Genomic DNA, 57,671 nt, shown 5'->3' with positions numbered 1-57,671 from the left:
AAGAAATATTAAAACTTTGCAGAGATAAAATTTATATCTACATAGATTTTAAGGAGGCCGATGCAGCCGTTACCCTTAACCTGCTCAAGCAATACCACATGGAAAAGCAGGTGCTGGTTTACATAAACAAAGCATCACAAGTTACAGATTGGCGCAAAACATACCCGACCATGCCGCTGATGCTGAGTACGCCCGATAGTGTAAAAAATGTTGAATCGATGAAGAAATTTATCGATACCTGGCATCCTGACATTTTGGACGGGGACTACAGTACGTACACAAAAGAGATGCTGGCATTTGCAGCAACGTTAAATATTCCTGTTTGGCCAGATGCGCAAAGCCCGCTGGAAGGGCCGCTGGTATGGGACAAGGCAATTGCCACAGGCTTAAAGGGACTGCAAACAGATAACCCACCAGCTTTGATAAAATATTTGGAAGGGAAGGGATTGAGATAGTAGTTACGGCCTTTGTAGGTGTTGTCACCATGGGTGTTTGAATAATTAAAAAAGCCGTGGCCCGTGCGATTCCCGCCCCAGGACGGGGAAGGGTGGGGTCTATCGAACTATTATACTCTTAATAATCATGCGCAAAAGCATGGCGCAGAAACCCTTCCCTCCACCCTCCCAGGGGAGGGAATCGCACTTTCCCGCCCTTTTTTGATCCTCCGAACACCAACAATGGGGAGATATCTTTGAGGCTGCAAATTTCCGACATTAAAAACGATAAAATGCTGACACTGTTTTGTCAGCATTTTATGCATTTTTTAACGTGGTAAATAAGTAAAAAAGTGCATTATTGTTGCAGAAACAAGCTTTTTAGTAACTTTTGGCGAGATGTTCCTGTTCCACCCTGTTCCTTATGTTTCAGTGTGAACAGGAACGTTTTCCGGCAAAAATATAGGCATGGAATGAGAATTGATTATTGTTTTATCAAAACAATCTGCTTATATTTATTAAAACAAACTAAAGGCTGTTTATCCCAAAAACTCCCTTTAGCACGCAGCCCAATTATAATCTTTAAAACCGGAGGTTATTATGAATCTTGTTCATCGGATTGAAAACTGGGGCGACACGCATCACCCCAAATTTATCGACGTTGTTCGTATCGCGCTTGGAGGCTTTTTGTTACTTAAAGGCATCGCCTTTATGAACAACACCGAATACCTTAAAGCGCTTATTGAAAACCAGAACACGGTCAACATTTCACCGGGCGTATTGATGGCGCTGGTGTATTATGTAACGTTTGCCCACATGGTGGGTGGCATTTTAATCGGGCTTGGTATTTTAACGAGATTTGGGTGTATTATACAAATACCCATAGTGCTCGGCGCGATATTTTTAAGCGGTATTTTCCAGGACGCCATCAATTACATGGTATGGCCGTCGGTTGCTGCGCTGGCGGCACTGGTCATGTTCCTGATATTGGGTTCGGGGCCATTGTCGCTTGATAGTTATTTTTTGCATAGCAGTGAGGAATGGTAAATAGTTTGCAGTTTGCGGTGTTTTTAACTGCCAACTGCAAACCGAAAACTGCCAACTCCTTCAATACTCCGCCATTTCTTCATCAACATAGCACCACAGCCAGCGTTCGCCGGGTTCGGCTGATATTACCACAGGGTGCCCTGCTTCAGCCGCATGTTTGCTGGCATGCTGGTTAGGCGAGCTGTCGCAGCAAAGCGTAACGCCGCAGGTTTGGCAGGTGCGCAGGTGCATCCAGGTGCTATGCGTTTTTATGCATTCTTCGCAAACATAATCCTTAGCATGCTTTAAGGTTTTAATAGCAGCTAAATGCTTGCAAACTTCGTCTTCCATGATGATGTCTATTTCAATTATGTATCAATAACATTCCAACTTTTTAACCTTACAACGTTCCAACACCCTAAACTTCCGCCAAATACTTATGCACAAAGCTTATCGCCATCGAGCCTTCGCCCACGGCTGATGCTACGCGGTTCATGGCTCCCGCTCGAACATCGCCGGCGGCAAATATGCCGTTGCAGCTGGTTTCCAACAAAAATGGGTCGCGGTTTTGCTTCCATATTTTGCCGAAATCCTCATAACGCCTTAACTCGCGACCGGTTTCAATAAAGCCTTTTTCGTCCTTCAAGATGTCAAGCTTCAGCCAGTCCGTATACGGTTTTGCGCCGATAAAAATATACAGCGCTGCCGCCTCTTTGGTAACGGTTTCCTTTGTTTTTACGTTAATGAGTGTCAGTTTCTCCAAACAGTTATGCCCGCACGCTTCAATAATTTCGGTATCGGCCAGTACATGTATATTGGGTAAATTCGCTATCTGCTGAATCAAATAGGCCGACATGGTGTAACTCAAGCTATCCCTGCGGATAATGATATAAACGTTATCGGCAAACTTGCTCAGGTAAACCGCCGCCTGTCCCGCCGAATTGCCGCCGCCTATTACATAAACTTCCTTGCCTTTGCAGGCCGAAGCTTCTGTTGTTGCAGCGCCGTAGTAAATACCTGCGCCGGTATAATTTTCAACGCCCTTAACATCAAGCTTGCGGTAATCAACCCCGGTTGTAATTACCACGGTGCGGCTCACTATTTCCGGGCCATCGTCAAGTATAATGGTTTTGTAACCGTCTTTTTGTTTGATGTCATTTACTGCCTGCGGCGATAAAAACTCAGCGCCCAAACGCATGGCCTGGGTTATGGCGCGACGGGTTAAGTCGGCCCCGCTTAGCCCTGCCGGGAAACCCAGGTAGTTTTCAATACGCGAGCTGGTGCCTGCCTGTCCGCCTGGGGCCTTACGTTCAATCAGCAAGGTTTTTAAACCTTCGGATGCGCCGTAAACTGCTGCAGCCAATCCTGCGGGGCCTGCGCCTATAATTACCACGTCATAAATATCATTGGTTATCTGCGGATTGGCCCCAATCTTTTCCGATATCGACCTGATGGTGGGCTTGCATGCGTAAGTGCCATCGTCAAACACTACCACCGGCAATTCTTCCAGTTTAATATTGTTAAGCGCCAGCACCTCTTTTGCGTCCGGGTTTTTCTCAATATCCAGCCATTTATAAGGGATGAGATTGCTGGCCAGATAGTCCTTAACTGTGTGCGATTGCGGTGAAAACTGGTAGCCGACAACTTTAATGCCTTTAAAATCGGGTATGTAATCGTTCTGCCAGTCATCGAGCAAATCATCAATTACCGGGTATAGTTTTTCTGATGGCGGGTCCCAGGGCTTCATTAAGTAATAATCAAGCTGCACATCGTTAATTGCTTTTATGGCAGCTTCGGTATCAGAGTAAGCCGTAAGCAAAACGCGCTTGGCTTTGGGGTATATTTTTATGGCTTTCTCTAAAAAAGCAACGCCTTCCATTTCGGGCATACGCTGGTCGCACACAAACATGGCCACCACGTCCGAACTGTTTTTGTGTTCAACAAGGGCCTCCAATGCTTCGTTGGCCGATGTGGTGTTTATAATGCGATAATCCTTGCCGTACATCGATTTTAAATCGCGGCTAATAGTGCGTAACACCTGCGGGTCGTCGTCTATCGAAAATATTATTGGCTTTTCCATGGGTGAAGGTGTGTAGCGTGAAATTATAAATTATTACAAATGTAAGGTAATAATAAAACGCCTCAACCCCGCCAGGCCTAAAAAATGCACTTTACTTTTTCACGCTGTCCCGTCTGGTGCCGTGGCCGTGCATGCCGGGGATGTTGCGACCGGTATCTTTATCAAACTTGCTCGAGTCGACGGTTGGCGGATAGGTGCTTTTTACGGTATCGCCCTTGCCGCTTCGGGCCATGTGGTCGCCGCCGCATGCCGATAGCAAGTAAATACTAAAGATAAACGCGGTTATAATGATGCTGTTTTTCATGCCGGTAAATATTGATGTGTTTATTTAACAGGCAGAAAGGGGGAAGGTTTTCGTAACTGGTATTTTTTAGAATTTAAGGATGCCTTTTCAACTGAACAAGTAACGTATAAGCCCAGCGTCTTCCGAACTTTTCTAACTTTTTAGACATTTTCAGGGCATCCCCTTAATCACGAAAATTATGGTTCAGAATCTTAATTTCCGAATTTACCATTTGTTAAGTGTCTCAGCATTTTAACCCCACAATTTTGCAGTGTTAAAAATAAAACAAATGGACAGTTCAGTAAAATTCAACCAATCATTAAAAAACAAACGGGTAATTATATTAGGCGGCAGTTCGGGCATTGGGCTGGCGACAGCTAAAGCTGCGGCGGCCGAGGGGGCAAATGTTGTGATCGTTTCAGCCAATCAAAACAAGATAGACAGCGCATTAAAAGAACTTCCAAAAGGCAGTACCGGCTTTGCTGTCAATTTAAGCAAGGAAGAACAAATCAAACAGTTTTTTGAAGCCGCCGGCAAATTCGACCACATGGTGTACACCGCCGGCGAAAACCTAACGCTGCACACTATTGGTGAAACTGATATTGATGAGGCCCGCTCGTTTTTTAACATACGTTATTGGGGAGCCTTTGCCGCAGTTAAATACGGCGCACCCAACATCAATGCAGGTGGAGCGATATCATTAATCAGTGGAACCGCCAGCTTACGGCCGGGCGCGGGGTGGTCGGTCGCTTCGAGCATTTGTGGCGCAATGGAGGGCTTCGTGAGGGCAATGGCAGTTGAGCTTGCCCCAATTCGAGTTAATTCAGTGGTTCCTGGTGTAATTAAAACAAACCTATGGGGCAGCATGTCCGAAGCAGACCGCGAAGGCCTTTTCAAATCTCAGGCGGAAGCGCTATTGCTAAAGCGTGTTGGCGAAGCTGAGGACGTAGCCCTTGCCTTTGTTTACCTGATGAAACAGCAATTTGCCACCGGGCAAAATATTGTTATTGATGGGGGAGCGGTGCTGGTTTAGAGTTTGCAGTAGAAATTAACTCATCCAGCAATGCTGTGAAACTCACACTGGCGCAGGCGATTAATTCATCGGCTGCGCCATAATAAATATACAGACTGTCGCCAAATAGGGCCGTGCCGGTGGGGAAACAAACATCGTCCACATCACCCTTTAACTCGTATGGTAGTTCGGGCTTAAACAGGGGATAGGGTAAACGGGCAATTTCGTGCTGCGGGTTATCCAAATCAAGCAATGCCACGCAGCACGAATACTCGTAGCCTTTAACCATGTCTTTAACGCCGTGGTATATCAGTAGCCAACCATGTTCGGTTTCTATTGGCGGACAGCCGGCACCTACGTAGCTTACCTCGTGCGGGTATTTCGGAGCTAATAAAATATGCTTATCAAAATGCCTGAAGTATTGCTCCCAAAATACGTTGTTCAACTCGGTTAAGCCAGTAACGGATGTTATTTGGATGTCGGGTTTTATGCGATGAAGAAAGGTTAGCTTTCCATTTATCCGCCGGGGGAAAAAGACAAAATCTTTATCAGCTAAAATATTTGCACCCCGGTTATAACGCAGGTATTTTTCGTTTAAAACCGGCTCGTGCCGGGTAAGCCGGTCGAAATCAGCGTAGCTTATTTGCGGTACAATAATGCCCTGTCGTGTAAAGGTTACTAAATCAGTTGAGGTAGCCAGCGCGCCGAGAGCGTTGGCACCATCAAAGGCCACGTAAGTTAAATAATATAAGCCGTCAATTTTAACAATACGCGGGTCCTCCATGCCGTGTTTTTCGTAGTCAAACTCCGGGGTTAAAAATGGCGTATTGTTTTTTTGTTCGATAGTTAGCGGGCCATCCAGCCGGCAATACCCAATGCAGCTTTGGTTGTTATCGTGCACAGCCCTGTAAAAAAGGTACACCTTATCACCGTCCTGCCAAACAGCAGGGTTAAGTACGCTTTCATTCTCAAAATCAAGATTGGATGTTTGTAATATGATGCCTTCTTTTTTTACCTCTACCATAAATGTTTGGAATGCTAAAATCCCTTTTTATATCGCCCATCGTCAAGGCAGCCTATAATACCTTCAATAATTTTTTTTGTTTCATCTGCATCCTTTGTGCACACTGAAAAGGCACCCGATTGCTTCGCCGGGTAATCGTTACCGCCAGGAAAAATAGCATCGCCGATAAAAATCATCTCACTTATTTTGATATCAAGCACCTGGTGCAGCTTATGCATGCCATATTTTTTGTCGATGCCTTTTTTTGTCACGTCGATAGACGTAGCGCCGCCCAGGTTGACCGCAAACTCAGGAATCAGCTTATCCAGGGATTGCTTTATCTTACCTCGTTTTTTAAAATCGGGGTCGTATTTTTTCTTTTCATCCAGCGGCGCCGCTTGCCCCAAAGCTGAGTAAGTTACCTGGCTGCCCCTATCCTCAATAGTTGCTCCCCAGGTCTTTGCAGCTTTGTAGCCTGATGTCTCTACCGCTTCTTTTAGCGATGCAGTAATTTTTTGTTTCTGCGCATCTGTAAAGTTTTCGGCATAAAGTAGTTTCCAACCGGTTTTATATTGATAAAACTTAGTACCACAAGTGGGCAGTATCGATAGATTTTTAAGTTTTGTTCCTTTTGGCAAGTGAGCAAGTACCTGTTTCTGAAACTGGGGCCAATCGCCGCCTGATATTACGGCCACTTTAGCAACTGTTAACAGCGCGGCAAGCCGCAGGGCCATATCCTGGTCAATAGCAGCCTTACTTTCTGCAAGGGTACCATCGAGGTCGAAAACGATTAGTTTCTTCATTTAAAGGCGTTCATTCGTTCACTGGTTCACTAGTTCATTGGGTGGATGGCGTGCCAAAAGTTTTCATTCTCTTGGTTCTTGATTCTTATTAAGATTCCATTTCCGGCGTATACTCACCCCTGCGCGCGGCATTGTCAAGACTGGCCCGGGTGTAAAGCAGTTTTTGCGCGGCCTTTATATTTTTATCCAGTCCTTTCCAGGTATCCATTGCCGGCTGCTGTATAGCGCGGGCGAACGAGAAGGTTAGCGGCCATGGCAGCTTACCTTTATATTTTACATGCATGGCATTTAGATGCGCAGTAGCCAGCTGAGGCGATTGCCCGCCCGATAAAAATGCAACCCCGGCAATGGTTGGCGGAACGTTTTTAAGCAGACATTCAACTGTTGCCTTCGCTGCTTTGTCAATACCCACCTGTTTTGGGCTTTTGATGCCGGGCAAAACCATATTAGGTTTTAGTATCACGCCGCGTAAATCAACCTTTTGTTTTGCAAGTTGCTTAAACAGTTCTTTTAAAACTTTGCCGGTTACCTTGGCACACTTTTTCAGGCTGTGGTCGCCATCCATCACCACCTCGGGCTCCACAATGGGTACAATAGCATTTTCCTGGCACAGGGCGGCGTATCGTGCAAGCAGATGCATGTTGGCTTCAATATTCCCTTTTGTTGGGGAGTCTTCGCCTATAATTATAACAGCACGCCATTTGGTAAAGCGGGCGCCAAGATCGTAGTATTTTTCAAGCCGTTGCCTAAGGCCATCAATCCCTTCGGTAATCTTTTCGCCTGGGAAATTGGCCATGTCGACAGTGCCCTCGTCAACTTTAATGCCTGGGATAATACCTGCTTTCTTCAACGTATCGATAAACAGCACTCCTTTTTTAGTTGATTGATAAATGGTTTCATCAAACAAAATAGCTCCGCTTATGCATTTGCCCAGGTTGGGTGTGGTTACAATCATTTCGCGGTACGCGCGGCGGTATTCAATGGTTGTTGGGATGCCGGCTTCTTCAAAGCGTTTGGAGCTTGTTGCAATGCTTTCGTCCATAGCCAGCAGGCCCTTGTCACCGGTCATCAGGGCAGTGGCGGTATTTATTAGTTCGTCTGTTTTCATTTTATTCGGCGTTAATAGTTTCGGCTGATATAAAACATCAACAGACACCCGCATTAATTGTTGGAGAGCTAAGCAGATTGTTACAATAAAATGGTTATTGAAGCAATATCATAGCTGATCCCGCACGGGCGGGATGGTTCATGGCCGAACAGTAAATTGGGGTTATTCACAATGAATACCGATTACTTCCCGCAGTTCCACTATGAACCATCAACTTCTTCTGTCCTCAATGGCCATTAATCAGCCCTGATGCTGCATCCTCATCAAGCATGACATGTCCCGATGAGAGTGTTTGGAATATTGACGCGGGCACCTCGTTGGTGACGTTGCCTTCTAACGCTGTTGCTATTATCCCTGCTTTTTTTATCCCCGATGCAAGCAGCATAGGTATCCCGGCTTCCTGCAAGTGTCTAAGACCAAGTGTTATGCCCTCGGTTAAGTGGGTTTCGTGCTTAAAGTATTTTTGTCCAACTTCAACGGTTATCGGCGCCAGTGGCGAGTGGTGTGCATACGAATTAAAATTAACACCCGGCTCGTTAAGGCCGATATGGCCGTTCATCCCTACGCCAACCAGCATAATCTCCAGCGGACCATGCGTTTTTATAAAACTATTCATTGCTTCGCATGACGCATCAAGGTCAGCGGCTTTGGCATCAAAAACCATCATTTGCGATGGGCTTATTTTTGCCGGGATAAAAAACGTTTCGTACAAAAAATTGGTACAGCTGCCCGCGTCATTTTTATCCATTCCAACCCATTCGTCAAGGCCCACAAACCAGCATTGGCTAAAATCAACCTTGCCCTCGTTAGCATATTGTACAAGTAGCTTGTATATCCCCGCCGGGGTGTCGCCCGAGGTAAGGCAGAACAACGAATCGGGCTTTTGTTGTACCTGTTTAACGATTATATCCGCAGCGGCGCGGCACATTTCGTTGTAATTTTTATGGGTGAGTATTTTCATAACGTGTGGGGCTTTCAGTTGTCCAGGTTGAAGTTATTCTGCAGCCTGATATCGTCGGATGCACTGCCAATCATCAGGTTAAATTCGCCGGGTTGGGTAATCCAATCAAGCTTGTCGTTATAAAACGCAAGCTTGTCTTTAGTTATGGTAAATGTTATCGTTTTTTTTTCGCCGGGCTGCAGCATCAGTTTTTTAAAATCCTTCAGTTCTTTAACGGGCCTTACGGGTTGCGACACCACATCGCGCAAGTAAAGCTGTGCTACCTCTTCGCCGGCATAATCGCCGATATTTTGCAGGTCGAATGATACCCTAATATTGCCATTTTTCAACATCGATTTTTTGCTGAGCTTAAGGTTGTCATACTTAAAAGTAGTATAGCTTAGGCCATGCCCAAAAGCAAATTTAGGGCTGTTTAACAAATCAATATAGGCCGATGTGTAGTTTACGTCATTATCAGCATGGGCAGGTCTTCCTGTATTATAGTGGTTGTAGTAAATGGGTATTTGTCCCTCTGTACGCGGGAAGGTGATGGGTAGTTTTGCGCCCGGATTGTAACTGCCAAACAACACATCGGCAATGGCATTGCCTGCCTGGTTGCCCAGCCACCAGGTATACAAAATAGCCGGGGCATGGTCTGCGGTCCAGTCGAAAACCATTGGGCGACCAGCGTAAAGCAATACCACCACCGGTTTGCCTGTGGCAACAATAGCTTTAATCAATTCTTCCTGCACACCCGGCAAATGGATATTCGAGCGGCTTTTGGCCTCACCTGTCATGTCAAAGCGTTCGCCCATGGCCATCACCACCACATCGGCCTGCATAGCAGTTTTATAGGCCTCGTTAAACCCTGTGCGAGTCGTATCGGTAACATCACAGCCTTGCGCATAAAGCAGTTTTGCATTGCCCGTATGTTGTTGCACACCTTCGTAAAGCGATACCACCTGGTTTTCGTCGCCTACATCCAAAGCCCAAAATCCTTTGTTTTCCTTTTTTAGTTTTACCATGGGGCCAATAAGCGCGATTGACTTATCGTTTTTTGATAATGGCAAAACCTTGTTATTATTTTTTAGCAATACGATACTCTTGCGTGCCGCATCACGGGCGGCTGCGATAGTTTCGGGCGTGTTCAGCACCCGTTTTTCGCGTTCGGCATCGCTAAAACGGTAAGGGTCGTCAAATAAGCCCAGCTCGTATTTTTTTGTGAGTATGCGCTTTACAGCTTCATCAATGGTAGCTATAGATACCTTTTTAGCTGCCACCAGCTTGGCCAGGTTGTTAATGTAGCTGCGGCTTTCCATATCCATATCGTTACCGGCATTTATGGCGGCTTCGGCGGCTTCGTAGTTGTTTTTTACATATCCATGGTTTATCATTTCGCCGATGGAACCCCAGTCGCTCACTACAAAACCTTTAAAACCCCATTTATTTTTTAGGATATCGCGTTGCAAATAATGGCTTGCCGAAGCGGGCGTGCCATTTAAGTCGTTAAAAGAGTTCATGAATGTGCCAACACCAGCGTCAAGCGCCGCTTTAAAGGGCGGAAGGTAAAATTCCCACAAGGTCCGCAGGCTCATATCAACACTATTATAATCGCGGCCGCCAATTGCTGCACCATAAGCGGTAAAATGTTTGGCGCAGGCCATAACTGCATCCAAATTACCAAGGCCATTCCCCTGGAAGCCCTTAACTCTTGCCGTTGCGATTAACGAACCCAGGTACGGGTCCTCGCCTGCCCCTTCCATTACCCGGCCCCAACGCGGATCGCGGGCGATATCAACCATGGGCGCAAATGTCCAGTGCACACCGCCTGCCGCAGCCTCGGTTGCCGCAATTCGTGCCGATTTTTTTATGGCATCCAAATCCCAGCTTGCGGCTTCCGCCAGTGGAATAGGGAAAGTTACACTGTACCCATGTATCACATCCTGCCCAAATAACAGTGGAATTTTTAACCGCGATTTCATCGCTGCTTCCTGGAACACCCGGGTGTGCTGTACACCTACGATGTTTAAGATTGAGCCAACTTCGCCCCGCTTAATTGCATCAAGCTTGTTGCCAACATCAGTAGTCACCGGGCCCGTAGCCGCCCAATCGCCGTTATATTGGTTTAGCTGGCCAATTTTTTCGGCCAGGGTCATCTTTTTTATTAACGCATCAACTTTTTGCGGGATGCTTTTTGGCTGTGCATAAGTTGCGCTAATAGCGATAAAGCAAACTAAACAGGCTGCTGTTATGGGATTGATACGGGTCATTTTTGGTAGAGGCTTATACCGGGTTTATTTTATTCAAGATTACTGAATAAAACTTTAAGGGAGAAATTAAACAAAAGATGGACAGATTTGATAACGTGTCCAGTTTTTTGATAAAGACTGGACACGTTCCTTTTTTTGTCCAGTTTTTTGATGTATTATTGCATCATGTTCAGGAAATGGCATAAAACTGGACATATTAACTGATGGCTTACGACAGAAATCAACCTTATAATGAAATTCCTTTGTTGCCGCCACCGGCTCAAATTGAAGATGATATCGACATACTTAAAAAACTGGTTTCGGCATCAAGGGCATTGGCAAGTGCCAATAAAACGGTATTGCGCCTGCCCAACCCAACTATGTTGTTTAACACCATTGCCTTACAGGAAGCGCAAACATCAACTGCCATTGAAAATATTTTTACAACAGAGGACGAGTTATACAAAGCCGTATCGGATACTGTCCAGGAAGATAATGCAAATGTCGCTACCAAAGAGGTTTTACGCTATCGCGAGGCATTGTGGGAAGGTTATCATCTTATAAATGAAAAAAAGGTAATTGATTTTGATAGCGTCATTAGTATTTTCAGGCAAGTAAAAAATACAGTAGCAGGAATCAGGCCTCCGCAATCGCAAACGACTATTAAAAGAGGGCAAAGCGAATTTAGGGCAGGTGAAATTATTTACACGCCACCACGGGGTGCTGGCTTGATTGAAAAATTACTGCACAACTTGCTCGGGTATTTAAATGACGATGAGAAGTACCCGGCCGACCCCTTACTTAAAATGTGTATAGCCCACTACCAGTTTGAAGCGATCCATCCTTTCCAGGACGGGAACGGCCGGACAGGCAGGATATTAAACCTGCTTTACCTCGTAAACAAAGGGTTGCTGTCTCAGCCAACTTTATACCTTTCTAAATACATCATTCTTAATAAAGATGATTACTACTATAATTTAGGCACTGTGACACAACGAGGCGCCTGGAAAGATTGGATATTGTATATGCTTGATGCTGTTGAAAATACAGCGCTACTGACCGAAAAACTTATAACGGAGATATTGACGCAAATGAATGCCACGCTTGAGTATGGCAAATCAAAGATGAAATGGTATAACAAAGAGATCAATGAAGCAATTTTTAGTCAACCATATTTAAAACCACGAATTATTGGGCAATTGATTGAGCGATCGTCGCGCACAACATTATCAAAATACATGACAGATCTGGTAAAGGCCAGAATTTTAACACCTCAAAAAGATGGTAAGGAAGTTTACTATTTAAATGATGATTTGATACGAATACTGAAAGGATAACTGCATCCCAATTGATGCGGTATACTCTACATACATACTATAGTATATAGCATTAAAAAGCCGCTCACCAAATTGGCAGCGGCTTGCTAAAACTTTTTAGTTTGCATGGCTTTTTATCTTGTCATGCTTAATTTCTTCTAAAAAACCATGCTCGTTAATAGCATAATTGGCTTCCGAAGTATCACTATGGTTTCTAGGAATTTTGATTGCCCTGGCCTGTTTTTTATACGGAAATATCACAGGCAAAATTAGCACTGCAAGTAAAGCGCTGATTTCAAGTAGTTCGATAAGCATATATTTTATACTAGTTAAATTAATAGCAAAAAGCACCTATAATTGGTTAGTGTACAGTATTTTATACTGCCCATAATTTTAGGCGGAAGTGCCGATTGCCTAAGCAAAGCTAAATCAATGCCAAATATTTTCATAGCGTTTTAACACTACTTGCAAATTATTAATAAAACCTCGTCAAGCTAAAATTATTTATTTATAAAACACCTTAAGCCTATCATATTGATAAGTTTTTAGCTGTTTAAACGCATTTTTAGTATTTTATATTTTGCTGTTTATAGCTATGGAACTAACGAAATGTCGTCTAATTCTGCGTAAAAAAGTACACATAATGGACTGTTAACCAGTTTACAATTACTTAACATTATGATAACATCTTAGATAATTGTAAACCGTCTCTTTGTAATCAATATTAAATTAACATTATGAAATTGAAAACCATGAAGATTAGTAAGCTTTCCATTTTAGGATTAGCGGTAGCTGCTTCGGCTTTGTTTAGCTGCGGTGGCAATAATACAAAAACAGGTGGCGACAGTACAGCCAAGCCGGCTACAGCATCAACAACCGATGCAAACACATTGCTTGGCGCGGGCAGTACCTTTGTTTACCCGCTTTTCTCAAAGCTATTTGCTGAGTACGATAAGGCAACAGGCGTAAAGGTAAACTACCAGTCGATTGGCTCTGGTGGCGGCATTTTACAGCTTACTAATAAAACTATCGATTTTGGCGACTCGGACGCACCATTAACCGACGATCAGGCTAAAAAAATAGGCGTTGATGTTTTGCATATCCCAATGTGTGCCGGCGCCGTAGTTATCAGCTATAACCTGCCCGACCTGAAAAGCACCTTGAAACTCGACCCGGAAGTGCTTGCCAACATATTTTTAGGCAAAATTACCAAGTGGGACGATGCTGCCATAGCAAAAATAAACCCCGGCGTTAAACTGCCGTCAACCGGTATTTTCATCGCTCACCGCAGCGACGGTAGCGGAACTACCAACATTTTCACTACCTATCTTTCAAAAGTTAGCGCCGACTGGAGCACTAAACCGGGCAAAGGCTCGGCTATAAACTGGCCCGTTGGTCTGGGCGGTAAAGGTAACGAGGGCGTTGCAGGTTTAATAAAACAAACCCCCGGTGCTATTGGCTATATCGAGCTATCATACGCTATCCAAAATAAAATGACCTTTGCCGATTTGAAAAACAAAAGCGGTAATTACATCACCCCGACCGTTGCTTCAACCAGTGCAGCCGGTAATATTACCATACCTGACGATGCAAAAGTTTCGTTAAGCAACACCGATGCAAAAGATGGTTACCCTATCAGCGGTTTAACCTGGGCGCTTATCTACAAAGAACAAAACTACGCTGGCCGCACAAAAGACCGCGCAGATAAAGTAGTAAAACTACTTTGGTGGAACATACACGAAGGCCAAAAATATTGCAACGACTTAAACTATGCACCGCTTTCGACTGCTGCCGTGGCAGTTGCCGAAAAGATTTTAAAGTCAGCAACGTACGACGGAAAAGCTATTCAACAGTAAAGATTAACACGATTTATAATACAGCCTTGCAGATGTTTATTTGCAGGGCCTTTTTATTTGGATAAAATCGGGTACAAATTGGATATATCCGATTAATTTTATCGCAATCATAAATCAATCCATGACCTTCGCCCAAAAAGTAATTCAATTCAATAACCAGCTTGACTTTACAGGCACTTTGCCGCCGGGCATCAACATCATGAACCCTTACAAAGAAAACGGGCAGGCCAGCCGGATTATGCAGGAGTTTTACACCAAATACTATAACGACAATAACAATCGGCATTTAATTTTAGGCATTAACCCCGGTAGGTTTGGCGGAGGCGTTACCGGCGTACCGTTTACTGATTCGAAACGGCTAAAAGCAGTATGCGGCATAAGCTACGAGGGTAAAGAAACACATGAACCCTCATCGGTATTTATTTATGAGATGATAGCCGCCTTTGGCGGTGCTGAGGAATTTTACAGGCACATTTATATCAATTCCATTTGTCCGCTTGGTTTTACAGCTGATACAAAAGACGGCAAAGAAATAAACTACAATTATTACGACAGCAAGGAACTTACCGCTTCGGTTTACGATTTTATAACCTGGAACATTCAAACACAAATAGACCTGGGCTGCTATACCGATACCTGCTTTTGCTTCGGTACCGGCAAAAACGAAACATTTTTACGTAAGCTGAATGATGCGAAAGGGTATTTTAAAAAAATTGTTGCCTTAGAGCATCCACGGTTTATTATGCAGTACAAGGCAAAAACTAAGCAGCAATACATCGATAAATATATTGCTGCTTTTAGAAGTAACATACCTACATTAAACTATAAAGATTCACAAGAACTTTAACTAAAACGTTCTCTTATTTCCCAAACAGAAAGTTTATGCCGGCTTTATAAGCAATTACATGGGCAGCGTAATTTGTGTTGCTTAGTATTGGTGACGAAAACCAATACGAACCAAATATTTCCAGTTTGTTATTTAATAAAACGCCGGCCTTTAAAGGAAACGAATACCACATCTTATCAAACTGCGCATATTTTTTTTCATTCACAACCTGCCCGTCGCTGTACATTGTCAAATAATGGTAATCGTTATAAAACGCGAAATTAAAAGCTACCCCTGCTCCTAAAAACGCCTTGACCCCCGGCGTTGAATAAACGTTGTAAATAAATTGCGGAATAACTGAAATATTTAATTGTTTAACATCCAGACTTGAGTTAATTATAAAAGCACCGGGCGTTGACAGATTGAAATTATAATGATTGGCGGCTGCCATTAACTCCGCTCTGAAAACTACCTTCTGTGTATTTTTATTCAGGATCAAATCCGCCCCGGCTGAAAATTCCGGCGCAGTATGGCTACGGCTGGTGCCATCAGGAAAGGGCCCGTTTTCTCCGCTAAAAGTTAATTTATTTGCTGTAATGCCTGCCCCGGCAAAAAAACGCACTGCTGAAAGCTTATCATGCAAAAACTGTGTGTTTGATCCTCCGTTTATCGTATTTGCGATAGCCTTCAATTCTGTTTCCGAGTAACCGGCCGATTGGATCCGCTGAACTAAGCTTTTGTTGTCTGGCTGATAGGTATATGCAAATGCTAATAACTGCGTCCGGTACGCGTATATAGTTTTTACCGAAGAGTTGTCATCTGCATCCATATAAACAAAATAGTCAAGTTCCTTCAAGCGGCGATCTTTTACGTCTTTAATATAAAATCGTGTTTTAATATTATCGGTTAAATAATAAAGGGATACACCTTTACCCGTAGTTATCGTTCTTAAAAATACCGTATCCGTTACACGGGCTGTATCTACACCAACAGCCAGGCTGCCAACTTCAACATTCCCGGCACTGATACTAACCACGGCGCGTTCAAAGTATTCAAGGCTGGCAATACCAAAAGCCTGAGTGTTACTGATTGTTAACTTTTGGACCGTGCTATTCAGGTTTGTCTTAAAATTGAACGAACGTGGGTTTTGTTTCCATTCCCGGTAGTCAATATATCCCTTTACAGTGTCGTTTTTGAGATTAACAAGGTACCCCGGTTTAAAATTGCTTTGAGCAAAAGATATAAAGGGCAGTAAAATGGATAGCATTACCCATTTTGGTGATTTCTCCATCGTATATATTTGTTGTGATAACGCTTACAGGCAATAAACATAGACATTTTTGGCCGGCAGTTAAAATAACTGCCAGCTTTAATTCGCTTTAAAACCGGGGGATGTATTAAGCGCTATAATCAACCAGTATCTGCCTGGCCTCGCCTAATCCGTCAATTCCCAATTCAATCACATCACCGGCTTTTAAATACACAGGCGGCTTCATTCCCAGGGCCACTCCGGCAGGTGTACCGGTTGATATAATATCGCCAGGTAATAAAGTCATGAACTGGCTGGTGTACGAAATTAAGTGCGGGATATTAAATATAAAGTTCGAGGTATTGCCATCCTGCATGGTTTTGCCGTTAACTTTTAGCCAAAGGCGCAGGTTATGCGGGTCGGCAATTTCGTCTTTGGTGGCAAAGAATGGGCCTATAGGGGCGAACGTATCGCAGCCTTTTCCCTTATCCCAGGTACCGCCTCGCTCAATCTGGAATTCGCGTTCAGATACATCGTTATGCAATACATAGCCTGCCACATAATCCATTGCATCTTCTTCGCTTACATAGCTCGCTTTTTTGCCGATAACAATTGCCAGCTCCACTTCCCAATCAGTTTTTACAGAGTTTTTTGGGATGATGATATTATCAAAGGGGCCGGTAATTGCCGTGGTCGATTTCATAAATATCACCGGCTCGGTAGGAGGGGTGGCATTGGTTTCCCTGGCATGGTCGATATAGTTTAAACCGATGCAAACAATTTTTGATGGTCTGCCCAGCGGACAACCCAGGCGTACATCTTCTGTAATTTCAGGCAGCAGGCTATCCTCTAAAAAATAGATTAAACGGGTTAAGCCATCGTTTTCAAAAAATGATTCGCCATAATCCTCGCCAAAAGCAGAAGTGTCGTATTTTTTATCGTTGATGATCACACCGGTTTTTTCTTTGCCGGCCTCACCAAATCTGATTAATTTCATGTGTGTTGTTTTTATACTATAAATCCGAAATCGAAATTTCGAAATCCGAAATCAATTTTAGTTGTTTAATGTAATAAAGCCCCCATCAATCGGGTAATCAGTTCCGGTTATAAACCCTGCTTCGTCTGAGCAAAGGTATAAGGCAAGCGCTGCAATTTCTTCAGATTTTGCCATCCTGCCGATAGGCTGTGATTTGGATAGTTTTTCAAATATCTCGGCTTCCTGCCCGGCGTAGTTTTTGGCGATAAAGCCATCAACAAAGGGTGTGTGCACCCGTGCCGGCGATATACTATTGCACCTGATGTTCTCATTCAGATAATCGCGCGCTACCGACAGAGTCATGGCGTGGATGGCGCCTTTGCTGGTAGAGTAGGCAAATCTGTCGGTTATACCCACATGCGCCGCTACCGATGCCGTGTTTAGTATCACCCCGCCCTTATTGGCTTTCATAATAGGTAACGCAGCAAACAGGCAGTTGTATACACCCTTTACGTTCACATTGTATATCCTGTCGAAATCAGCTTCACTGGTGTTATCGGCTTTGCCTATGTGGGCTATGCCTGCATTGTTTATCAATATGTCGATTTTCCCAATTGAATTAAAGACATCTAAAACCTGCTGCTGATTGCTTACATCGCATTTATGTACCGCCGCATTGCCGCCAGCTGCTTTTATTTCGGTTACGGTATCATTTGCGGCTTCCTCGTTCAGCTCAATGATATGTACGCTCGCACCTTGCGCTGCAAATAGTACCGACATTGCTTTGCCTATCCCGCTGCCACCGCCGGTTATTATTACTTGTTTATTGGTTAGTTTGAACATTAGGGCCTCCCAACCCTCCCTAACGGGAGGGCTTTTTTGTTTGTGTAAAAAATACAATCCGTCATGCTATTCAAAAGTCTCCCCTTCAGGGGAGATTTAGAGGGGCATCTATAACGATATCCCCCTCTTCCACGGTATCCAATCATCCTGCCCTAAGCGCACCGATGCCGGTTCTGCTTCGCCGCTGGCTACTTGTATTACGTAATCCAGTATGCGTTCGCCGGCTTGCTGTATGGTTTCGTCGCCCTCTATAATGGTACCGCAGTTAATGTCGATGATATCCGGCATTTTTAAAGCCGTTGTGGTATTTGTCGATAACTTGATAACCGGCGTTACCGGGTTACCTGTTGGGGTTCCAAGCCCGGTTGTAAACAGTACAATATTCGCTCCTGCTGCTACTTCTGCCGTCGTGCTCTCTACATCGCTGCCGGGGGTGCAAAGTAAATTTAATCCGGGTTTTGATACTTTGGCGGGATAATCAAGCACATCTGCAACCGGCGATGTGCCACCTTTTTTAGCCGCCCCAGCCGATTTAATAGCATCCGTTATCAATCCGTCCCTTATATTGCCCGGTGATGGGTTGGCGTAAAAGCCCGAGCCATCAGCCTCTGCACGCTTGTTATAGGTGGTCATCAGCTGCATAAAGTAATTGGCTTTATCCTCATCCATACAGCGGTCGCTCAGTTCCTGCTCTACGCCGCACAATTCAGGGAACTCTGATAATATCACCGAGCCGCCCATAGTCACTAATAGATCGCTCACATAGCCTAATGCCGGGTTTGCTGATATGCCCGAAAATCCATCCGAACCACCACACTCCAGCCCTATGCAAAGTTTTGATAGTGGCGCAGGTGTCCGTCCGGTTTGGTTGGCCTGCATCAGGCCGGCAAAGGTTTGTTTGAGAGCCTGCTTTAACAGGTCGCTTTCGGTGCCTACTTTTTGCTGCTCCAGTATTACCAGCGGCTTACTGAAGTTGGCATCGCGTACTTTTATTTCCTGCTCCAGTATGCTTACCTGTGCATTCTGGCAGCCAAGACTCAATATAGTTGCACCCGCTACATTGGGGTGCGTAATATACCCTGCAATCAGCCCGCACAAAGTTTGTGCATCGCTGCGGGTACAGCCACAACCCATTTCGTGAGTCAGGAATTTGATCCCGTCAATATTCTTAAAAAACTTCTTCGAGCCAGCCTTGTCCGCAGAGTCCTCAATATCGGCATTCAATATTTCTTCAACGGATTTTCCCGCCTGGTACAGTCTCATCAACTGGTCAACATCACCATCGTAATTTTTTGCTTTTTTGTAGCCAAGTTTATCTACCAAAGCATCTTTCAATACATCAATATTGCGGTTCTCACAAAATACCAGCGGCACCACAATCCAGTAATTACCGGTACCTACCGAGCCATCCGCCCGGTGATACCCGTTAAAGGTTTTGCCTTTATATTTGCTTGCATCCGGCTGCTGCCAGTCCAGCTTGCGTTTGCCAAGGTGGAACTCGCCCGAGGCATGGTGCACGGTTTGGGTGCTTATGGGACCACCTTGTGGAATTTCCACTGTGGCTTTACCCACCAGTACGCCATACATAAATATTTCATCGCCGGGTTGCAGCGCGTTTATACTGAATTTGTGCTTGGCATCAACCTTTTCAGTTAGTTTAAAGGTTTGGCCCTCAAAATTTATTTCAGTTGCCTGTTGCAGGTTTTGCAGGGCCACCAAAACGTTATCTTTCGGGTGGATGCGGATATAACTATGTTTCTGTGTCGACATTCTTAAATCTTAATTCAATTATTGCAGCGTAAGTTCCACTACAGGTATTTCGTATTGCGGCTTTTTGGCGGGCAAAGTTAATATCAAATCATCCGGATTACCTGGCGATGGTTTGTATAACAACTCCGACGCATCATTTAAAAACGCTGCATATTTAATTTTACCTGCATAGCCCGGCAAAGTTACTGTGCCGCCCTGCGGATAATAGTACAAATGTACATACAGCTTTTTGGTTTTGGCGTTGTAGGTCAGCTTATCATTTTCGGGCACCTTGTAGGTATCGGGCGCGTAGGTGCAATTGTAAATGGCGCGGTTGTTGGCATGCATCCAATAGGCCATGCTGTCCAAAGCGCGGGTTGCGCGGTAGTCAAACTCGCCGCGGGCGGTTGGCCCAACGTTTAGTATCAGGTTGCCGCCGTTGCTTACCGACGTTATAAGCAAATCGAGCAGCTGGCGGTGTGTTTTCCAGGTGTTTTCGTCGCGATAATAACCCCACGATCCGCTGAAGGTTTGGCAGGTTTCCCATGTTTTGCCGCGATATTTCGCCAGTTCGTCGGTGCCCACCTGCTCGGGGGTTTCGAAGTCGGCGCCATCTTTATATTCCTCCAGGTTAAGGCGGTTATCGATGATGATGCCAGGCTGCAGCTTGCGGATCAGCTTTATCAGCTCCACCGAGCCCCAGTCGTCCTTGCCTTTACCGTGCCCGTCTTTACGGGGGAACGAAAAATCAAGCCAGATGATATCAATTTTACCATAGTTGGTTAACAACTCTGTTATCTGGTTGCGCATGTACTGGCGGTATTTGGCCATATCGCGGCCCTTGTTCATCCGCTCATAGCTGGCGTCGCTTTTGTCTGCAGGCGACTGCGGATGAATATCATCAATCGTATAATTCGGGTGGTGCCAGTCAAGCAGAGAATAGTAGAAACCCACTTTCAAACCCTCTGCGCGGTAGGCGTTTACATACTCGCGCACCAGGTCGCGTTTGGCAGCTGTGTTGGTGGCTTTATAGTCAGTATATTTCGAGTCGAACAGGCAGAAGCCCTCGTGGTGCTTGGTGGTGAGCACAGCGTACTTCATGCCGGCAACTTTGGCGGTTTTTGCCCATTTTTTTGGGTCGAAAGAATCCGGGTTAAACTGGTCGAAATACTTTTGGTATCCAGCATTGTCGATCTTTTCGTTATGCTTTACCCACTCGTGCCTGGCAGCGCCGCTGTACAATCCCCAATGGATAAACATGCCGAAGCGACCGTCTGTCCACCACTCCATGCGTTTTTTCTTTTGCGCATCAGTTTCGTTACCGATACTTTTTTGGGCGAAGGTGGTGCCGGTTATTACCATAAGCAACAGCAGCAGCGACAGTTTTTTTAGGTTCATTGGTGGTTTATTTATTGGTTAGTAATTATAAAACTTTGTCATTGCGAGCGAGGATCGAGCGCGGCAACCGCGAACTTTACAGGGCGGACTTGCATAGTTCGCTGTTGCTTCGTTCCTCGTAATGACAAGCGGGTTAAAGTTCAAATATCTTATTCATCAGCACCCATTTCTCGCCCTTCATAGCTTTTTTAAGCGGCTGCTGGTAGTTCCACATCAAATCCTCCCATTCCTGCACTTTGGCGTTGCCGGCATCCATTTGGCCTTTGCGCTCAAAGCTGAAAGTGTCATCAACCTCCATAATCATAAACAGGCGCGTATCAAAACGGTAAATCTCCATGCCGGTAATGCCGGCGCCGGTAATGCTCTCCCTTATCTCGGGCCAGATAGCCTCGTGGTAGCGTTCGTACTCGGCAATCAGGGCAATGTCGTCTTTTAAATCAAGGGTTAAACAATATCTGGGCATAATTGGCGGATGTAATTGTCAATAGTACAAGTATAGGAAGAATAGGTGAAAGGTAAAAGCTGAAAGGTGAAAGGTTTTTGGGGAGGGGGAGTCCACCGCATCGTCAATTGTGAGGAGCGGTCCGCCAGTTGGTTGACTGCGCAGGACAATCTACGAACCTTAAGGTTGTAGGTAGAAAAGAGCCGTGACCCACTTCTTTGGTCTGCCTGGATACTAACGTCAACGTCCGGGCATAACTGGCGTTACAGTCCATTAAAGTATATTTATTTCTTTTTAGTTTAATAAATTAAAATAAAAAACAATATTGTAATAGGTATGTTACATAATGATACATAAGTAAATATAAATCGTTATGAAAAAGATCAGTTTAATATTATTATTAGCAGGCTTGGTTTGGACAGTCCAAACTGCGCAGGCCCAAACCCAGGACACGACAAAAAATAAGATCGAAATTAAAAAGAAGGTTAGAAAAGGCTCCCACGGGCGTACAATAACCAAAATTAAGATGACCGGCACAGGAACCCCCGGTGCTATCAACGATGCTGCCGAGAGTGCCGTAACCGGCCATTCAAAGCCGCAACCCGTACCAGCACCGACAGTGGTAACCCCACCACCGCCGGCAACCGAACCCGTTGCACCAACAGTAGTTGTAGTACATGATACTGTACGTACGCCTGCTCCTGCACCCGTTGCTGTACCTGCTCCCACACCTACTACAACCGAGGTAACTACCACTACCGAAACCAAACCGGCTGTTGCCGCTAATGTAAGTACGCACCATGTTACGCGTACTTCAACAACTCATAAGCCGGTACATACTTACCACAGAACTTACAAAAAAACAGCGGTTGCAACACCCGCCACAAAAACTACTACCACTACTAAAGTTACAAAAACTGAGTAATGATCCGGTCTAAAAAAAGACCTGCGCTTTTGCCAGCTATACAACGGGACTATCAATGATGATGGTCCCGTTTTTTTATAACGTCATATTTTTCTTCTCAACCTGGCGGGGTATACGGTGTAAGTCCAAAGAGGTACCTGCGTCACGCATGCTTAGCAGTAAAATATTGTAGTAAGTAAAATGCCTGTCCGGCTTTGTCCGCAACCACCCATTCCCCAAACCGGACGGACAAGTTTCCGAACCCGGATTAAACAGATTAAGAGATTCACCGGATTTTTATTTGAGGTATTATCACCTATCGGCTCATAATTGGCTCTTATCGGCTCATATCGGCTCAAAATGTTTTGTTTTTATTATATTTGTGTAATGAATAAGGTTAATGTACATACCGAAACGCTGGATTTGAATTGGCAACTGATTAATTTGATCAGTGAAATCGATCGCTTTGATGCATCATGGCAAGCCATTGAACGGCGGGAAGGTCAAAGCTTGAAAGAATTAAAGTCTATTGCCACGGTCAGGAGCGTAGGTGCTTCCACACGGATTGAAGGTTCAAAGCTGAGCGATGAAGAGGTAAATGTTCTTTTAAAGAATATAGACATTACAAAATTAGAAGAGCGCGACCAGCAGGAGGTGGTGGGTTATTTCGAGGTTTTGGATTTAATAGACGAAAATTATGAAGCTATATCCGTCTCCGGAAATGATTTGAAAAATATTCACAATCAACTGCTAAAATACAGTACTAAGGATGCATGGCACAAGGGTAATTATAAGCAACACACAAACGCTGTGGAAGCTCATTTACCTGACGGAACTACCCAAATCATTTTTCAGACAACTCCCCCCGGTTTCCCTACAGAGGATGCCATGCGCGAAATGGTCTCCTGGTACGCAGCGGATTTAGATACCCATGCATTAGTAAAAAGCGCACTTTTTTGTTATGAGTTTGTATCGATTCACCCGTTCCAGGATGGCAACGGGCGACTTAGCCGTCTGCTAGCGACATTATTGCTAAGAAAAAACGGTTATCAGTGGATTAGGTATGTAAGTTTTGAACATGAGATAGAAAGTCGGAAGACGGAATATTACCGGGTTTTGAGAGCTTGCCAATCTCAAAGACCAGGTGAGGATATTACTGAATGGATTGTATTCTTTTTATCATGTATCGGAAATATACAAAAGTCCTTAATGCAAAAACTAGATGCTTATGGTGTAGCGCAAAGGATTTCAGTCAGAGAAAAACAGTTGCTGTACATTATTGAAAGCAATCCTGGCATCAAAACCAGCGAAATTGCCAACAAACTTGGTGTTTCTAATTCGACGATCAAAAGAATGCTTGATAGTCTGATTACCGCGAAATTGATAGAAAGACAAGGAGTAGGACCGGGATCATATTACACCCTGTTATAATTGGCCCAAAATCGGCTCTTATCGGCTCAAAATGTTTTGTTTTACCCGTCAGATAGGCATCCTCTAATCCTATAATCAAGCGAATCATGGTTCAGACAACTGCGACAACCCAACCTAAAACTCCTCCCACACTCACGCTGTTAACATTAAATTAACACAATGATAATGCTGTATTAACCACTTAGCCTGTACCTTTGTATACCCTTGTAAGCAGTTTATTATTAACACTATTAACGCTAATCAACCATGGAAACTAAGGCAAATATCGACATCAAAAACCGCGAAATCTCTCAAATAAAGGCTAATTCTGAAGATGAATACTGGGCAAAAAAATACAATGTTTCTGCCGAGGAGCTGAAAGAAACCGGTAATGCGCTAAGCAGCATCCAGGAGCGGATTTTAAAAATCACCACTAAAAATAAGAGCTTCAGCTTTTAAGTATCCCAAAGCTTTTATTAGCTTCCCAGGGTATTACTTTAATAAGCAAACATATTATGCCGGCGCTGGTTTATATTAAACTGGCCCCGGCTTTTTTATTTGCGCTTATTTTTATTTTACTATAGCAACTTCAGAAACGCTACAGAATAAATGCTTATACTCGCAAATAAGTAAAAAGCAGGCTTATAATACTTTATAGCTGTATAAATACGTTTGTGTAATTCTTATTATCTATTTATTGTTTATATTATTTTGTTACCTATTTGCTGGATTAGTGCAGGCGTGTTAGCTTTCTACCGTAAAAATATTTTTAATTGGTTAATGCTTTTTAATAAAAGCCGGGCAGCAACACTGGGTTGTTTTTGCCTGCTGTTGCTTGCATTAAACGTTACTGCCCAAAAAACCGATACCCTTAAAAAATCAAAGGACACCTTAAAAACCAGTGCCGATACCGCGCATAAAGCCGCCGTACAGCCCCTGGTAACTACCCGGGTTACCGGCCATGTGCTTGATGCTGCCACAGGCAAGCCGCTATCATACGTTAACGTAAACTTTACTGGCACCTCCACCGGCGCCAATACCGATTCGCTGGGGAAATTCGACCTTATTGCCGAAGGCTCGTTTACTTCGGTTACGTTTTCGCACATGGGGTACCAATCCATAGTGAAAAGCATTAAGCCCGGGCAGGAAAATGCACTGAATGTAAGTCTGCGCGGCAGCCAAACCCAGCTTAAGGGGGTAACCATAACCTCGGCAAAAAAAGAAAAATACCGCAACAAGGGCAATCCGGCCGTGTCGCTTATCCAGCAGATCATCAACCATAAAGATGAAAACCGCATGGAAAGCGCCGCCTACCTGCAATATAACCAGTATGAGCGGATAGGTTTGTCGTTTTTTAACCTGCCGCAAAAATTTATTAACGGCAAATTTTTCAGCAAGTATAAATTTATGCTGGATACCACCGCCAATATCGACGGACAGAAACAAACCCTGCTGCCTGTTTTATTAAGCGAGAAGCTGTCGGACATTTATCACCGCAAAGAACCTTCAAAAGATATCCAGGTATTAACGGCGCAAAAGCAGATCAACATCATCAAGTTTATTGATACCGCCGGGTTGGACGTTTACTTAAATCGCTTGTATGGCAATAATCTCGACATTTATTCAAACAACGTCTTTATCATAGCCAGCCAGTTTTTAAGCCCCATTGCCGACCATTCGCCCAATTATTACAAGTTTTTTATAGCTGATACCATTAATACGCCGGCAGGCAAGCAGGTTGAAGTGATGTTTACCCCCCGCACCAAAGGCGACCTGCTTTTTGAAGGCAAACTGGTAGTTACGCTCGACGGGCACTACGCGGTTACGGCCTGTGAGATGAACGTAAACAAGGAGATCAACATCAACTTTATGCGCAGCCTCAAAATCAGGCTCGATTTTGTGCAGCAGCCCGGCGGCAGGTATTACCTCACCAAAAGCGATGTAAAAGCCGATTTTGGCCTCTCGAAAAAGAAAGGCTGGGGCGTTATAGGCCAGCGAACGGTCAGTTATACAGGCTACAAACTTAATACGCCGCAGCCCGAAGAATTTTATAAGGGCAAAGACCTTCAAATTGCCCCGAATGTAAACCGCGCAGATACAGCCTTCTGGGCCGCCCATCGTACTGATACGCTCAGCAGGCAGCAGTCACAGGTATACAGCAACGTAAACAAGCTTGGGCAAATGGCATCGTTTAAGCGAACCATGTGGATAGCATCAACCCTTACGAGTGGTTATGCCGATTTTGGGTGGGTACAGGTAGGGCCGATAGGGCAGTTCTTTTCATTTAACAGCCAGGAGGGCCTGCGTTTCGAGGGTGGGGCGCGCACTACGCCAAAACTTGACAGCATGTTTTACATGGAAGGTTATGGCGCCATCGGCACAAAGGACAAAAAGATAAAGCTGGATGCGATTGCCTACCTGAGTTTAAACAAAGTGGCGCCCTACAGGTTCCCCAACGATTATTTTAAAATAAGCTTTTTGTATGATGTTGATGTCCCGGGGCATACCTTCTCGATAAGCAACCGCCAGGCGGCGTTTTCGTCGTTCCAAACCGGTAAAACAAATTACTGGCTTTACAGCGGTATTTTCAAGCTTGAGTATGTGAAGGATTTTGAAAATCACCTCTCGTACCGCGTTACCTTAAAAACCTGGAACCAGGCACCGGCAGCACAATTGGTTTATCAATTTAACGATGGGGTAAATAAGGTAGTGCACGATTTAACCACCAGCGAGCTTGATGTGCACCTGCGCTACGCCCCACACGAGCAAATTATACAAGGTAGCCAGGACCGGCACACCATTTACAGCAAGTATCCTATTTTTGATTTGCAGGTAAACCGCGGTTTCAAAAGCTTTTTGTATGGCTCGTACGCATTTACCGACCTGGGATTAAATATTTATAAACGATTTTACTTTTCGCAGCTTGGCTATGCCGATGTTACCGTAATAGGCGGCTATGTGCAGGGCAAGGTGCCTTTCCCGCTGCTGAACATCAGTCCGGCCAACCAATCTTTGGCTTACGACCGGGATGGTTACAACCGCATGAACTATCTTGAATTTGTAAGCGACCATTACGTGGGCCTTAATTTTACCCAAAGCTTTAACGGCTTTTTCCTGAACAAAATACCGCTGATTGAGCACCTTAAATGGCGCGAATACCTGTCGGGCAAAATATTATATGGTGGCCTGCGCGATGAAAATAATCCCGCAATAACCAAAGGCCTTTACCGGTTTCCACCGGCCACAAATGGCGCATACGGCACCTATGCCCTGGGCAGCACACCCTATATTGAAGCAGGGGCGGGTGTAGGCAACATATTTAAGTTTTTACGGGTTGATTTAATCAGACGGTTCAATTACCTGGACCATCCCGGCGCCTCCAGGTACGGTATCAAATTTAGCTTTAGCCCTGATTTTTAAAGACCTAAAAATTATTTTCCATCAGCGCCAGCACTTCATCCCAGTTATTTGCCCTTTGGTGATGGGTGTAATTAACGTTGTGAAAAGCGTGGAACATAATGGTTGTGCCTTTAAAATAGTCGAGGTTTTTAATGTGATCGTCAATCATATAATCGGTACCAATAACACTTTTATCGCCGCAAAAAATAATGTGCCGCCAGTCGATGAAAGGGAAATGTTCATTCAGCCATTCCAGCTTTTCGGGTAAACACTGCGGAAATTCCATTGCTGCCGAAACAATATAAACCTCGTAGTTTTCCATCAAAGTTTTAAGCGCTTCAACAGCGCCTGCTATAACAGGCAGTGTGCGGAAAAAGCCGGGAGTAAAAGCGAACTTGCGGGCCGCAGTTTTATCAGGGAACATCTCGTTTTCTTCAAGTCCCCGTATCGACTCCGTGGTAACGCGTACGCCATAGTCGCGTTCGTACCAGTTGATGAAATGTGTTTCGGTGTCGGCAATTACGCCGTCCATATCAATAGCAATTGATTTTTTCATGGCTAAAATTAAAAAACATTAGTTAATGGTAATGTCAATTTCTGTAATTCCGCAGGCCTGCGACCTGCCCTGATGAGTGCCGCCCCGTTGGGGCTGATTGCATAGAAACGTTTTGTGACCAATAACACCCTAGGAACGATTCCCAAGCTCCAACGGAGTGAAATTTGTTAGCCCAGATCGCAGGCCTGGGGTCAAAGGCAAACCAATAAATTTTAAATTATATCTCTTTTGCCATCAATTCCAAAACCTGGTCCCAGTTATTTACCCGCTGGTGATGGGTGTGGTTTACATTATGAAAGGCATTAAACATAATGGTCTTTCCTTTAAAATAGTCGAGGTTTTTAATATGGTCATCAATCATGTAGTCGGTACCGATAATGCTTTTATCGCCGCAAAAAATAATATTACGCCAGCTGATAAATGGGAAATGCTCGCCCAGCCACTCCAATTTTTGCGATAAGCTATGCGGGTATTGCATGGCTGCCGAAACGATGAAGATATCGAAACTTTCAGCCAGTTTTTTTACCGCTTCAACGGCGCCGGGCATAACAGGCGTAGTGCGGAAATACCCGGGCATAGCCGAGAGTTTACTGTAGGCATCCTTTTCGGGCACAACATCCTCTTCCCGGCGACCATTAAGTTCAGCAGGATGTATTTTAACACCGTAGTGCTGATCGTACCAGGTTAATAGTTGTATCACCTCGTCGGCAATAACACCATCCATATCAATGGCAATAGATTTTCTCATATAAATAGCTGTTACAGTTTTTGGTACATAACGTAAGTATTGGTAAGCCCCAACTGCCGGTGATTAAAAGCATCGGGCACTTCGCCTACTATATTAAAGCCCAGACTTTGCCAAAGTTTAACTGCCCGTTCATTACTTTTTACCACGAAGTTAAACTGCATGGCTTTATAGCCAAGCCGCCGGGCTTCTGTTAGTGAAAACCCACCCATAGCTTTGCCTATACCTTTGCCGGCAAATAATGCCGAAACCATGAAAGCGCCATTAGCTACATGCGAGCCAAGCCCTGGCTGGTTATCACAAATGGCGAATGTGCCAGCTATTTTGCAGTCGTAAAGGGCCACGTAGGTGTGCTTACCCGGAGCAAACCAATAGGCCATCATTTGCTCTCTTGTCGATTCCGGGGCGAACGAGTAGGTATCGCCTCCCTGCAGCACCCGGTGTATTATTTCCCAAATGGCACCCTGATCGGCCTCGGTAGCTTTTCTTATTTCTATCATAATCTAACTGATGTTTTTGCGTATGCGGCTTAACGATTGTGGTGTGATGCCCAGGTAGGCGGCAATATCTTTCAAAGGCACACGCATGGCAATATCCGGTTGCTGCACCGTAAATAACTTATATTGGTTTTCGGCATCAATACCGAGGTAGGTATTGCGCACGTTTACTTTTTCAATTAAATGCAGCTGGTTAATGTTATCTATTACCTGTTTTAACCAGGGGAGCTGATGGTATAGATCCATCAGTCCGCGTTTGCTTATGGATAACACTTCCGCATCGCAACAGGCCTGTATGGCAGCTGGTGTTGGCGTTTCCTCATTAAAGCTTTGCAGTATGGAGCAAAATTTATTTTCGTTATAAAAAAAGTGGGTAACCTCAACACCCTTATCATTAACCGACATAATGCGGATTATGCCCTTGCACACAAAAAACATTTCGCGGCTTACCCTGCCATCGCCTTTGAATAAATATTCACCTTCTTTAAATTGCTTTGCCTCAAAATAGGCGGCGATGATTTGCTCATCCTCAGCTGGAATATGCCTTAGGAGTTTGAGGTAAGCGATTAAAGGGTTCATAAGGCAAATATTGAATTATTATTGAGGATTTGAAATAGCATGGGCAGGTGAATTATGGGAATGATTTTACTTTTTCGTATATTTGAATTAAACAACAATCTATTAAAAAATGACAACGTTAACTATTGAATTACCCGATAACGAAGAAGGCGTAATTTCGAAGATATCTGATATTGTCAAAAAAGTGAAAGGAAGCCGCATCGATATTGATAACTATGATGACGGGTTTACGGAAGACGAGTTGGCAGCAGTGAAAAGAAGCTTAAAGGAAGTGGCAATGATTAAGAAAGGTGAATTAAAGCCTTTATCAATGGACGACCTTTGGGATGAGTAATACTGTAAATCCAACGCCCGAATTTAAACGGGACTTAAAACCGTTAGTAAAAAAATACAAAACTCTTAAGAATACTATAACACAGCTTGAGCAGGACCTGATTGAAAACCCTTTCCTAGGTGAGTCATATGGACAGGGAATTTACAAGGTTCGCATTTCAGATGGAAGTAAAGGTAAAGGAAAAAGTGGCGGATTCAGGGTGATATACTACCACCTGAGTAAAACCAGCGAAGGAATAAATATGCTATTGTTGAATATTTTTGACAAGTCGGAGACGGCAACTATTAAAAAAATCGATGCGGTCAGGCAGCTAAAAGACGTAATAGAAGAGTATCTTAAAACCAAATAAACGCCTTTTAATCAATTTTAAGGTGTCATTGCGGATATGTCTCTTCTCTAATGACATTCCATCCATAATTAAATGACAATTAAATGAATACACTTAGTAATTTATCGCTGTACATTTGCTTAACGGTGTTAAATTATTTAATGCCTATACAAAATGGCTAGTAAAGACAGGATATTACGATTGAAGGAAGAAACCAGGTGCAACATCCTGGAGGCTGCGCTTCAGATCGTTAAGGAAGAGGGATGGCAAGCCTTGAGCATGCGCAAAATTGCCGACGTGATTGAATACACCGCGCCTATTATATACGAATACTTCAGCAACAAAGAAGCTATACTGTTGGAATTAACCCGCCAGGGATACTTAAAGCTTTCGAGAGAATTGGAGCAGGCCCGCGACAGGCACCGTTTACCGGCCAAACAGCTGGAAGATATGTGGTTAACCTATTGGAACTTTGCTTTTGCAAACAAGGAGATTTACCAGGGAATGTTTGGTGTAACAACAAGCTGCGCCTGCGAAATGGTAAACAATTTACCAGAGGCGGAAAGGCCCTACGAATTATTCAGCGCCGTGATTGGTGAAATGATGAACATAGACGACCTTGAAGGCGACATAATTTGTACCAAATATTACACCTTTTGGTCGGTTGTACACGGGCTGGTGTCTATTAACCTGTTAAGTCGCGGCTCGTCTGACGAGATTAACCGCCAGGTACTTAAAGATGCAATAGGTGGTATAATCAGGACGATGGCCGCCTGATTTTTTTGACCAAAATAAAACGCTGTTAAATTATTTAACAGCGTTAGGTAAATATTAAATAATCATTAACAACAAATAAATGCAACTATGAAAACAATGAACCAAACCCTCGCACAAATATTTAACACTGTTAAACAGTTTAATGATGTTAAAAAAGTACTGTTATAACAAACATCTCAACGTCATATCACCCGTGTTGCGGGTGATAGGCGATCAAATCAACGCACTTACACCATACAACAATGCAACCATACAACAACAAAATAATAATCATGAAAAGTTTAATCTTAGCGATACTCGCAATATCATTATACAGCTGCTCGCCAAAGCCGCAAACAGCTGCAGCGCCGCCTGCGCCATCATTGCCGGTGGCCGTAATTGCCACGGGCAATGACACCACTTACCAGGAATACCCTGCATCGGTAGAAGGTACCGTAAACGTAGAAGTGCGCCCGCAGGTAAGCGGCACACTGGATAAAGTATTTGTTGATGAAGGTGCTTTTGTAAGCGCCGGTCAGCCTTTATTTAAAATAAACGACCAGCCATACCGCGCTGCATTAAACAATGCACTGGCCAGCCAGCATGCAGCCGAAGCAGCTGCAGGCAACGCTGACCTGGAAGTTAATAAGCTTACCCCGCTTGTTGAAAACAAGGTAGTATCTGATTACCAGTTAAAAACAGCCAAAGCCGCTGTACAAGTCGCCAAAGCCAATATTGAATCGGCTAAAGCAAACGTTGCCACAGCGCAAATCAACTTAGGGTATACTTTAATTAAGGCTCCGGTTAACGGTTACATAGGCCGCTTAAACAAGAAGCAAGGTAGCCTGGTTGGCGCCGCCGATCCGGAAGCGCTTACACAGTTATCTGATGTGCACGATGTACACGTTTACTTCTCACTTAGCGAAAAGGACTTTGTAAGCTTTAAAGAACAATACGCCGGCTCAACCCTTACCGATAAATTGAAACAGGTGCCTATGGTATCGCTGGTGTTAGCTGATAACACTGCTTACGGTAAACAAGGTAAAGTTGATATGATTGACGGCCAGTTTGATAAAACAACAGGCGCCATCACTTTAAGGGCAAGCTTTTCTAACCCGCAAGGTTTACTGCGCTCTGGCAATACCGGTAAAATCCGCCTAAGCCTGCAGCACAAAGATGTGTTGCTGGTGCCTCAATCGGCCACTATTGATATGCAGGACAAAGTGTTTGTATTCGCAGTAGCCGATAGCAACAAGGTTAAAAAGCAAGCGATTACCGTAGTAGGCAAAAGCGGCGACAATTACCTGGTTAAAGATGGAATAAAAGTGGGCGACAAAATTGTGCTATCTGGTTTCGATCACTTACAGGACGGCACTATTATTAAGCCCGAAGCAGCGAAAGAAAAGACGGCTGCACTTGCTAAAAACTAATTGAAAAAGAGTCAAGAATCAAGAAATCAAGAGTCAAGATAAAACGTCATATCGAACATAATTGGAAGACAATAATTCTGTCTTGGTTCCTGACTCTTGACCTCTTACATCTAAATTAAAAAATCATGTTAAAAAAATTCATAGAAAGACCGGTATTAGCTACCGTAATTTCAACCTTACTGGTGATACTGGGCGTGCTCGGTTTAACCAGGCTGCCCTTGCAGCAATTTCCTGACATTGCTCCGCCGTCGGTACTGGTAACAGCCATTTACCCGGGCGCCAATGCCGAAACCGTTTTGCGCTCCGTAGCGCCGTCGCTCGAAGAATCTATCAACGGTGTTGAGAACATGACTTACATGAGCTCTACCGCCAGTAACGATGGTACTTTAGCAATTACAGTGTATTTTAAATTGGGTACCGATGCCGACCAGGCCGCGGTTAACGTTCAAAACCGTGTGGCCCAGGCCACCAGCCAGCTGCCTGCCGAAGTAGTACAGCAGGGCGTTACCACTGCCAAACAGGAAAATAGCTTTATTATGGCTATCGGTATGTTTACCGAGGATGAAAAGAAATACGACCAGACATTTATTGCCAACTATGCGCAAATAAATATCATCCCCGAAATTAAACGTATCCCCGGTGTAGGTTCTGCCGCCATATTTGGTGGACTAAAAGATTATTCGATGCGTGTGTGGTTGAACCCATCACAGATGGAGACCTACCACGTTACGCCTACCGAAATATTTGCAGCCATACAGGATAAAAGTTTGGAAGCCGCTCCCGGCCGTTTTGGTGAGCGTAGCAAAGAGGCATTTGAATATGTAATAAAGTACAAAGGCAAGCTTGCAAAACCCGAAGAATATGAAAATATACCTATACGCTCAAATTCAGATGGTTCGGTATTGCGCTTAAAAGATGTGGCCCGCGTTGAGCTTGGCTCTTACTCGTATACCAGCATCACCCGTTTAAACGGTAAAAAAGGTATCGGTATCGGCGTTATCCAGTTATCAGGCTCTAATGCCAACAAGATACAGATTGAGATAAACGACCTGATGGCTAAATCTGCAAAAGACTTTCCCGATGGCGTTAAATACAACATCTTTTACAGCACCAAAATTGCGCTGGACGAATCTATCACCCAGGTAAAACATACGCTTATCGAGGCATTTATACTCGTGTTCCTGGTAGTATTTGTCTTCCTGCAGGATTTCAGGTCTACGCTTATCCCTGCCATAGCGGTTCCGGTGGCCATTATCGGCACGTTTTTCTTTATGTCGATATTTGGCTTCTCTATCAACCTGCTAACCCTGTTCGCGTTGGTATTGGCTATAGGTATCGTAGTGGATGACGCGATAGTTGTGGTCGAGGCCGTGCACGCTAAAATGGAGCACAAGGGCCTCGGTCCAAAAGAGGCAACACTCGAAGCGATGCACGAAATTACCGGTGCCCTGATATCTATCACGCTGGTAATGGCAGCCGTATTTTTACCGGTAGGTTTCCTTGAAGGCTCGACAGGCGTATTCTACCGTCAGTTTGCCTTTACAATGGCTATAGCTATCGTAATATCGGCATTAAACGCCTTAACGTTAAGCCCTGCTTTGGCAGCGTTGTTTTTAAAACCGTTGCATCATGACAGTAATGGTCAGCCGGTTAAAACAACTTTTAAGCAACGTTTCTTTAATGGCTTCAATACCAGCTTTACTTCACTAACCAATAAATACGTTGGCGGGCTTAAGTTTTTAACCAAAAATAAATGGGTTGGCATTACAGGCCTGGCTATCGTGACATTTGCGGTAGTAATGATGGTAAGGACCACTAAAACAGGCTTTATACCAACAGAAGACCAGGGTTTTATTGCCATTGCAGTAAACACACCATCAGGTACCTCGCTCGACCGTACATCGCAAGTAATGGAAGATGCCGAAAGCCGCGTGGGCAAAAATCCTGCCGCACGGTTTGTAACATCGGTACCGGGCTTTAACCTGCTTACCAAGTCAAACAGCCCGTCATCGGCCATCTTCTTCGTATTGCTGAAGAAACCCGAAGAACGTGGCGCGGTAAAAGATATCAATGCGATAATGACCCAGATACGCGGCGATTTAGGCGCGGTGCACGGTGGCAGTTTCTTCGTATTCAGCTTCCCAACTGTTCCTGGATTCAGTAACGTTGAGGCACTCGACTTTGTATTGCAGGACAAAACCAGCGGCAAGCTGGACAAATTCAGTGGTATATCAACCAAGTTTATTACCGAGTTGATGAAGAAACCAGCGGTTGCTTTTGCATTTACTTCGTTCAAAGCCGATTACCCACAGTTACAATTAGACGTTGATGATGATAAGGCTAACCAGCTTGGTGTAAGCGTGAAAGATATATTGCAAACCATGCAGGTGTATTTTGGTAGCGCCCAGGTGTCAGACTTTAACCGCTTCGGTAAATATTACCGTGTGCAGGTACAGGCAGATATTGCCGATCGTGCCGACCCTTCATCTATCGACCGTGTGTTTGTGAAAAACAGAACAGGCGAAATGGTGCCGATCAATTCACTGGTTAAATTAACCCGTGTTTATGGTTCTGAAACTGCATCACGTTACAACCTGTTCAACTCTATTGAAATAAATGCGATACCAAAACCCGGCTTTAGCTCGGGCGAGGCTATCAAGGCGATAGAGGAGACAGCAAAGGAACAGTTGCCATTAGGCTATACTTATGACTTTACCGGCCAAACCCGCGAAGAAATATCTTCAAATGGTCAGTCGACAGCCGTATTCCTTTTGTGTTTGGTGTTTGTGTACTTCCTGCTGTCGGCACAGTATGAAAGCTATATTCTGCCACTGGCGGTTATCTTCTCCATTCCAACAGGTGTACTGGGCGTATTTATCGCCATCGGCCTTACCGGTATCGAAAACAATATATACGTACAGGTAGCGCTCATCATGCTCATCGGCTTGCTGGCCAAAAACGCGATTTTGATTGTAGAGTTCGCGGTGCAGCGGCGAAAGGCAGGACTGTCTCTTATCGCGTCAGCAATTGAGGCAGCCAAATTAAGGCTCCGCCCGATTATCATGACATCGCTGGCCTTTGTATTCGGTTTGTTCCCGATGAGTATTGCTACCGGTCCATCAGCACAAGGTAACCACTCCATCAGTATCGCCGCAGCAGGTGGTATGGTTTCAGGGGTTATCCTTGGTCTGTTCATCATCCCGGTGTTGTTCGTCATATTCCAGGGCTTGCAGGAAAGAATAACCGGCGCACCAGAACCAGTGTTAACGGCTGATGGTGTTAGCGATGGAAAAAATGATAACCATGCCGTTGCGCTGCAAAGCGAACTGACCGCATAAAAATAAGAGAAGTGTGATTTCATCCCCTGAAGACAGGAAAGGGAAAGTGAAATCGGAGTTTTCCGGGGATGGAATCGCACTAAATGATCTCAATAATAAATAGAAAGCAAAATGAAAAATTATATAAGCATATCCATTTTGGTACTAACGTTATCGGTGCTGAGCGCCTGTAAGGTATCAAAGGATGTAGAAACACCCAAGCCTGCATTACCCGAAACGTTCAGGAATGCAGCTACAACCGGCGATACCAGCAGCATTGCTGATATACAATGGAAACAATTTTTTACCGAAGCTACCCTGCAAAAATTGATTGACAGCGCCATCGTAAAAAACTACGATATGCAGATTGCTGTTAAAAATATCGAAGCATCGCAATTACTGTTTAAGCAGGTAAAATGGAACAATGTTCCGCAGGTTGATTTAAACGTTACCGCCAGCTCAAGCCGCCCATCGGATAACAGTATTAACGGTTTGAGCCTGAGCCAGAATAATATCGGCTCAAAGCACATCGAGGATTATTCGGCAAACTTAGCCGTATCATGGGAAGCTGATATATGGGGTAAAATCCATAACCAGCAACGAACAGCTTTGGCCGCGTACCTGCAAACACAGGAAGCAAAAAAAGCTATCCAAACCAGTTTGGTTGCGAGTGTATCGCAAGGTTATTACAACCTGTTGATGCTTGACGCCCAGCTTGACATTGCACAAAAAAATGTGAAGCTGAATGACAGTACCTTACGGATAATCAAACTGCAATATGATGCAGGCCAGGTTACCTCGTTAGCTGTTCAGCAAGCCGAAGCACAAAAGCAGGCAGCCGAGCAACTGGTGCCGCAGTTTGAACAAAACTTAACCATACAGGAAAACGCCTTACGTATTTTAACAGGTGATTTGCCTGATAAAATTGCAAGGAATTCGAACCTGGATGCAATGGTGATCCCAACAAATGTGGCAGCCGGCGTGCCATCGGCCATAGTGAGCCGCAGGCCCGATGTAAGGAGCGCCGAACTTGAATTAATGATAGCCAACAGCAAAGTAGGTATTACCAAAGCCGAAATGTATCCCGCATTGCGCATAACTGCCGAAGGCGGTGTAAACTCGTTCAAGGCCAGCAACTGGTTTAATATACCCGCATCATTATTTGGTGTAGTTGCAGGCAGTGTGGTGCAACCATTGTTTGACCATAAACGCTTGAAAACAGATTATGAAGTTGCCCAGCTTAACCGCGAAAAGACGGTGTTGCAGTTCCGCCAGTCGGTTTTAAATGCAGTTGGCGAAGTCTCTGATGCGTTGGTGAAAATTGATAAGCTGAAATCGCAGCAGGTAATAGCTGCTAACAGGGTGAATACCTTACAACAAGCAACTAAAAATGCCAACCTGCTGTTTAAAAACGGCCTTGCCAACTACCTTGAAGTAATAACTGCACAGGGTAATGTATTGCAAAGCGAGCTGGAACTGGCATCATTAAAAAGAGACGAATTAAGCGCAGTGTCTGAACTATACAGGTCGCTGGGCGGTGGTTGGAAAAACTAAAAAATATTCCTATGAAAGAATTTGTAGTATCAAGAGGTAAGCTACTTTTTTGTTCGATAAAAGAATGGAACGTCACACTGGTATTTTGGGCAGCTGTGCTGGTGATTGAGGTGGTGATGAATGTGTTGAAGTAAACATGTAACGACTTTTTAAAGAATGAGTTAATCCTCAATTCGCTGATAGCGGGTTGAGGATTTTTAATTTGCGGTGAATAATTCACACATTTACCGCAAAAATGCGTCGAATAATTTGCTTATACGATGAATAAATCATACATTAACCGCATATTTACGGCGAATATGTATATACACAAGTTAAAGGCATGGCCAAATTTTACCTGGGACGACAAGGTACTTGCTGAAAAACTTGGCCGTGTAAATTATGGCATGGGCATGGTAATGGGCCAAATGAACGCCGCGGGCTTTAAACAAAAAGAAGAAGCGCTGTTAAAAACACTTACGTTGGACGTCACAAAATCAAGCGCTATAGAGGGTGAAATGTTAAATGCTGAACAAGTCCGTTCGTCCATAGCACGAAGATTGGGGATAGAATTTGCAGGTATGGTAACGTCAGACCGGCGAACCGATGGCGTAGTAGAAATGATGCTGGATGCAACGCAAAATTTCAACCTGCCTTTAACCGCAGATAGGCTTTACGGTTGGCATTCGGCGCTTTTTCCATCTGGGAAAAGCAGTCTGCATAATATAACGGTCGGTAAATGGCGTAACGATGAAACCGGCCCTATGCAGGTTGTATCGGGTCCGTTGGGTAGGGAAAAAGTGCATTACCAGGCGCCGGATGCCAAATATTTGCCGGACGAGATGACGGCGTTTTTGAATTGGTTTAATGATGAACAACCACTTAATCCTGTTATGAAAGCTGGGGTGGCGCATCTTTGGTTTGTAACAATACACCCTTTTGATGATGGCAACGGGCGCATAACCCGCGCTATAACTGATATGCAGTTGGCGCGGGCCGATAGATCGTCTCAACGATTTTACAGTATGTCGGCACAAATAGAAAAAGAAAGAAATAGCTATTACGACATATTGGAGCAAACACAAAAAGGCACATTGGATATAACCGGCTGGCTGATATGGTTTTTTGATTGCCTTGGCTGGTCGATGGATAATACCATGGACGTTTTGGAAAAGGTTAGCTTAAGAAGTGATTTCTGGGATAGACATCGCGATGCCGCTTTAAATTCGAGGCAAAAGAAAATGGTTGATAACCTGCTGGATGATTTTTATGGAACACTAAATGTGTCAAAGTGGGCTAAAATAACAAAATCATCAACCGATACTGCTTTGAGGGACATACGGGATTTAATGGGCAAAGGCATACTGGCGCAAAACGAAGGTGGCGGCCGAAACACAAGCTACAGTATAATATTAACTTGAAATTATTATCTTTCAACCCGCTAATATCTGCCTCAATGAACCGATACTATTTCAAAAATCTGACATCTAAGCTTGCAATCATCCTGTTAATTATCAATGCTATAAACGTCAGTGCACAAGATGTTGCCCGCTATCCGTTGATACCATATCCAACTAAACTGACACCCGGAACGGGCTCGTTTTTAATTACTAGCAAAACGAACATAACAGCAGCACGTCAATTTAAGCGCGAAGCAGAGCTGCTGAACCAACTTTTGAGCGGCGGATTAGGAACAAAATTAGCCGTTAGCAAAGCCGGCGAATCCCGTTCGATAAACTTCGTTTACGACGCTGCAATCAGCCAGCCTGAAGGGTACAAACTTACTATAATACCGAAAAGTGTAACTATAGCCGCCAAATACCCTGCAGGTATATTTCACGCCATAGAAACTATTAGGCAGCTTTTACCTGTTTCTGTCGAGGAAGGCATTGCCCATAAACAATTAACTCTGCCGGCAGTATCAATTGAAGACTACCCTGCATACGAATGGCGCGGTATGCACCTGGATGTATCCCGCCACTTCTTTTCGGTTAGCTATCTTAAAAAATTTATCGACCGGCTGGCCCTTTATAAAATGAACAAGCTGCACCTACATTTAACCGATGACCAGGGCTGGCGCATTGAAATAAAAAAATATCCGCTGCTTACCGAACAGGGTGCCTGGCGCACCTTCAACAACCAGGATTCGGCGTGTATGAAACGTGCAGCCGATAATCCTGATTTTAGTATCGACAAAGAGCATATCATTCAGCGCGATGGAAAAACCTTATACGGCGGCTTTTATACGCAAGAAGAAATGAAGGGAGTAGTTGCCTATGCCGCTGCAAGGCACATCGACATAATCCCCGAAATTGATATGCCGGGCCACATGATGGCAGCCATAAATTCCTACCCGTTTTTAACCTGTAATGGCGAAAATAAATTTGGCGAGCTGTTTTCAAAACCGATTTGTCCCTGCAACGAAACAACATTTGAGTTTGCCGAAAATGTATTTAATGAGATAATGGATATTTTCCCCTCAAAATACATTCATATAGGTGGAGATGAGGTCGACCGTTCGGATTGGGGGAAATCGGATGCCTGTAAGGCTTTGATGCAGCGGGAAGGAATAAAAGATTTGCCGGCGCTGCAAAGCTATTTCATCAACCGGATGGAAAAGTTCTTCAATTCAAAAGGCAGGAAAATGATTGGCTGGGACGAGGTTATTGAAGGCGGCGTAACTAAGTCGGCCATTGTGATGTACTGGCGCACCTGGGTGCCAGATGCCCCGGTAAAGGCGGTAAAAAACGGCAATACCGTGATTATGGCTCCCGGCGAACCATTGTATTTTGATAACCAGCCCGACCAGTATACAATTTACAAAGTATATCATTTCAACCCTATCCCTAAAGCCTTGAATCAGCAGGAAGCCAAAGCTATCATCGGCGCACAGGCAGAAATATGGACAGAAATGATACCATCCGAAAAACGTGCGGATTACATGTACATGCCCCGGATGACCGCTCTCGCCGAAAATCTGTGGACGAACAAGCCGGATAAATACGAATCATATACAAAACGTTTGGTAACACAATTCGCCAGGATGGACGCGATGAAGATAAACTATCGCCTGCCTGACTTGCCAGGCTTGCTCAATAATTATGTATTTACAGAGGAAGGCAAGCTAAGCATTGGCAAACCGCTGCCAAGCCTAACTATTCGTTATACAACAGATGGCTCGGTGCCCGACGCGCAATCGCCCGAACTGCCAGCGCCGTTAACTATAAAAACATCTCAGCAAATTAAGGTAGCCCCTTTTACAGCGGCTGGCACACGCGGCGATATTTATACGCTTAATTACAAGCAGCAGCAAATGCTTGGCCCGGTAAAAATTGCACCGCCCCAACCAGGGCTAATGTGCAGTTATTACAAAGCATATTTTAAAGAAACCGGCTTGATGCGTATTGCCAACAAAATCGACAGCACATTTATCAGCGATAAAATTGCCGTTCCGGCCTCAGTAAAAGCACCATCGTTTGGCATTACTTATAACGGATATATCGATGTTCCCTCGGACGGTATTTACAGTTTTTATTTAAACTGCGACGACGGCGGGGTATTAAGAATAGGAAATGATGTTACCGTAAACAACGATGGCAACCATTCCGCACAGGAACGCAGCGGACAAATAGCTTTAAAAATGGGCGCTCATCCTTTTGCGCTTGATTTTATTGAAGGCGGCGGCGGATTTACACTTAAATTAATGTACAGCGTAAACGGTTCGGAACCGAAAGAAATTCCTGCGGGTTGGCTAAAGCATTAAACTCAATAATTTGATGTCAAAATCAATGTAATTTGACACATCGAGTGTCAGTTTGCAAACGGCCTCGATAGGGTTATTTTTATTCCCCAAAGTTCTGTTTATAAAAATCAAAATACTAAAAATATTAGTAATTTTGATTGGTATGAATGTGGACAGGATAACAGAGAAATTGAATATTTTGGCAGATGCGGCCAAATATGATGTATCATGTGCATCGAGCGGGAGCAAACGTAAGAACGAAAATAAAGGGCTTGGCAATGCAAGTAACGGCATTTGCCATAGCTATACAGAAGATGGTCGCTGCGTGTCGCTGCTAAAGATCCTGCTCACCAATCATTGTATTTTTGATTGTGCCTATTGCGTCTCCCGCAAAAGTAACGACATTAAACGCGCTGCCTTTACTGTGCAGGAAGTGGTTGATTTAACCATCAACTTTTATCGCCGTAATTATATTGAAGGCCTCTTTTTAAGTTCGGGTATTTTTAAAGATGCCGACTATACCATGGAGCGGCTGGTGCAGGTGGCAAAAAAACTCCGCACAGAAAATAATTTCAACGGCTATATTCATTTAAAAACCATCCCCGGCGCCAGCGATGAGCTGATGCGCGAAGCCGGCCTTTATGCCGATAGGCTAAGTGTTAACCTGGAAATGCCAACCGAGGCGGGGTTGAAGTTACTGGCACCGGATAAAAACCGCCAGGCTATGATCGACCCCATGGCCTTCCTTAAAAAAGAGATCATCCAACGCACAGAAGAGAAGAAACTGTTTAAAAAAGCGCCTATGTTCGCCCCGGCCGGCCAAAGCACCCAAGTTATAATAGGCGCCACGCCCGAGAATGACAGCGAGATTTTACAAACGGCTAATCACTTTTACAAAAACTTTAATTTAAAACGGGTTTACTATTCCGGCTATGTGCCGGTACTGGCAGACAAGCGCCTGCCGGGGTTAAATACTGCAGTACCCATGGTGCGCGAAAACAGGCTATACCAGGCCGATTGGCTGATGCGATTTTACGGTTTTAAGGTAAATGAAATTGTAAATACTCAACAACCACTGCTCGATTTGGATATCGACCCTAAACTTGGCTGGGCAATCCGCAATATGCAAGCTTTTCCCGTTGATGTTAATATAGCTGATATACAAATGATACTACGCGTGCCAGGTGTCGGTTTATTATCGGCACAAAAAATAATAAGCGCCCGCAAGTTTGGCAGACTAAATTGGGAACAACTTAAAGCAATCGGCGTTGCGCTAAACCGCGCCAAATATTTCATTACCTGTAAAAGCAACAGTTTTGAAAAACGCGACCTCACCGGCACCAAAATCAAACAGTTTATTCTGGCTGAGTCGCAGAGTAAGTATTTAAAAAATCAGCAAAACCAGTTGAGTATTTTTTAGTATGACAAGGCTGATTTACGACGGAACGTTTGAAGGGCTGCTTACTGCGGTATTCGAAATTTATGAACGGAAACTTAATTACATCAATCTGCAAAAAATAGGGGTGGCAAGCACGGCCATGTTTGAGGACGTGATTAATGTTATTACTGATAACGACCGTGCCAGCCGCGTATTAAACGGATTGAAGAAAAAATTGTCGGCAAACGGCGTTCAACGGGTTTATATCGCCCATATGAGCGAAATTGAAAACGAGGAAAACAACATCGTGGGGTTTATCCGGCATGCGTTTGACGCAGGCCGAAATATCGAAGAAGATTACGGTAACAGGTTTGTTCTCCGTATATCAGAAATTATGGTGATGATGCGCCGCGAGAAACACAGGATGGAAGCTTTTATTCGTTTCCAGAAATTAAAGGATGAAACTTATTATGCTGTAATTGAGCCTGATTTTAATGTGCTGCCGTTATTAATCCGGCATTTTAGAAGCCGCTATGCCGACCAAAAATGGATGATTTACGATATCAAACGAAATTATGGCCTCTATTATGATTTACACGATACCGAATTTATATCGATGGAATTTTCAGAGGCCAAATCGGCAACAGATGTAGAGGCATCCAACACTGAAGACGAGGAAGTGTACCAGCATTTATGGAAAAACTATTTTAAAAGCGTAAACATCGCTTCCCGTAAAAACACGAAACTCCATGTAAGGCATATCCCCAAAAGATATTGGAAGCATTTGACAGAGAAGATATAAAAATTTTGTCATTGCGAGCGAGGAACGAGCGCGGCAATCGCGAACATCGCAGGTCGAATTTGCAAAGTTTGCGGTTGCTTCGTTCCTCGCAATGACAATCGGAGGATTTTGCTTATTGCTTCTTAATCTCTACCCTTCTGTTCAGCTTTCTCCCGTCTTCGGTACTGTTATCAGCAACCGGCTTGCTTTCGCCGTAACCTTTAACATCCAGGTTACTGCCGGGGATGCCGGTATTTACCAGGTATAATTTTACCGAATTAGCCCTTTCAATTGACAGTGCCATATTGTGCGCGTCGCTGCCCTCGGCTGATGAATTACCGTTCAAAACAAATTTTACCGACAGGTCTTTTTTCATTTCAGCCGCAGCTTTGTCCAGGAAGGGATAGGAGTCGGTTTTTAAAATGCCCGAGTTAAATTCAAACTGGATGTTTTTAAAATTATAATCAGGTTTTGCAACCGGGGCAGGCGGTGGCGGTGTTTCCTGTTGTGGTGCAGGCTGTTGTACCGGTGGCGCCTCTTTCTTTTCAGGCTGAGGGTCGGGTGGGTAACTTACCGCCGGTTTGGTAACAACCGGCTTTTTGGCTTTGCAGGCGGGCAAAGCGGCTATGGCAAACAAAATAGCTATCAGCAAAAAATGTGATTTTATAATTTTCATAAGCAATAAATGTGATGATGTAAATATAAAAACGCAGCTTAAGCGCGCTTAGTACAACTTATAAACATACTCACATCTTTTGCAGGCACCAGGTTGTCATGCAGCGTAAGTTCTGCACGTTGGTGGTTTTTATAGGCTCAAAAAGTTGGCCGTTTAAATTTTCCGTATAATCAAGCAGCATTTGCTGGTTCACCAAAAAACGTTCGGAGCCATCGGGCAGCAGGTAACGACCGTTGCCGCTACTTTCTACCAGCGTTTCAATCCCAATATCTGATGCAAGCCGGGCAAATAAATAGCCACCATGTTTTAGCACGCGCCACATGGATTGCAGCATGGCATCGAAATGTTTTTCGTCGGTAGCAAAATGCAATACGGCGCTGCTGATTACCAAATCAAAAACGCCGTCATCAAACGGTAAGTCCTCGGCTGCAGCAACATTAAAATTTGATAAGGGTAAATTGGATACCAGCCCGTATGCCAATCGTTTAACCGCTTCTACTGCATTTGGATTTGGGTCGATGCCATATACGTCAAAACCATTGCGGAGAAAATACACAAGGTTTCGGCCGCCACCGCAGCCGGCATCAAGTACTTTATGGCAGGTATCAAACCGGCCTTTTAATAATTGGTCGAACAAATAAATATCAATATTACCGTAAAGCTGCTGTAGGTTCTGCTGCATGCCGCTAATGTAAGCGGAACTATCCGGAAATTAAAAATTGTTTGCCATTGCAATATTTTTCTATCTTTGCTTCAATTCCTTATTTGTTAACCATTTAATACCGAGGAATCATGACAGAGCAAATCCACATATCGCCCCTTTCGCTCATTGCCTAACAGGCAGGCAAAATCCTAATTTTCAATTTTTTTGAAGACAAATAGCTGGTTACATTTTTGTAATCGTTAAGTTTTTTGTGCTGCCATAATCCGTTAAGCTGTCGGGCTTCTGCAAAGGGTATATCCCTAACCCGGGGATGAATCAAAAATCAATAAAATTTATAAACTTATCTGTACACGCTACAACGCGTTTGTGCGGACCTGGAATACATAACCCACATGGGCAATTTAAAAACAAAAGATTTAACAAAAATAGGCTTTGCCAATAACCAGTTGATAAGCCTGGCGCTTGGCATAGCCTCCAAACATTTTAAACGCCATACCAATAAACAAATTATCGAAGTATTTACGGGCATTAAAAACAACCCCGAACAGTACCTGGATGATGAGGTAACAGGCAAAATAGCCGCGAAAGTAATTGGGAAAATTGCTGAGCCGGCTTTTAAAACGTTTGATTTACGGGCCTCACCCGCGCCGTATAAAATTTATGGCGGAAAGGATATTGAAGCCATCGCCAAAAAACAAATGGACCTGGCCATGCTATTGCCGGTTAGCGTGCAGGGCGCTTTAATGCCCGATGCGCATATGGGCTTCGGCTTGCCAATTGGTGGTGTGCTGGCAACTGATAACGCGTTAATACCCTATGCCGTTGGTATGGATATCGGCTGCCGTATGGCGTTGACAATTATCGATGAGACGGACGCTTTTATCAAACGCTACGATTACCAGCTAAGGCAGGCATTGAAAAACCATACCCATTTTGGTATGGAGGGCGGGCTTGATACCCGGCAGGAACATGAAGTATTGGATAGCCCGGTTTTCGGGCAAATCCCTTTCCTGAAACAGCTGCGAGGCAAGGCGGTAAGGCAACTGGGTACATCTGGCAGTGGTAACCACTTTGTGGAATTTGGCGAGATTGAACTTGCCGAAAACAACAGGCTTGGTTTGCCAGGTAAAAGGTATGCGGCATTGCTATCCCACTCCGGCAGCCGGGGCTTGGGCGCAGCCATTGCCAAATATTACACCCAGGTAGCCATGAATACCTGCAAGCTGCCCCGCCATGCCCAGCAATTAGCCTGGCTCGATTTGAATGGCGAAGCAGGGCAGGAATACTGGCTAACTATGAGTCTAGCCGGCGATTACGCCAAGGCCTGCCACGAGCGCATACATGCCAACCTATTAAAAGCTGTAGGCATAAAGCCTGTTATGGTGATAGAAAATCATCACAACTTTGCCTGGAAGGATACGCTGGCAGATGGCAGGGAAGTTATTGTACACCGCAAAGGCGCTACACCGGCGCATGCTGGCGAGTTGGGCATAATTCCGGGAAGTATTACAACGCCGGCTTATGTGGTAAAGGGTAGGGGAGCGGATAATGCACTTTTCTCCGCCTCCCACGGCGCCGGTCGGGCGATGAGCCGGCAAAAGGCAAAGGATGGTATGACCGTGTCAGCCATGAAGAAAATGCTGGCAAATGCTGATGTGGAACTTATTGGCGGCAGCGTGGAGGAAAATCCGCTGGCTTATAAGGACATTGAAACAGTAATGCAGGCGCAAAAAGAACTGGTGGATATTCAAGGTAAGTTTATCCCCCGCATTGCGAGGATGAATAAAGATTAAAACAATGAAAAAAGTAATACTACAAATTACATCAGGCAAAGGCCCGGCAGAATGCTGCCGGGTTGTTGCCCTTGTACAAAAAATCATACTAAAACAGGCAAAACAGCAGCGAATTGAAACCGAAGTGTTGGAAAATATCAAGGGCGGTGAAGAAAATACCCTGTTATCGGCCACAATAATGCTAAACGCTATAAACATGGACGCATTAGTTGCTGAATGGAAAGGCTCTATACAATGGATTGGCCAAAGCCCTTTCCGCAAAAATCATAAGCGTAAAAACTGGTTTGTAGGCGTCGAATGTTTCGACATTAAGGAGCTGCCCGCCTGGGATATTAAAGATGTAAAGCTCAAAACCTGCCGTGCATCCGGTCCCGGCGGCCAAAATGTAAACAAGGTTGAAACGGCTGTACGGGGCGTACATATCCCCTCGGGTATACAGGTATTTGCTATGGACAGCCGCTCGCAGCTTGAAAATAAAAACCTTTGCCTCAGCCGCCTCGAAGCAAAAGTAATGGCCTGGCAAACCGGCCAATTAGTTGAACAACAGCAGGACAAGTGGATGCAGCATAATTCATTACAGCGTGGCAACCCGGTAAAAACGTTTAAGGGAGATTTATTTTAATGACATCTGGTCAAATTATATATCTTTAGTTTACAAAAGAATCAGCTAAACAATAATATGAAGGCAGCAATAGGGGATAACGCAATAAAAACAAGATTACTTTCACTCGATTTTTTCCGTGGTTTTACGGTTGCCGCTATGATTTTGGTAAACGATCCCGGCGACTGGGCGCATATTTATCCGCCGCTTGAACACTCAAAATGGAATGGCTGCACACCTACCGACCTGGTGTTTCCATCGTTTTTATTCATTGTCGGGGTATCGATCGTTTATGCCATGCAAGCAAAAAAAGCCGAACCGGCAACCCACAACAAGCTGCTGCTTTCCATTCTGCGCCGTACACTGACAATTCTCGCTCTTAGTTATACATTACGGCTTATCAGTAATTTTGATTTTACTCATTTGCGGATCCCCGGGGTGTTACCGCGTATAGCTGTTGTGTTTGGAATAACGGCTTTCCTTTATATTAAAACCAATGTGCGCACGCAGGTATGGGTTGCTGCCGTTTGCCTGGTCGGCTATTATTTGATTATGACTTTAGTGCCCGTTCCAGGCTTTGGCCCCGCCAATTTGGAACCAACCACCAACCTTGGCGCCTGGCTAGACAGGTTGGTTTTTACACCTAACCATCTTTGGGTCGATTCAAAAACGTGGGATCCTGAAGGCCTGCTGGGTACTATCCCAGCTATTGGCACTTGTTTAATGGGTTTGTTAACCGGCACCTGGCTTAAAAAAGATAAAACAAAAACGGGCAGGCAGCTATTGCAAATGGCCGGCGCCGGGGCAGTGCTTATTGTAGCCGGCTTAATATGGAACGAGTTTTTTCCTATCAATAAAGCGTTGTGGACAAGCTCGTTTGTGCTGTATGCCGGTGGAATTGCTGTAGTGATACTTGCATTGTGTTATTGGCTGATCGATGTAAAAATTTACCGCAGGCTAACCCCGCCGTTCCTGGCTTTTGGGCGAAACGCTATAACTGCCTATTTGCTGGCCGACTTTATCCCGGCCATATTAACGGGCATAAAGGTTACCTCTGACGGAAAAAAAACGAGTCTTTGGTCTTACATGTACAACCATTTGTTTGTGCCGCTTTTGTCCCCTGTAAATGCCTCCCTTGCCGGCGCTTTTTTAATGGTCCTTATCATATTTATTCCCATCTGGGTGCTTTACGTCAAAAAGATTACCATCCGGGTATAGTTAATGTAAATGCGAAATGAGGATTAATAATAAATTCTGATTATCAGATATTTAAACTAAATAAAATAAAATGTATTGATAATGAGCGTGTTTCGTAGCGTTCCGGGTGTTCCATGTGAGAAAATGGAACGCTTATAAGTTAACGTTCATTTGGCTCGAATACTAAAAACCCTTCCTGTGATATAAACAAGACTAAAGAAGAACAGGAGCGGCTTTGAAATAAATGAACTCCTATAAAAAAAACGATGTGCTAAAAGATTTTGCTGATTGTTGTTTTAGCGTTCGGGTTATTGCCCCCCTAAAGTTTACAAAAGATTGTATGATTCTAATTGCTCGGCAACTCGATGTAAAACCTCTTCGTCTAAAATTCCGGTGTTTTTGCAAATATGCAGGCCCCGGTGCCCGTCCGGTTCAAAACTACCGACGAACTGGCCATTGTTAAATACTTCAAACTTGCATTCATCATCTTTATGATGCATGTAGTCGCGCACCTCTAAATGATAGTTTTGATTGTTGCTGGTTACAGAGATCTCGAACTTTTCCATGGCGTGTGTTGTATTTTATTAACCGTTACGCCGGCGAATTGTTATCGGTAGTTATAAACAAAAAAAATTCCAACCCCGAAAATAACTCTCTCCAAAATATTTTTTCAATAAGCATCTCTTCCATTAGCTTTACAGCCGTAAACCTCCATTACTACATGAAGAGAATTTTACCTGTAATTGTACTATCACAGTTCTTTTGTACTTCGCTTTGGTTTGCGGGTAATGCTGTGATGGCTGATATGGCCAAACAATTGCATTTGCAACCGGCTTACCTTGCCTACTTAACAAGCGCGGTGCAATCGGGGTTTATTGCCGGAACGCTGGTCTTTGCGATATTGAGTATAGCCGACAGGTTTTCACCTTCGCGGGTATTTTTTACCTGTGCAATTGTAGCAGCGTTAATTAACCTTGCCATTAGTTTCAGCGGCTTAACCGTTGCTGCGCTGATATCCTTCCGTTTTTTAACAGGTTTTTTCCTGGCAGGTATTTATCCCGTTGGGATGAAAATAGCAGCCGACCATTACGAACAAGGCCTGGGCAAATCATTGGGTTTTTTGGTTGGCGCTTTGGTGCTTGGCACAGCTTTTCCTCATTTTTTAAAGAGTGTAATGGCAGGTTTGCCATGGAAAGACGTTGTATTTGCAACATCGGCCCTGTCTGCATTGGGTGGCCTGGCCATGCTTATCCTGGTGCCCGATGGCCCTTACCGCAAAGCAGGGCAAAAACTCAGCTTCGGCGGTTTTTTAAACAGTTTTCGCGATGCCAAATTTCGCGCGGCTGCGTTCGGGTATTTTGGCCACATGTGGGAACTATATGCCTTTTGGATGTTTGTGCCGGTAATTCTAACGGCATATAAAAGCCATTATCCCGATGCCAGTTTTACTATCCCATTGCTATCATTTTTGATAATTGCTTCAGGCTCATTGTCCTGTGTTTTCGGCGGGGTTATATCGCAGTGTTTTGGAGTAAAGAAAACTGCAATGATCGCATTATCGTTATCATGCGTTTGCTGTTTTATATCCCCGTTGCTGCTGTTCAATGCTTCAACTGCCGCGTTTATCGCTTTTATGTTTATATGGGGGATGGCTGTAATTGCCGATTCGCCGTTGTTTTCGACATTAGTAGCGCAAAATGCACAACCGGCATCAAAAGGTACATCGCTCACCATTGTTAATTGTATCGGCTTTTCCATTACCATTATGAGCATACAATTGATTAATGCGTTGCGAAATGCCGAAAACGCCAGATATATCTATGTGCTGCTTGCCATCGGACCTGTTCTGGGATTATTAGCATTGCTTAAACGCAGGGTGCAGACCGCCTGATTTTTATCCTCGAAATTCTACAGCAGCCCGTCCTTTATAGCCGGTGTTCTTCCAAACAAAAAGGCATCCGGCTAAAGGCTGCTTTTCAAGGTCGCCATGCGAAAGGTCTTTTCTTGCGGAGGTGATATACAAATCCTGTAAGTCCTCGCCGCCAAACGTGCACGATGAAACATTGGCAACCGGCATTGGGAATGTAAATAGCTTCTCGCCCGTTATCGGGTTCCAGCGGCTTACCTGCCAGCCGCCCCAATGAGCAACCCAAAGCATACCTTCAGCATCTATCGTCATGCCATCGGGATAACCATCGGTCTCATCTATCTTAAATGCGGTTCTTTTGTTCGAGATACTGCCGTCGTTGTTATTAAAATCGTAAGCAACAATTGCCTGGGTGGGCGTATCGATATAATAAAAAGTCTTGTTATCAGCGCTCCACGCCATTCCGTTCGAAATGGTAGTGCCCTCAACTTTTTTGGTTACGTTATGATTAGCGTCCAGCATATAAAGGCTGCCGGCCTTCGGCGTTTCGTCGATAGCCATGGTGCCGATCCAAAATCTTCCGGCCGGGTCGCATTTGCCGTCGTTAAAACGGTTGCCGGGTAAATGTGGTTCCGGGTGCACAAATGGGCTTATTTGGTGTGTTTGCCTGTCAATTTTTGCCAGCCCGGTTTTTAGTGCGGCCAATAAATTGCCATCGGTACAAAGCGCTACTGCGCCCACCATTTGATGGGTATGGATGGTTTTGTGCGAATTTGTTTCCGGGTTAAATTCGTGGATATCTCCCGCTAAAATATCCACCCAAAACAATGTATTTGTCCTGGCGTCCCAAACAGGTCCCTCGCCTAAAAAGCAATTGTAATTAACGGCAACTTCTACCATTTTTTCTATTTTATTTAATACCGGTCGGCAATATGCTTACAGCTGTCCAACCACCGTCAACAATTAAACTTTGCCCAGTAATGTGTTTTGCCTTGTCGGATACTAAAAACAAAGCAGTTTCCGCAATATCAGTTACCGAAGCCGGGCGACCCATAGGGGTTATGTCTGTCCATACGCGCTCGTAGTCAGCTTCCTCTGTGGTGCGTTCGGTTAGCGTAGCGCCGGGGGCAACGGTGTTTACATTTATTTTATATTGAGAAAGTTCAATTACAAGGTTTTTTGCAAGCATCTCCAAAGCAGCCTTGGTCATGGCATAGGCGGCAAGGCTTTTAAGCGCCTGGTGACCCACTACCGATGAGGTAAATAATATGGCGCCACCACTGCTTTGCAGCTTCATTTTATTGGATGCAGCTTGTGCCAGGAAAAACGAACCGCCCAGGTTAACCTGCATTACTTTGTAAAATGCCTCGGGTGTATAGGTGCCGAAATCGCCAAACAAGGTGATCCCCGCATTGGCTATTACTATATCCAAATGGCCGTAAAGTTTAACAGCATTATCAACCATTTTATTAATAAATGCAAAATCACTGGCATCCCCTGCAAAAGGAGTGCAATTGCCTGCCGTGTCTGTATTGATTTGCGCAACAGCTTTTTCGGCTAATGTGGTATCGACATCGTTTAATAATACCGTTGCGCCACGTGCAGCAAGCAACCTGCATATCTCGAAACCGATACCCTGGCCGGCGCCGGTTACAATGGCTACTTTATCTTTAAAATCCATAGCAAATGTTTAGTGTGAATCCCGTACTACTTTATCTCCCGAACCGCCGCGCAGGAAGTCCATATCGGCGCCTAAATGCGCTTGCTGTACGTGGTCAATATAGAGTTTTACATAACCGCGACTGGCAACCGGATCTGGTGCCACGTATTGGGCTTTTCTTTTTACCAATTCTTCGGCGCTGATTTCGACATTCAATAACCTGTTCGGCACGTCGAGTGTTATTAAATCGCCGGTTTTTATCATCGCAAAGTTACCGCCGGCAGCAGCTTCGGGCGATACATGCAATACCACCGTTCCGAAACCTGTTCCGCTCATCCGGCCATCGGAAATGCGCACCATGTCAGTAATTCCCTTTTCCAATAACTTTTTAGGTAGCCCCATATTACCAACTTCGGGCATGCCAGGGTAGCCTTTTGGGCCAACATTTTTTAAAACCAAAACGCTGTTTTCATCAACATCTAATTCCTCGGTATCTATTCGTGCTTTAAAATCTTCAATATTTTCAAACACTACGGCTTTACCGGTATGCTGCATTAAATGCTTACTTGCTGCCGATGGCTTAATAACCGCCCCGGCTTCGCACAGGTTCCCGGTTAATATGGCCAGGCCTGTCGATGTATTAAAAGGAGCATCAACGGTAGTTATTACATCACTGTTATAACCTGTTGCATTGCTATAATTTTCAGCCATGGTTTTCCCGTTGACGGTTATACTGTCGCGATGTAATATTCCATCCAGGGCTTTTAAAACAACTGGTAATCCGCCGGCATAAAACAAATCTTCCATAAAGTATTTGCCCGATGGCTGCAGGTTGGCTATCAGCGGGATATTTTCAGAAAGATAATTAAAGTCGTTTAATTCCAGCTCAACGCCTATCCGGCCTGCAATAGCCAGCAAGTGGATTACAAAATTGGTTGAGCCGCCGATTGCAGCATTTACCTTAATGGCATTTTCAAAAGCATTCCGGGTGAGTATATCGGATAGCCTAAGGTCTTCCTTAACCATTTCAACAATACGCAGGCCTGAAAGTTGAGCCAATACTTTTCGCCTCGAATCGGCAGCGGGGATAGCTGCATTGCCGGGTAGTGAAAGGCCCAGCGCCTCCACCATGCAAGCCATTGACGACGCTGTGCCCATAACGGCGCAATGCCCCTGGCTGCGGCACATAGCAGCTTCAATGGTGACCAATTCTTCTTCTAAAACATTACCAAGCCGTACCTCGTCATGATAGCGCCAAACATCGCTGGTACCGATATTTTTGCCACGGTGGTTGCCGGTAAGCATTGGGCCGCCCGATACCACTATAGTTGGAATATTAACGCTACAAGCACCCATTACCAATGATGGCGTCGTTTTATCGCAACCGCAAAGCAACACTACTCCGTCTATAGGATTTGCCCGGATGGATTCTTCTACATCCATACTTGCCAGGTTGCGGTATAGCATAGCCGTAGGCTTTATCAAGGTTTCGCCAAGTGACATTACCGGGAACTCAACCGGGAAACCACCGGCTTCCAGAATCCCGCGCTTAACCGACTCTGCCAATTCCCTGAAATGTGCGTTACAAGGTGTCAATTCGCTCCAGGTATTGCATATGCCAATAATGGGCTTGCCGTTAAATTCATAGTCGGGTATGCCCTGGTTTTTCATCCAGGCCCGGTAGATAAAACCATCCTTTCCCTTACGGCCAAACCAGGCGCGGCTTCTCAATTCTTTTTCCTGCATTTTTTATTTGCTACTGGTTTACTAGCAGCGTCGCCAATGTAGGTAATCTGTAATTGCTTTGCAAACATCATGTATATTTGGAATTAAAACTGAGACGACAGCCGCTTTGAATAACGTACGTTTGCATAACAAGCCATGTATATTCCATTTTCCTTAATAATAGAAGTTCTGGGTACAATCGCGTTCACAATTTCGGGCGTATTTTCAGCTATGCAGAAAAAACTCGACTTGTTTGGCGTATTGATAATAGGATTTGTAACGGCAGTTGGCGGCGGCACCATCCGCGATGTGCTTATCGGCAACACGCCGGTTACCTGGATGAAAGATATAATTACCCCCTTAATTATTTTAGGCACGGCCATTGTTACCATATTTTTTAAACAGCTTGTAAAAAATTTAAAGGTTACACTATTCCTTTTCGATGCTCTTGGCTTAGGCCTCTTCACAGTAATCGGGATTCAAAAAGGATTGGACGCAGGCCTTAATCCGGGTATTTGTGTTGCGCTCGGTACCATAACAGGTTGCTTTGGCGGCGTATTGCGCGACTTATTACTAAGCCAGATCCCGGTGCTGTTTCAAAAAGAAATATACGCTACCGCTTGTATTATCGGTGGTACAGTTTACGTCCTATCTTTAAGTTTTATCAATCAGCAATTTGCCGAGGCCATTGCTGTTATACTTATTTGCGGTATCCGGATTTTGGCGGTGCGATTGAACTGGAAATTGCCATCGATTAAGATATAGTTGAAAACGGGGGTTTTTAAGCGAGTGTTCGATAAGATTCGTGTCCTGCTTCTTTAATTCTTCTATAATATATTGGTTTTACCGGAGCGCCTGCCCACTAAGTGCATCCGGTATTTTCAAATAAATGTTGCTTTGACGTTTAAAAATCCTTTTTTTGTTAGATATTTACCTAACACTACAACCTACTATGAGAACCATTTTCAAAGCATTCGCCATGGCGGTGATAAGTGTCTGCTCATTAATTTCGGTGCAAGCGCAGGTTTACAAAATGCCCGCCTATCCGCTTATCAGCCACAACACCTACTTTAGTATTTGGTCGAATACCGACAAACTGTACGATTCGCCAACCCGGCACTGGACCGGAAAAGACCAATCATTGGAGGGTGTGATTAAAGTTGACGGCGAATATTACCATTTTATGGGCAATGAACCGCCGGAATTGAAGCCAATTGTAACGGCCGGCGACGAGGAAAGCTACAGTTGCAGCTATTTAATTGATTCGGCGCCAGACAAAGGCTGGGAGCAACCTACATTTGATGATAAAAGCTGGAAAACCGGCAAAGGCCCCTTTGGCGACGACCGCATTAGCAACGGCACCAAATGGACGGGCACAGATATTTGGCTGCGCCGCAAATTCTCATTGACAGATATTCCGCAGGGAAAGTTAATCTTAAGAAACTACCACGACGATGATGCGGAATATTACCTTAACGGTCACCTGGTTGCCTCGCGGCCCGGCGCAAATGGCGATTACGAAATGTTTGAATTGCCGGCCGAAGCAAAAAGCTTTATGGTGAAGGGCGAAAATGTTTTAGCTATCCATTGCCATAATACCGGCGGTGGTACCATCATCGACGCAGGCATTTCGGTAGAAGTAAAACATGACCCTTTTGCCGGAATCAAAAACGCCGAGCAAACCAGTGTTGATGTTACAGCTACCCAAACCATTTATCATTTCAACTGCGGTCCTGTTAAGTTACGGGCGGCATTTGCTTCGCCGCTTATTCTCGACGATCTCTCGTTACTGTCGTTACCTGTGTCGTATATCAGTTACCAGGTTCAAAGCGCCGATGGCAAAAAACATGGCATAAGTATACTAACTGCAGCAAGTTCGAACATTGCCGCCGATGTAGCATCGCAAACCATCAGCGCCAAAAAGTATACGGCATCAGGCATGCAAATACTTAAGTCCGGCACGGTTGAACAACCAATATTGAAAAAGAAAGGCGATAATGTACGGATTGACTGGGGCTATATGTATGTTGCGGTGCCTGCAAAGGCTAATGCAATGCAGGCCGTGGTCGACAAAGGCCAGGCAATAAACTCCTTCACCCAAAATAAGTGGCCCGAAAGCACAAAGGAAGGGAAACAACTGATGCTAAGCACTGTTCAAAATTTGGGCGAAGTTGGCACAGCGCCGGTATCGCAATTTTTGGAAATAGGTTATGACGAGCTTCAATCTATCCAGTATTTCGGCAGCGATTTAAAGCCATGGTGGCGTAACACTCCGGGTGCTACGATGGAAAAAGTATTGGCGAATTCAGCTGCGCAGTATGCAGCAATCATAGCTAAATGTAACGCTACCGATAAAAAGATATATGGTGACGCGCTTGCCGCAGGTGGTAAAACGTATGCCAAATTGTGTATTATGGCTTATCGCCAGGGTATCTCGGCCCACCAGCTTGTAAAAAGCCCATCGGGCGAAATATTGTGGCTTTCGAAAGAGAACTTCAGCGGCGGTTTTATTAATACGGTTGATGTTACCTATCCTTCGGCTCCGCTTTACTTGATCTATAATCCAAAACTAATGGAAGGCATGTTGAACGGCATCTTCTATTTTTCTGAAAGTGGCAAGTTTAACCACGATTTTGCTGCGCACGACCTTGGCCTTTATCCGCAAGCCAACGGGCAACTTTACGGCGAGGGCATGCCTGTTGAGGAATCGGGCAACATGATCATTCTTACTAATGCCATTGTTAAAGCCGAACACAACGTTGCCTATGCACGCAAACATTGGAAGGCGCTGACCACGTGGGTAAATTATCTCGCCAAATTTGGCCTCGACCCGGGCAACCAGCTTTGCACCGACGATTTTGCCGGGCACCTTGCACACAACGCCAATCTTTCGGTAAAGGCTATTGTAGCAATCGGCGCCTATTCACAAATGGCAGCCGCAATGGGCGATGCGAAAGCCGCGACAAAATATAAAGCTATGGCAGCTGAAATGGCCAAACAATGGATAGTAAAAGACAACGCAGGCGATCACTATGCGTTGGTGTTTGACGATAAAAATACCTGGAGCCAGAAATATAATATGGTATGGGACAAGGTTTTTAAACTCAATCTTTTTCCGCAAAAGGTTTACGATACCGAAATAAGCTATTATTTGAAACATCAAAATGCCTTCGGTCTTCCGCTTGACAGCCGCAAAACCTACACCAAATCCGACTGGATAATGTGGACCGCTGCCATGACCACCGACAGCAAAAGCTTTAAGGATCTGATAGCCCCGATTTACAAATTTGCTACAGAAACACCTTCACGTGTGCCCCTGAGCGATTGGCACGAAACCACCGACGGCAAGCAGGTTGGTTTCCAGGCAAGGAGCGTGGTGGGTGGATATTTTATGAAGAGTTTGCTGAGTAAGATGAAGTAGAATGAGTGTCTAAATAAACCAATGCCACAGGTGCATTTAAAAGCTTAACAATGAAAAAGATAATACTGCAATTATTATTTACAATAGCCGGTTCTGCTGCATTTTGCCAGGGAACCACTGTTAAATACCTGTCGGGAACCGATAAGGACCACACCGCGCAATGGGATTTCTATTGCACCGCCGGCCGAAACAGTGGCAAATGGACGAAGATTGCAGTGCCGTCTAACTGGGAATTGCAGGGCTTTGGTACCTATAATTATGGTCACGATAAAATAAAAGGAAACGAGCAAGGGCTTTATAAACACGAGTTTTTTGCAGGCAATTGGAGCAATAAAAAGATATTCATTGTTTTTGAAGGCTCCATGACGGATACCAGGGTAACCATTAACGGGAAACAAGCGGGCCCTGTGCACCAGGGGAGTTTTTACCGGTTTAAATACGATATAACAAACCTGGTAAAACCAAACAGCAAAAATCTGCTGGAAGTAACAGTTGATAAAACGTCGGCAAATTCATCGGTAAATGATGCGGAACGCAGGAACAGCGACTTTTGGGTATTCGGCGGCATCTATAGGCCGGTTTACCTGGAAGTTGTTCCGGGTACTTTTATTGATAGGGTGGCCGTAAATGCAAAAGCCGATGGTTCCTTCCTGCTTGATGTGTATCCACAAAACTTGAAACCCGGCGAAATTGTTGAGGGCCAGATTCAAACGTTTAACGGTAAAAATATCGGTAAACCCTTCTCAATAACAGCCGACCCGGCTCAAGAGTATCTGACTTTAAAA

The 57,671-nt window shown here is 44.5% G+C and carries 53 protein-coding genes (2 of these 53 cut by a window edge); 28 read left to right on the top strand and 25 right to left on the bottom strand.

Annotated features, from left to right (window positions below):
* Both NAF19_RS02890 and NAF19_RS02885 read left to right on the top strand, forming a co-directional pair.
* Positions 1-455: the 3' portion of a glycerophosphodiester phosphodiesterase gene (locus NAF19_RS02890; protein WP_252788241.1), read on the top strand. It extends 361 nt beyond the left edge of the window; the window shows 455 of its 816 coding nt (coding positions 362-816); its start codon lies beyond the left edge, outside the window; it ends in the stop codon at positions 453-455.
* Between the two features lie 579 nt (positions 456-1,034).
* Complete coding sequence (locus tag NAF19_RS02885; RefSeq protein WP_252788240.1) at positions 1,035-1,481, top strand: DoxX family membrane protein; 447 nt, start codon at positions 1,035-1,037, stop codon at positions 1,479-1,481.
* A 60-nt stretch (positions 1,482-1,541) separates the two neighbouring features.
* On the opposite strand, the gene NAF19_RS02880 is transcribed toward NAF19_RS02885, so the two are convergent.
* The 3 genes from NAF19_RS02880 to NAF19_RS02865 all read right to left on the bottom strand — a co-directional run bounded on the left by NAF19_RS02880 (position 1,542) and on the right by NAF19_RS02865 (position 3,844).
* On the bottom strand, positions 1,542-1,811 hold the full coding sequence (locus NAF19_RS02880) for a UBP-type zinc finger domain-containing protein (RefSeq protein ID WP_252788239.1): 270 nt from the start codon (positions 1,809-1,811) through the stop codon (positions 1,542-1,544).
* A 67-nt stretch (positions 1,812-1,878) separates the two neighbouring features.
* A complete protein-coding gene (locus NAF19_RS30660) occupies positions 1,879-3,540 on the bottom strand; it encodes an FAD-dependent oxidoreductase (RefSeq protein ID WP_305884786.1) in 1,662 nt (553 codons plus the stop codon).
* Positions 3,541-3,631: 91 nt separating this feature from the next.
* Positions 3,632-3,844, bottom strand: a complete 213-nt coding sequence (locus NAF19_RS02865; RefSeq protein WP_252788238.1) for a hypothetical protein — start codon at positions 3,842-3,844, stop codon at positions 3,632-3,634.
* A 268-nt stretch (positions 3,845-4,112) separates the two neighbouring features.
* Between NAF19_RS02865 and NAF19_RS02860 the strand changes: the two genes are divergently transcribed.
* Entirely contained in the window at positions 4,113-4,856 is a 744-nt protein-coding gene (locus NAF19_RS02860) for an SDR family oxidoreductase (RefSeq protein WP_252788237.1), read from the top strand.
* Here NAF19_RS02860 and NAF19_RS02855 read toward each other — a convergent pair.
* The 5 genes from NAF19_RS02855 to bglX form a co-directional block, all read right to left on the bottom strand.
* Entirely contained in the window at positions 4,828-5,859 is a 1,032-nt protein-coding gene (locus tag NAF19_RS02855) for a glycoside hydrolase family 130 protein (protein ID WP_252788236.1), read from the bottom strand. The genes NAF19_RS02860 and NAF19_RS02855 overlap by 29 nt on opposite strands.
* A gap of 14 nt (positions 5,860-5,873) precedes the next feature.
* Positions 5,874-6,641, bottom strand: a complete 768-nt coding sequence (locus NAF19_RS02850) for an HAD-IIB family hydrolase (RefSeq protein ID WP_252788235.1) — start codon at positions 6,639-6,641, stop codon at positions 5,874-5,876.
* Between the two features lie 88 nt (positions 6,642-6,729).
* Complete coding sequence (locus tag NAF19_RS02845) at positions 6,730-7,749, bottom strand: class I fructose-bisphosphate aldolase (protein WP_252788234.1); 1,020 nt, start codon at positions 7,747-7,749, stop codon at positions 6,730-6,732.
* Between the two features lie 226 nt (positions 7,750-7,975).
* Positions 7,976-8,710, bottom strand: a complete 735-nt coding sequence (locus NAF19_RS02840; RefSeq protein ID WP_252788233.1) for a glucosamine-6-phosphate deaminase — start codon at positions 8,708-8,710, stop codon at positions 7,976-7,978.
* A 14-nt stretch (positions 8,711-8,724) separates the two neighbouring features.
* Positions 8,725-10,959, bottom strand: coding sequence for a beta-glucosidase BglX (gene bglX / locus NAF19_RS02835; RefSeq protein ID WP_252788232.1), 2,235 nt, complete (start codon positions 10,957-10,959; stop codon positions 8,725-8,727).
* A 203-nt stretch (positions 10,960-11,162) separates the two neighbouring features.
* Between bglX and NAF19_RS02830 the strand changes: the two genes are divergently transcribed.
* Positions 11,163-12,275, top strand: coding sequence for a Fic family protein (locus NAF19_RS02830; protein WP_252788231.1), 1,113 nt, complete (start codon positions 11,163-11,165; stop codon positions 12,273-12,275).
* Positions 12,276-12,371: 96 nt separating this feature from the next.
* On the opposite strand, the gene NAF19_RS02825 is transcribed toward NAF19_RS02830, so the two are convergent.
* Positions 12,372-12,569, bottom strand: a complete 198-nt coding sequence (locus NAF19_RS02825) for a hypothetical protein (RefSeq protein WP_252788230.1) — start codon at positions 12,567-12,569, stop codon at positions 12,372-12,374.
* 422 nt (positions 12,570-12,991) lie between these two features.
* Between NAF19_RS02825 and pstS the strand changes: the two genes are divergently transcribed.
* Both pstS and NAF19_RS02815 read left to right on the top strand, forming a co-directional pair.
* Positions 12,992-14,110 (top strand): phosphate ABC transporter substrate-binding protein PstS, encoded by a 1,119-nt coding sequence (gene pstS, locus NAF19_RS02820; protein WP_252788229.1) that lies wholly within the window; start codon positions 12,992-12,994, stop codon positions 14,108-14,110.
* A 121-nt stretch (positions 14,111-14,231) separates the two neighbouring features.
* A complete protein-coding gene (locus NAF19_RS02815; protein WP_252788228.1) occupies positions 14,232-14,957 on the top strand; it encodes a uracil-DNA glycosylase family protein in 726 nt (241 codons plus the stop codon).
* 13 nt (positions 14,958-14,970) lie between these two features.
* Here NAF19_RS02815 and NAF19_RS02810 read toward each other — a convergent pair whose 3' ends face one another.
* The 6 genes from NAF19_RS02810 to NAF19_RS02785 form a co-directional block, all read right to left on the bottom strand.
* Positions 14,971-16,227, bottom strand: coding sequence for a hypothetical protein (locus NAF19_RS02810; protein WP_252788227.1), 1,257 nt, complete (start codon positions 16,225-16,227; stop codon positions 14,971-14,973).
* 106 nt (positions 16,228-16,333) lie between these two features.
* The gene (locus NAF19_RS02805) at positions 16,334-17,182 is read right to left on the bottom strand and encodes a fumarylacetoacetate hydrolase family protein (RefSeq protein WP_252788226.1); all 849 of its coding nucleotides are present in this window, start codon (positions 17,180-17,182) and stop codon (positions 16,334-16,336) included.
* A 57-nt stretch (positions 17,183-17,239) separates the two neighbouring features.
* Positions 17,240-18,004, bottom strand: coding sequence for an SDR family NAD(P)-dependent oxidoreductase (locus tag NAF19_RS02800; RefSeq protein ID WP_252788225.1), 765 nt, complete (start codon positions 18,002-18,004; stop codon positions 17,240-17,242).
* Positions 18,005-18,112: 108 nt separating this feature from the next.
* On the bottom strand, positions 18,113-19,774 hold the full coding sequence (locus tag NAF19_RS02795) for a UxaA family hydrolase (RefSeq protein WP_252788224.1): 1,662 nt from the start codon (positions 19,772-19,774) through the stop codon (positions 18,113-18,115).
* An 18-nt stretch (positions 19,775-19,792) separates the two neighbouring features.
* Complete coding sequence (locus NAF19_RS02790; RefSeq protein ID WP_252788223.1) at positions 19,793-21,151, bottom strand: alpha-L-fucosidase; 1,359 nt, start codon at positions 21,149-21,151, stop codon at positions 19,793-19,795.
* A gap of 133 nt (positions 21,152-21,284) precedes the next feature.
* On the bottom strand, positions 21,285-21,614 hold the full coding sequence (locus NAF19_RS02785) for an L-rhamnose mutarotase (RefSeq protein WP_252788222.1): 330 nt from the start codon (positions 21,612-21,614) through the stop codon (positions 21,285-21,287).
* A gap of 352 nt (positions 21,615-21,966) precedes the next feature.
* On the opposite strand from NAF19_RS02785, the gene NAF19_RS02780 reads away from it, so the two are divergent.
* From NAF19_RS02780 to NAF19_RS02765, 4 genes are all read left to right on the top strand, one after another.
* Positions 21,967-22,518, top strand: coding sequence for a hypothetical protein (locus tag NAF19_RS02780; RefSeq protein ID WP_252788221.1), 552 nt, complete (start codon positions 21,967-21,969; stop codon positions 22,516-22,518).
* 366 nt (positions 22,519-22,884) lie between these two features.
* Positions 22,885-23,928 (top strand): Fic family protein, encoded by a 1,044-nt coding sequence (locus NAF19_RS02775; protein WP_252788220.1) that lies wholly within the window; start codon positions 22,885-22,887, stop codon positions 23,926-23,928.
* 246 nt (positions 23,929-24,174) lie between these two features.
* Positions 24,175-24,366, top strand: coding sequence for a hypothetical protein (locus NAF19_RS02770; RefSeq protein ID WP_252788219.1), 192 nt, complete (start codon positions 24,175-24,177; stop codon positions 24,364-24,366).
* 321 nt (positions 24,367-24,687) lie between these two features.
* Positions 24,688-27,327, top strand: a complete 2,640-nt coding sequence (locus NAF19_RS02765; RefSeq protein WP_252788218.1) for a DUF5686 and carboxypeptidase-like regulatory domain-containing protein — start codon at positions 24,688-24,690, stop codon at positions 27,325-27,327.
* A gap of 4 nt (positions 27,328-27,331) precedes the next feature.
* On the opposite strand, the gene NAF19_RS02760 is transcribed toward NAF19_RS02765, so the two are convergent.
* The 4 genes from NAF19_RS02760 to NAF19_RS02745 form a co-directional block, all read right to left on the bottom strand.
* Entirely contained in the window at positions 27,332-27,862 is a 531-nt protein-coding gene (locus NAF19_RS02760) for a 5' nucleotidase, NT5C type (RefSeq protein ID WP_252788217.1), read from the bottom strand.
* 217 nt (positions 27,863-28,079) lie between these two features.
* Positions 28,080-28,610: a 5' nucleotidase, NT5C type gene (locus NAF19_RS02755; protein WP_252788216.1), complete on the bottom strand. Its 531-nt coding sequence runs from the start codon at positions 28,608-28,610 to the stop codon at positions 28,080-28,082.
* A gap of 11 nt (positions 28,611-28,621) precedes the next feature.
* Positions 28,622-29,107, bottom strand: coding sequence for a GNAT family N-acetyltransferase (locus tag NAF19_RS02750; RefSeq protein WP_252788215.1), 486 nt, complete (start codon positions 29,105-29,107; stop codon positions 28,622-28,624).
* Positions 29,108-29,110: 3 nt separating this feature from the next.
* Entirely contained in the window at positions 29,111-29,683 is a 573-nt protein-coding gene (locus tag NAF19_RS02745) for a Crp/Fnr family transcriptional regulator (protein ID WP_252788214.1), read from the bottom strand.
* A 109-nt stretch (positions 29,684-29,792) separates the two neighbouring features.
* On the opposite strand from NAF19_RS02745, the gene NAF19_RS02740 reads away from it, so the two are divergent.
* From NAF19_RS02740 to NAF19_RS02695, 11 genes are all read left to right on the top strand, one after another.
* A complete protein-coding gene (locus NAF19_RS02740; RefSeq protein ID WP_252788213.1) occupies positions 29,793-30,017 on the top strand; it encodes a hypothetical protein in 225 nt (74 codons plus the stop codon).
* On the top strand, positions 30,010-30,366 hold the full coding sequence (locus tag NAF19_RS02735) for a type II toxin-antitoxin system RelE/ParE family toxin (RefSeq protein ID WP_252788212.1): 357 nt from the start codon (positions 30,010-30,012) through the stop codon (positions 30,364-30,366). The genes NAF19_RS02740 and NAF19_RS02735 overlap by 8 nt, the downstream gene beginning before the upstream one ends.
* Positions 30,367-30,519: 153 nt before the next feature.
* Positions 30,520-31,122: a TetR/AcrR family transcriptional regulator gene (locus tag NAF19_RS02730; protein ID WP_252788211.1), complete on the top strand. Its 603-nt coding sequence runs from the start codon at positions 30,520-30,522 to the stop codon at positions 31,120-31,122.
* A gap of 272 nt (positions 31,123-31,394) precedes the next feature.
* A complete protein-coding gene (locus NAF19_RS02725; RefSeq protein WP_252788210.1) occupies positions 31,395-32,531 on the top strand; it encodes an efflux RND transporter periplasmic adaptor subunit in 1,137 nt (378 codons plus the stop codon).
* 125 nt (positions 32,532-32,656) lie between these two features.
* On the top strand, positions 32,657-35,869 hold the full coding sequence (locus NAF19_RS02720; protein ID WP_252788209.1) for an efflux RND transporter permease subunit: 3,213 nt from the start codon (positions 32,657-32,659) through the stop codon (positions 35,867-35,869).
* 111 nt (positions 35,870-35,980) lie between these two features.
* Positions 35,981-37,402, top strand: a complete 1,422-nt coding sequence (locus tag NAF19_RS02715; protein ID WP_252788208.1) for a TolC family protein — start codon at positions 35,981-35,983, stop codon at positions 37,400-37,402.
* A gap of 11 nt (positions 37,403-37,413) precedes the next feature.
* Positions 37,414-37,536 (top strand): hypothetical protein, encoded by a 123-nt coding sequence (locus NAF19_RS30510; protein WP_256484193.1) that lies wholly within the window; start codon positions 37,414-37,416, stop codon positions 37,534-37,536.
* Between the two features lie 126 nt (positions 37,537-37,662).
* On the top strand, positions 37,663-38,802 hold the full coding sequence (locus NAF19_RS02710) for a Fic family protein (RefSeq protein WP_252788207.1): 1,140 nt from the start codon (positions 37,663-37,665) through the stop codon (positions 38,800-38,802).
* A 35-nt stretch (positions 38,803-38,837) separates the two neighbouring features.
* Positions 38,838-41,144, top strand: coding sequence for a family 20 glycosylhydrolase (locus NAF19_RS02705; RefSeq protein WP_252788206.1), 2,307 nt, complete (start codon positions 38,838-38,840; stop codon positions 41,142-41,144).
* Positions 41,145-41,286: 142 nt separating this feature from the next.
* Complete coding sequence (locus tag NAF19_RS02700) at positions 41,287-42,543, top strand: putative DNA modification/repair radical SAM protein (RefSeq protein ID WP_252788205.1); 1,257 nt, start codon at positions 41,287-41,289, stop codon at positions 42,541-42,543.
* 1 nt (position 42,544) lies between these two features.
* On the top strand, positions 42,545-43,303 hold the full coding sequence (locus NAF19_RS02695) for a TIGR03915 family putative DNA repair protein (protein ID WP_252788204.1): 759 nt from the start codon (positions 42,545-42,547) through the stop codon (positions 43,301-43,303).
* Positions 43,304-43,415: 112 nt separating this feature from the next.
* Here the strand turns inward: NAF19_RS02695 and NAF19_RS02690 are convergent, their stop codons facing one another.
* Together NAF19_RS02690 and NAF19_RS02685 are read right to left on the bottom strand one after the other, a co-directional pair.
* The gene (locus NAF19_RS02690; RefSeq protein WP_252788203.1) at positions 43,416-43,958 is read right to left on the bottom strand and encodes an OmpA family protein; all 543 of its coding nucleotides are present in this window, start codon (positions 43,956-43,958) and stop codon (positions 43,416-43,418) included.
* A gap of 70 nt (positions 43,959-44,028) precedes the next feature.
* Complete coding sequence (locus NAF19_RS02685; protein ID WP_252788202.1) at positions 44,029-44,640, bottom strand: class I SAM-dependent methyltransferase; 612 nt, start codon at positions 44,638-44,640, stop codon at positions 44,029-44,031.
* A 374-nt stretch (positions 44,641-45,014) separates the two neighbouring features.
* Here NAF19_RS02685 and NAF19_RS02680 point away from each other — a divergent pair, with 374 nt between their 5' ends.
* From NAF19_RS02680 to NAF19_RS02670, 3 genes are read left to right on the top strand one after another with little or no spacing between them, the layout of a single operon-like run.
* Positions 45,015-46,415: an RtcB family protein gene (locus NAF19_RS02680; RefSeq protein WP_252788201.1), complete on the top strand. Its 1,401-nt coding sequence runs from the start codon at positions 45,015-45,017 to the stop codon at positions 46,413-46,415.
* A gap of 4 nt (positions 46,416-46,419) precedes the next feature.
* Positions 46,420-47,037 carry a peptide chain release factor H gene (gene prfH / locus NAF19_RS02675; protein WP_252788200.1) on the top strand — a complete coding sequence of 206 codons (618 nt, stop codon included), beginning with the start codon at positions 46,420-46,422 and terminating at the stop codon, positions 47,035-47,037.
* Between the two features lie 57 nt (positions 47,038-47,094).
* Entirely contained in the window at positions 47,095-48,234 is a 1,140-nt protein-coding gene (locus NAF19_RS02670) for an acyltransferase family protein (RefSeq protein WP_252788199.1), read from the top strand.
* Positions 48,235-48,539: 305 nt separating this feature from the next.
* Here NAF19_RS02670 and NAF19_RS02665 read toward each other — a convergent pair whose 3' ends face one another.
* Entirely contained in the window at positions 48,540-48,779 is a 240-nt protein-coding gene (locus NAF19_RS02665; protein WP_252788198.1) for a hypothetical protein, read from the bottom strand.
* A 155-nt stretch (positions 48,780-48,934) separates the two neighbouring features.
* Here NAF19_RS02665 and NAF19_RS02660 point away from each other — a divergent pair, with 155 nt between their 5' ends.
* Positions 48,935-50,104: an MFS transporter gene (locus NAF19_RS02660; protein WP_252788197.1), complete on the top strand. Its 1,170-nt coding sequence runs from the start codon at positions 48,935-48,937 to the stop codon at positions 50,102-50,104.
* A 3-nt stretch (positions 50,105-50,107) separates the two neighbouring features.
* On the opposite strand, the gene NAF19_RS02655 is transcribed toward NAF19_RS02660, so the two are convergent.
* Genes NAF19_RS02655 through NAF19_RS02645 form a run of 3 tightly spaced genes read right to left on the bottom strand, consistent with a single transcriptional unit; the run spans position 50,108 to position 53,486 of the window.
* Positions 50,108-50,980, bottom strand: coding sequence for an SMP-30/gluconolactonase/LRE family protein (locus NAF19_RS02655; RefSeq protein ID WP_252788196.1), 873 nt, complete (start codon positions 50,978-50,980; stop codon positions 50,108-50,110).
* 10 nt (positions 50,981-50,990) lie between these two features.
* Positions 50,991-51,761: an SDR family NAD(P)-dependent oxidoreductase gene (locus NAF19_RS02650; protein ID WP_252788195.1), complete on the bottom strand. Its 771-nt coding sequence runs from the start codon at positions 51,759-51,761 to the stop codon at positions 50,991-50,993.
* A 9-nt stretch (positions 51,762-51,770) separates the two neighbouring features.
* On the bottom strand, positions 51,771-53,486 hold the full coding sequence (locus NAF19_RS02645) for an IlvD/Edd family dehydratase (RefSeq protein ID WP_252788194.1): 1,716 nt from the start codon (positions 53,484-53,486) through the stop codon (positions 51,771-51,773).
* A 210-nt stretch (positions 53,487-53,696) separates the two neighbouring features.
* Here NAF19_RS02645 and NAF19_RS02640 point away from each other — a divergent pair, with 210 nt between their 5' ends.
* From NAF19_RS02640 to NAF19_RS02630, 3 genes are all read left to right on the top strand, one after another.
* Positions 53,697-54,230, top strand: a complete 534-nt coding sequence (locus tag NAF19_RS02640) for a trimeric intracellular cation channel family protein (protein ID WP_252788193.1) — start codon at positions 53,697-53,699, stop codon at positions 54,228-54,230.
* A gap of 187 nt (positions 54,231-54,417) precedes the next feature.
* A complete protein-coding gene (locus NAF19_RS02635; protein ID WP_252788192.1) occupies positions 54,418-56,886 on the top strand; it encodes a glutaminase domain-containing protein in 2,469 nt (822 codons plus the stop codon).
* Between the two features lie 50 nt (positions 56,887-56,936).
* Positions 56,937-57,671, top strand: partial view of a glycoside hydrolase family 2 TIM barrel-domain containing protein gene (locus tag NAF19_RS02630; RefSeq protein WP_252788191.1) — the start only. The gene runs 2,025 nt beyond the window's last position; 735 of the gene's 2,760 nt are visible here — the first part of the coding sequence; it begins with the start codon at positions 56,937-56,939; its stop codon lies beyond the right edge, outside the window.

The organism is Mucilaginibacter flavidus (assembly GCF_024055575.1).
Classification (GTDB): Bacteria; Bacteroidota; Bacteroidia; order Sphingobacteriales; family Sphingobacteriaceae; genus Mucilaginibacter; species Mucilaginibacter flavidus.
Note: the sequence above shows the minus strand (reverse complement) of the source record. Positions and strands in the feature narration are given on the sequence as shown.

Bases quoted from the DNA above. Each gene is read 5' to 3' on its own strand.
- NAF19_RS02885 (WP_252788240.1), top strand. From the start codon at position 1,035: ATGAATCTTGTTCATCGGATTGAAAACTGGGGCGACACGCATCACCCC.
- NAF19_RS02880 (WP_252788239.1), bottom strand. From the start codon at position 1,811: ATGGAAGACGAAGTTTGCAAGCATTTAGCTGCTATTAAAACCTTAAAG.
- NAF19_RS30660 (WP_305884786.1), bottom strand. From the start codon at position 3,540: ATGGAAAAGCCAATAATATTTTCGATAGACGACGACCCGCAGGTGTTA.
- NAF19_RS02865 (WP_252788238.1), bottom strand. From the start codon at position 3,844: ATGAAAAACAGCATCATTATAACCGCGTTTATCTTTAGTATTTACTTG.
- NAF19_RS02860 (WP_252788237.1), top strand. From the start codon at position 4,113: ATGGACAGTTCAGTAAAATTCAACCAATCATTAAAAAACAAACGGGTA.
- NAF19_RS02855 (WP_252788236.1), bottom strand. From the start codon at position 5,859: ATGGTAGAGGTAAAAAAAGAAGGCATCATATTACAAACATCCAATCTT.
- NAF19_RS02850 (WP_252788235.1), bottom strand. From the start codon at position 6,641: ATGAAGAAACTAATCGTTTTCGACCTCGATGGTACCCTTGCAGAAAGT.
- NAF19_RS02845 (WP_252788234.1), bottom strand. From the start codon at position 7,749: ATGAAAACAGACGAACTAATAAATACCGCCACTGCCCTGATGACCGGT.
- NAF19_RS02840 (WP_252788233.1), bottom strand. From the start codon at position 8,710: ATGAAAATACTCACCCATAAAAATTACAACGAAATGTGCCGCGCCGCT.
- bglX (WP_252788232.1), bottom strand. From the start codon at position 10,959: ATGACCCGTATCAATCCCATAACAGCAGCCTGTTTAGTTTGCTTTATC.
- NAF19_RS02830 (WP_252788231.1), top strand. From the start codon at position 11,163: ATGGCTTACGACAGAAATCAACCTTATAATGAAATTCCTTTGTTGCCG.
- NAF19_RS02825 (WP_252788230.1), bottom strand. From the start codon at position 12,569: ATGCTTATCGAACTACTTGAAATCAGCGCTTTACTTGCAGTGCTAATT.
- pstS (WP_252788229.1), top strand. From the start codon at position 12,992: ATGAAATTGAAAACCATGAAGATTAGTAAGCTTTCCATTTTAGGATTA.
- NAF19_RS02815 (WP_252788228.1), top strand. From the start codon at position 14,232: ATGACCTTCGCCCAAAAAGTAATTCAATTCAATAACCAGCTTGACTTT.
- NAF19_RS02810 (WP_252788227.1), bottom strand. From the start codon at position 16,227: ATGGAGAAATCACCAAAATGGGTAATGCTATCCATTTTACTGCCCTTT.
- NAF19_RS02805 (WP_252788226.1), bottom strand. From the start codon at position 17,182: ATGAAATTAATCAGATTTGGTGAGGCCGGCAAAGAAAAAACCGGTGTG.
- NAF19_RS02800 (WP_252788225.1), bottom strand. From the start codon at position 18,004: ATGTTCAAACTAACCAATAAACAAGTAATAATAACCGGCGGTGGCAGC.
- NAF19_RS02795 (WP_252788224.1), bottom strand. From the start codon at position 19,774: ATGTCGACACAGAAACATAGTTATATCCGCATCCACCCGAAAGATAAC.
- NAF19_RS02790 (WP_252788223.1), bottom strand. From the start codon at position 21,151: ATGAACCTAAAAAAACTGTCGCTGCTGCTGTTGCTTATGGTAATAACC.
- NAF19_RS02785 (WP_252788222.1), bottom strand. From the start codon at position 21,614: ATGCCCAGATATTGTTTAACCCTTGATTTAAAAGACGACATTGCCCTG.
- NAF19_RS02780 (WP_252788221.1), top strand. From the start codon at position 21,967: ATGAAAAAGATCAGTTTAATATTATTATTAGCAGGCTTGGTTTGGACA.
- NAF19_RS02775 (WP_252788220.1), top strand. From the start codon at position 22,885: ATGAATAAGGTTAATGTACATACCGAAACGCTGGATTTGAATTGGCAA.
- NAF19_RS02770 (WP_252788219.1), top strand. From the start codon at position 24,175: ATGGAAACTAAGGCAAATATCGACATCAAAAACCGCGAAATCTCTCAA.
- NAF19_RS02765 (WP_252788218.1), top strand. From the start codon at position 24,688: ATGCTTTTTAATAAAAGCCGGGCAGCAACACTGGGTTGTTTTTGCCTG.
- NAF19_RS02760 (WP_252788217.1), bottom strand. From the start codon at position 27,862: ATGAAAAAATCAATTGCTATTGATATGGACGGCGTAATTGCCGACACC.
- NAF19_RS02755 (WP_252788216.1), bottom strand. From the start codon at position 28,610: ATGAGAAAATCTATTGCCATTGATATGGATGGTGTTATTGCCGACGAG.
- NAF19_RS02750 (WP_252788215.1), bottom strand. From the start codon at position 29,107: ATGATAGAAATAAGAAAAGCTACCGAGGCCGATCAGGGTGCCATTTGG.
- NAF19_RS02745 (WP_252788214.1), bottom strand. From the start codon at position 29,683: ATGAACCCTTTAATCGCTTACCTCAAACTCCTAAGGCATATTCCAGCT.
- NAF19_RS02740 (WP_252788213.1), top strand. From the start codon at position 29,793: ATGACAACGTTAACTATTGAATTACCCGATAACGAAGAAGGCGTAATT.
- NAF19_RS02735 (WP_252788212.1), top strand. From the start codon at position 30,010: ATGAGTAATACTGTAAATCCAACGCCCGAATTTAAACGGGACTTAAAA.
- NAF19_RS02730 (WP_252788211.1), top strand. From the start codon at position 30,520: ATGGCTAGTAAAGACAGGATATTACGATTGAAGGAAGAAACCAGGTGC.
- NAF19_RS02725 (WP_252788210.1), top strand. From the start codon at position 31,395: ATGAAAAGTTTAATCTTAGCGATACTCGCAATATCATTATACAGCTGC.
- NAF19_RS02720 (WP_252788209.1), top strand. From the start codon at position 32,657: ATGTTAAAAAAATTCATAGAAAGACCGGTATTAGCTACCGTAATTTCA.
- NAF19_RS02715 (WP_252788208.1), top strand. From the start codon at position 35,981: ATGAAAAATTATATAAGCATATCCATTTTGGTACTAACGTTATCGGTG.
- NAF19_RS30510 (WP_256484193.1), top strand. From the start codon at position 37,414: ATGAAAGAATTTGTAGTATCAAGAGGTAAGCTACTTTTTTGTTCGATA.
- NAF19_RS02710 (WP_252788207.1), top strand. From the start codon at position 37,663: ATGAATAAATCATACATTAACCGCATATTTACGGCGAATATGTATATA.
- NAF19_RS02705 (WP_252788206.1), top strand. From the start codon at position 38,838: ATGAACCGATACTATTTCAAAAATCTGACATCTAAGCTTGCAATCATC.
- NAF19_RS02700 (WP_252788205.1), top strand. From the start codon at position 41,287: ATGAATGTGGACAGGATAACAGAGAAATTGAATATTTTGGCAGATGCG.
- NAF19_RS02695 (WP_252788204.1), top strand. From the start codon at position 42,545: ATGACAAGGCTGATTTACGACGGAACGTTTGAAGGGCTGCTTACTGCG.
- NAF19_RS02690 (WP_252788203.1), bottom strand. From the start codon at position 43,958: ATGAAAATTATAAAATCACATTTTTTGCTGATAGCTATTTTGTTTGCC.
- NAF19_RS02685 (WP_252788202.1), bottom strand. From the start codon at position 44,640: ATGCAGCAGAACCTACAGCAGCTTTACGGTAATATTGATATTTATTTG.
- NAF19_RS02680 (WP_252788201.1), top strand. From the start codon at position 45,015: ATGGGCAATTTAAAAACAAAAGATTTAACAAAAATAGGCTTTGCCAAT.
- prfH (WP_252788200.1), top strand. From the start codon at position 46,420: ATGAAAAAAGTAATACTACAAATTACATCAGGCAAAGGCCCGGCAGAA.
- NAF19_RS02670 (WP_252788199.1), top strand. From the start codon at position 47,095: ATGAAGGCAGCAATAGGGGATAACGCAATAAAAACAAGATTACTTTCA.
- NAF19_RS02665 (WP_252788198.1), bottom strand. From the start codon at position 48,779: ATGGAAAAGTTCGAGATCTCTGTAACCAGCAACAATCAAAACTATCAT.
- NAF19_RS02660 (WP_252788197.1), top strand. From the start codon at position 48,935: ATGAAGAGAATTTTACCTGTAATTGTACTATCACAGTTCTTTTGTACT.
- NAF19_RS02655 (WP_252788196.1), bottom strand. From the start codon at position 50,980: ATGGTAGAAGTTGCCGTTAATTACAATTGCTTTTTAGGCGAGGGACCT.
- NAF19_RS02650 (WP_252788195.1), bottom strand. From the start codon at position 51,761: ATGGATTTTAAAGATAAAGTAGCCATTGTAACCGGCGCCGGCCAGGGT.
- NAF19_RS02645 (WP_252788194.1), bottom strand. From the start codon at position 53,486: ATGCAGGAAAAAGAATTGAGAAGCCGCGCCTGGTTTGGCCGTAAGGGA.
- NAF19_RS02640 (WP_252788193.1), top strand. From the start codon at position 53,697: ATGCAGAAAAAACTCGACTTGTTTGGCGTATTGATAATAGGATTTGTA.
- NAF19_RS02635 (WP_252788192.1), top strand. From the start codon at position 54,418: ATGAGAACCATTTTCAAAGCATTCGCCATGGCGGTGATAAGTGTCTGC.